Origin of the sequence: Isoptericola dokdonensis DS-3 (assembly GCF_001636295.1) — a bacterium.
GTDB classification, from domain to species: domain Bacteria; phylum Actinomycetota; class Actinomycetes; order Actinomycetales; family Cellulomonadaceae; genus Isoptericola; species Isoptericola dokdonensis.
The window spans coordinates 170,410-228,080 of sequence record NZ_CP014209.1; the positions used below are offsets into that span (position 1 = coordinate 170,410).

Annotated in this window: 52 protein-coding genes and 1 tRNA gene (2 of these 53 only partly in view); 41 read left to right on the forward strand and 12 right to left on the reverse strand. The window is 74.9% G+C overall.

Annotation, left to right across the window (positions count from 1 at the left end):
- Positions 1-58, reverse strand: partial view of a fatty acid desaturase family protein gene (locus tag I598_RS00755; protein WP_068200383.1) — the 5' portion only. 1,043 nt of this gene lie to the left of the window's left edge; the window shows 58 of its 1,101 coding nt (coding positions 1-58); it begins with the start codon at positions 56-58; the stop codon falls past the left edge of the window.
- 168 nt (positions 59-226) lie between these two features.
- Positions 227-811 carry a protein-L-isoaspartate O-methyltransferase family protein gene (locus I598_RS00760; protein ID WP_068200386.1) on the reverse strand — a complete coding sequence of 195 codons (585 nt, stop codon included), beginning with the start codon at positions 809-811 and terminating at the stop codon, positions 227-229.
- A 257-nt stretch (positions 812-1,068) separates the two neighbouring features.
- Here I598_RS00760 and rplU point away from each other — a divergent pair, with 257 nt between their 5' ends.
- The 22 genes from rplU to I598_RS00865 all read left to right on the forward strand — a co-directional run bounded on the left by rplU (position 1,069) and on the right by I598_RS00865 (position 22,531).
- Entirely contained in the window at positions 1,069-1,377 is a 309-nt protein-coding gene (gene rplU / locus I598_RS00765; RefSeq protein WP_068200388.1) for a 50S ribosomal protein L21, read from the forward strand.
- A gap of 64 nt (positions 1,378-1,441) precedes the next feature.
- On the forward strand, positions 1,442-1,699 hold the full coding sequence (gene rpmA / locus I598_RS00770) for a 50S ribosomal protein L27 (RefSeq protein ID WP_068200391.1): 258 nt from the start codon (positions 1,442-1,444) through the stop codon (positions 1,697-1,699).
- Between the two features lie 104 nt (positions 1,700-1,803).
- Positions 1,804-3,327, forward strand: a complete 1,524-nt coding sequence (obgE, locus tag I598_RS00775; RefSeq protein WP_068200394.1) for a GTPase ObgE — start codon at positions 1,804-1,806, stop codon at positions 3,325-3,327.
- Positions 3,328-3,352: 25 nt separating this feature from the next.
- Positions 3,353-4,504, forward strand: coding sequence for a glutamate 5-kinase (proB, locus tag I598_RS00780; RefSeq protein ID WP_068200399.1), 1,152 nt, complete (start codon positions 3,353-3,355; stop codon positions 4,502-4,504).
- Between the two features lie 11 nt (positions 4,505-4,515).
- Positions 4,516-5,847 (forward strand): glutamate-5-semialdehyde dehydrogenase, encoded by a 1,332-nt coding sequence (locus I598_RS00785; RefSeq protein ID WP_083972741.1) that lies wholly within the window; start codon positions 4,516-4,518, stop codon positions 5,845-5,847.
- A gap of 58 nt (positions 5,848-5,905) precedes the next feature.
- Positions 5,906-6,055 carry a hypothetical protein gene (locus tag I598_RS17785; RefSeq protein WP_198155720.1) on the forward strand — a complete coding sequence of 50 codons (150 nt, stop codon included), beginning with the start codon at positions 5,906-5,908 and terminating at the stop codon, positions 6,053-6,055.
- A 50-nt stretch (positions 6,056-6,105) separates the two neighbouring features.
- Positions 6,106-6,678, forward strand: a complete 573-nt coding sequence (nadD, locus tag I598_RS00790) for a nicotinate-nucleotide adenylyltransferase (protein WP_068200401.1) — start codon at positions 6,106-6,108, stop codon at positions 6,676-6,678.
- Positions 6,671-7,870 carry a hypothetical protein gene (locus I598_RS00795; RefSeq protein WP_068200405.1) on the forward strand — a complete coding sequence of 400 codons (1,200 nt, stop codon included), beginning with the start codon at positions 6,671-6,673 and terminating at the stop codon, positions 7,868-7,870. The genes nadD and I598_RS00795 overlap by 8 nt, the downstream gene beginning before the upstream one ends.
- A complete protein-coding gene (rsfS, locus tag I598_RS00800; RefSeq protein WP_068200409.1) occupies positions 7,867-8,310 on the forward strand; it encodes a ribosome silencing factor in 444 nt (147 codons plus the stop codon). Before I598_RS00795 ends, rsfS begins: the two co-directional genes overlap by 4 nt.
- A gap of 4 nt (positions 8,311-8,314) precedes the next feature.
- Positions 8,315-9,001, forward strand: a complete 687-nt coding sequence (locus I598_RS00805) for a histidine phosphatase family protein (RefSeq protein WP_068200412.1) — start codon at positions 8,315-8,317, stop codon at positions 8,999-9,001.
- Between the two features lie 67 nt (positions 9,002-9,068).
- Positions 9,069-9,141 (forward strand) — tRNA-Ala (locus tag I598_RS00810).
- A gap of 166 nt (positions 9,142-9,307) precedes the next feature.
- Positions 9,308-9,754 (forward strand): cupin domain-containing protein, encoded by a 447-nt coding sequence (locus I598_RS00815; protein ID WP_068200416.1) that lies wholly within the window; start codon positions 9,308-9,310, stop codon positions 9,752-9,754.
- Positions 9,755-9,896: 142 nt separating this feature from the next.
- A complete protein-coding gene (locus I598_RS00820) occupies positions 9,897-11,081 on the forward strand; it encodes an MFS transporter (RefSeq protein ID WP_232314222.1) in 1,185 nt (394 codons plus the stop codon).
- Positions 11,082-11,171: 90 nt separating this feature from the next.
- Entirely contained in the window at positions 11,172-12,416 is a 1,245-nt protein-coding gene (locus tag I598_RS00825) for an aspartate aminotransferase family protein (protein WP_068200422.1), read from the forward strand.
- An 18-nt stretch (positions 12,417-12,434) separates the two neighbouring features.
- Positions 12,435-13,664 (forward strand): ectoine hydrolase, encoded by a 1,230-nt coding sequence (gene doeA / locus I598_RS00830; RefSeq protein ID WP_068200425.1) that lies wholly within the window; start codon positions 12,435-12,437, stop codon positions 13,662-13,664.
- 11 nt (positions 13,665-13,675) lie between these two features.
- Positions 13,676-15,058, forward strand: coding sequence for an NAD-dependent succinate-semialdehyde dehydrogenase (locus I598_RS00835; protein ID WP_068200427.1), 1,383 nt, complete (start codon positions 13,676-13,678; stop codon positions 15,056-15,058).
- 85 nt (positions 15,059-15,143) lie between these two features.
- Positions 15,144-15,824 carry a hypothetical protein gene (locus I598_RS00840; protein ID WP_068200430.1) on the forward strand — a complete coding sequence of 227 codons (681 nt, stop codon included), beginning with the start codon at positions 15,144-15,146 and terminating at the stop codon, positions 15,822-15,824.
- A gap of 142 nt (positions 15,825-15,966) precedes the next feature.
- Positions 15,967-17,430: a PepSY-associated TM helix domain-containing protein gene (locus I598_RS00845; protein WP_068200433.1), complete on the forward strand. Its 1,464-nt coding sequence runs from the start codon at positions 15,967-15,969 to the stop codon at positions 17,428-17,430.
- Positions 17,431-17,591: 161 nt separating this feature from the next.
- Positions 17,592-18,470 carry a formate/nitrite transporter family protein gene (locus tag I598_RS00850; RefSeq protein WP_068200436.1) on the forward strand — a complete coding sequence of 293 codons (879 nt, stop codon included), beginning with the start codon at positions 17,592-17,594 and terminating at the stop codon, positions 18,468-18,470.
- Between the two features lie 138 nt (positions 18,471-18,608).
- On the forward strand, positions 18,609-20,183 hold the full coding sequence (locus tag I598_RS00855; protein ID WP_068200439.1) for a Re/Si-specific NAD(P)(+) transhydrogenase subunit alpha: 1,575 nt from the start codon (positions 18,609-18,611) through the stop codon (positions 20,181-20,183).
- Positions 20,180-21,586 carry a Re/Si-specific NAD(P)(+) transhydrogenase subunit beta gene (gene pntB / locus I598_RS00860; protein WP_068200442.1) on the forward strand — a complete coding sequence of 469 codons (1,407 nt, stop codon included), beginning with the start codon at positions 20,180-20,182 and terminating at the stop codon, positions 21,584-21,586. Before I598_RS00855 ends, pntB begins: the two co-directional genes overlap by 4 nt.
- Before the next feature lie 33 nt (positions 21,587-21,619).
- Positions 21,620-22,531, forward strand: coding sequence for a ketopantoate reductase family protein (locus I598_RS00865; protein ID WP_068200445.1), 912 nt, complete (start codon positions 21,620-21,622; stop codon positions 22,529-22,531).
- Positions 22,532-22,608: 77 nt separating this feature from the next.
- Here the strand turns inward: I598_RS00865 and mqo are convergent, their stop codons facing one another.
- Positions 22,609-24,105 carry a malate dehydrogenase (quinone) gene (gene mqo / locus I598_RS00870; RefSeq protein WP_157557290.1) on the reverse strand — a complete coding sequence of 499 codons (1,497 nt, stop codon included), beginning with the start codon at positions 24,103-24,105 and terminating at the stop codon, positions 22,609-22,611.
- 163 nt (positions 24,106-24,268) lie between these two features.
- The gene (locus tag I598_RS00875) at positions 24,269-24,919 is read right to left on the reverse strand and encodes a pyridoxine/pyridoxamine 5'-phosphate oxidase (protein ID WP_068204672.1); all 651 of its coding nucleotides are present in this window, start codon (positions 24,917-24,919) and stop codon (positions 24,269-24,271) included.
- Between the two features lie 191 nt (positions 24,920-25,110).
- Between I598_RS00875 and I598_RS00880 the strand changes: the two genes are divergently transcribed.
- Together I598_RS00880 and I598_RS00885 are read left to right on the forward strand one after the other, a co-directional pair.
- Positions 25,111-25,809, forward strand: coding sequence for a hypothetical protein (locus I598_RS00880; RefSeq protein ID WP_068200451.1), 699 nt, complete (start codon positions 25,111-25,113; stop codon positions 25,807-25,809).
- Between the two features lie 62 nt (positions 25,810-25,871).
- Complete coding sequence (locus I598_RS00885; protein ID WP_068200454.1) at positions 25,872-26,867, forward strand: NAD-dependent epimerase/dehydratase family protein; 996 nt, start codon at positions 25,872-25,874, stop codon at positions 26,865-26,867.
- Positions 26,868-26,883: 16 nt separating this feature from the next.
- On the opposite strand, the gene I598_RS00890 is transcribed toward I598_RS00885, so the two are convergent.
- Positions 26,884-27,690, reverse strand: coding sequence for a DUF2599 domain-containing protein (locus I598_RS00890; RefSeq protein ID WP_157557113.1), 807 nt, complete (start codon positions 27,688-27,690; stop codon positions 26,884-26,886).
- Between the two features lie 92 nt (positions 27,691-27,782).
- Here I598_RS00890 and I598_RS00895 point away from each other — a divergent pair, with 92 nt between their 5' ends.
- Positions 27,783-28,622, forward strand: a complete 840-nt coding sequence (locus I598_RS00895) for a siderophore-interacting protein (protein ID WP_068200460.1) — start codon at positions 27,783-27,785, stop codon at positions 28,620-28,622.
- A 75-nt stretch (positions 28,623-28,697) separates the two neighbouring features.
- On the opposite strand, the gene I598_RS00900 is transcribed toward I598_RS00895, so the two are convergent.
- The gene (locus I598_RS00900; protein ID WP_068200463.1) at positions 28,698-29,621 is read right to left on the reverse strand and encodes an NADP-dependent oxidoreductase; all 924 of its coding nucleotides are present in this window, start codon (positions 29,619-29,621) and stop codon (positions 28,698-28,700) included.
- Positions 29,622-29,750: 129 nt separating this feature from the next.
- On the opposite strand from I598_RS00900, the gene I598_RS00905 reads away from it, so the two are divergent.
- Positions 29,751-30,539 carry a CHRD domain-containing protein gene (locus I598_RS00905; RefSeq protein ID WP_068200466.1) on the forward strand — a complete coding sequence of 263 codons (789 nt, stop codon included), beginning with the start codon at positions 29,751-29,753 and terminating at the stop codon, positions 30,537-30,539.
- Positions 30,539-31,237: a class F sortase gene (locus tag I598_RS00910; RefSeq protein ID WP_068200468.1), complete on the forward strand. Its 699-nt coding sequence runs from the start codon at positions 30,539-30,541 to the stop codon at positions 31,235-31,237. The genes I598_RS00905 and I598_RS00910 overlap by 1 nt, the downstream gene beginning before the upstream one ends.
- A gap of 40 nt (positions 31,238-31,277) precedes the next feature.
- On the opposite strand, the gene I598_RS00915 is transcribed toward I598_RS00910, so the two are convergent.
- Both I598_RS00915 and I598_RS00920 read right to left on the reverse strand, forming a co-directional pair.
- The gene (locus tag I598_RS00915) at positions 31,278-32,510 is read right to left on the reverse strand and encodes an amidohydrolase (protein WP_068200470.1); all 1,233 of its coding nucleotides are present in this window, start codon (positions 32,508-32,510) and stop codon (positions 31,278-31,280) included.
- A 103-nt stretch (positions 32,511-32,613) separates the two neighbouring features.
- Complete coding sequence (locus tag I598_RS00920) at positions 32,614-35,187, reverse strand: ATP-dependent DNA ligase (RefSeq protein WP_068200471.1); 2,574 nt, start codon at positions 35,185-35,187, stop codon at positions 32,614-32,616.
- 170 nt (positions 35,188-35,357) lie between these two features.
- Here I598_RS00920 and I598_RS00925 point away from each other — a divergent pair, with 170 nt between their 5' ends.
- Positions 35,358-36,245, forward strand: a complete 888-nt coding sequence (locus I598_RS00925; RefSeq protein WP_068200473.1) for an SGNH/GDSL hydrolase family protein — start codon at positions 35,358-35,360, stop codon at positions 36,243-36,245.
- 72 nt (positions 36,246-36,317) lie between these two features.
- Here the strand turns inward: I598_RS00925 and I598_RS00930 are convergent, their stop codons facing one another.
- Positions 36,318-37,967, reverse strand: coding sequence for an RICIN domain-containing protein (locus tag I598_RS00930; RefSeq protein WP_068200476.1), 1,650 nt, complete (start codon positions 37,965-37,967; stop codon positions 36,318-36,320).
- A gap of 287 nt (positions 37,968-38,254) precedes the next feature.
- On the opposite strand from I598_RS00930, the gene I598_RS00935 reads away from it, so the two are divergent.
- Genes I598_RS00935 through ku form a run of 4 tightly spaced genes read left to right on the forward strand, consistent with a single transcriptional unit; the run spans position 38,255 to position 41,198 of the window.
- A complete protein-coding gene (locus I598_RS00935) occupies positions 38,255-39,385 on the forward strand; it encodes a sensor histidine kinase (RefSeq protein WP_068200479.1) in 1,131 nt (376 codons plus the stop codon).
- Positions 39,382-40,059 (forward strand): response regulator, encoded by a 678-nt coding sequence (locus I598_RS00940; RefSeq protein ID WP_232314223.1) that lies wholly within the window; start codon positions 39,382-39,384, stop codon positions 40,057-40,059. The genes I598_RS00935 and I598_RS00940 overlap by 4 nt, the downstream gene beginning before the upstream one ends.
- Before the next feature lie 35 nt (positions 40,060-40,094).
- Complete coding sequence (locus I598_RS00945) at positions 40,095-40,316, forward strand: SCO4848 family membrane protein (protein WP_068200482.1); 222 nt, start codon at positions 40,095-40,097, stop codon at positions 40,314-40,316.
- A 39-nt stretch (positions 40,317-40,355) separates the two neighbouring features.
- Entirely contained in the window at positions 40,356-41,198 is an 843-nt protein-coding gene (gene ku, locus I598_RS00950; RefSeq protein WP_068200486.1) for a non-homologous end joining protein Ku, read from the forward strand.
- A 60-nt stretch (positions 41,199-41,258) separates the two neighbouring features.
- Here the strand turns inward: ku and I598_RS00955 are convergent, their stop codons facing one another.
- Together I598_RS00955 and I598_RS00960 are read right to left on the reverse strand one after the other, a co-directional pair.
- Positions 41,259-41,813, reverse strand: a complete 555-nt coding sequence (locus tag I598_RS00955) for an SRPBCC family protein (protein WP_068200488.1) — start codon at positions 41,811-41,813, stop codon at positions 41,259-41,261.
- 3 nt (positions 41,814-41,816) lie between these two features.
- Complete coding sequence (locus tag I598_RS00960) at positions 41,817-42,347, reverse strand: TetR/AcrR family transcriptional regulator (protein ID WP_068200489.1); 531 nt, start codon at positions 42,345-42,347, stop codon at positions 41,817-41,819.
- A gap of 105 nt (positions 42,348-42,452) precedes the next feature.
- Here I598_RS00960 and I598_RS00965 point away from each other — a divergent pair, with 105 nt between their 5' ends.
- From I598_RS00965 to I598_RS01005, 9 genes are all read left to right on the forward strand, one after another.
- Positions 42,453-43,976 (forward strand): MFS transporter, encoded by a 1,524-nt coding sequence (locus tag I598_RS00965; protein ID WP_068200491.1) that lies wholly within the window; start codon positions 42,453-42,455, stop codon positions 43,974-43,976.
- Positions 43,977-44,022: 46 nt separating this feature from the next.
- A complete protein-coding gene (locus I598_RS00970) occupies positions 44,023-45,693 on the forward strand; it encodes a metallophosphoesterase family protein (protein WP_083972743.1) in 1,671 nt (556 codons plus the stop codon).
- 35 nt (positions 45,694-45,728) lie between these two features.
- The gene (locus tag I598_RS00975) at positions 45,729-46,427 is read left to right on the forward strand and encodes a metal-dependent transcriptional regulator (protein WP_068200493.1); all 699 of its coding nucleotides are present in this window, start codon (positions 45,729-45,731) and stop codon (positions 46,425-46,427) included.
- Between the two features lie 73 nt (positions 46,428-46,500).
- The gene (locus I598_RS00980; RefSeq protein ID WP_068200494.1) at positions 46,501-47,730 is read left to right on the forward strand and encodes an MFS transporter; all 1,230 of its coding nucleotides are present in this window, start codon (positions 46,501-46,503) and stop codon (positions 47,728-47,730) included.
- A 119-nt stretch (positions 47,731-47,849) separates the two neighbouring features.
- Entirely contained in the window at positions 47,850-48,482 is a 633-nt protein-coding gene (locus I598_RS00985) for a vitamin K epoxide reductase family protein (protein ID WP_068204681.1), read from the forward strand.
- A 49-nt stretch (positions 48,483-48,531) separates the two neighbouring features.
- The gene (gene leuS / locus I598_RS00990; RefSeq protein ID WP_068200496.1) at positions 48,532-51,507 is read left to right on the forward strand and encodes a leucine--tRNA ligase; all 2,976 of its coding nucleotides are present in this window, start codon (positions 48,532-48,534) and stop codon (positions 51,505-51,507) included.
- Between the two features lie 175 nt (positions 51,508-51,682).
- On the forward strand, positions 51,683-53,179 hold the full coding sequence (locus tag I598_RS00995; protein WP_068200499.1) for a DUF3375 domain-containing protein: 1,497 nt from the start codon (positions 51,683-51,685) through the stop codon (positions 53,177-53,179).
- Positions 53,176-54,003, forward strand: coding sequence for a DUF4194 domain-containing protein (locus I598_RS01000; protein WP_068200500.1), 828 nt, complete (start codon positions 53,176-53,178; stop codon positions 54,001-54,003). Before I598_RS00995 ends, I598_RS01000 begins: the two co-directional genes overlap by 4 nt.
- Positions 54,000-57,404, forward strand: coding sequence for an ATP-binding protein (locus I598_RS01005; protein ID WP_335583269.1), 3,405 nt, complete (start codon positions 54,000-54,002; stop codon positions 57,402-57,404). Before I598_RS01000 ends, I598_RS01005 begins: the two co-directional genes overlap by 4 nt.
- Positions 57,405-57,416: 12 nt before the next feature.
- Here I598_RS01005 and I598_RS17535 read toward each other — a convergent pair whose 3' ends face one another.
- On the reverse strand, positions 57,417-57,671 hold the 3' end of the coding sequence (locus I598_RS17535) for a hypothetical protein (RefSeq protein ID WP_157557117.1). 486 nt of this gene lie beyond the right edge of the window; only the last 255 of its 741 coding nucleotides appear in the window; its start codon lies off the right edge, out of view; it ends in the stop codon at positions 57,417-57,419.

A 57,671-nucleotide genomic window follows, 5' to 3' on the forward strand; every position in this document is an offset into this window, starting at 1 on the left:
CGCCGGGCTGTTCGGCCGGGGCGGGCGCCTCGAGGGTGGACGTCGTGGAGTGGGGCATTCGACCTCGCTCGGATGTCGTGTCGACTTCGCAGTCGCCGTGGTGACCAGGGCGGGGTCGCCCGGTTTCGCCCGAGCCTACGGGACCGTAGGTTGTGGGGCCCACGGGGGGAGGTGAAGGTCTCGCGGAGGTCGTCCGGGGCGGGTGCGCCGGCGCGCCCGCCCCGGGTCAGTCCTCGACGAGGGGCACGAACCGGTACTCGCCGTGCTCGGTGACCTGCACGGACCCGGCGACGTCGCGCGCGACGACCAGCATCGTGCCGCCGACGGGCACCACCATCCGGCCTCCGGGGGCCACCTGGTCGACGAGCGCGCCGGGCAGGACGTCGGGGGAGGCGGACACCAGCACGCGCGGCCAGCCCCCGGCGCGGGGCGCGCCGAGCACGCCGTGACCGGCAGGGCGCAGCCGCGCCCACGGCACCCCGGCGCGGGCGACGTTCGCCGCCCCCCACGCGGCGAGCTCGGGAACCCGCTCGAGGCCGAGCACCGACCCGCCGGGTCCGGTGAGGTGGGCGAGCAGCACGGTGGTCCAGCCCGAGCCCGCGCCGACGTCCAGCACCGCGGCGCCGGGCGGGACGTCGAGGAGGCGCAGCATGGCGGCGACGGTCGCCGGCTGGGAGCAGGTCTGCCCGTGGCCGATGGCCAGCGGCCTGTCCTCGGCGGCGTGGCCGCGCTGCGCCCAGGGCAGGAAGCGGCGGCGGTCGACGGCGGCCATCGCGCGGGCGACCTCGTCGTCGGGCAGGGGTGCGGTCATCCGTCCCATCGTGCGCCGAGGTCCGGGCGCCCGCCGGGCGACGTCCGGGCCGTGCGCCAGATCACGCCCGGGTGCCCGCCGTCGTGGTTGTCCCGGGCGGCGCGGTCGCGTAAAGTGTTGCGTCGGCGCGCCCTCGGTGCGCCTGTCCCGTGTGCCCTCGGCGCACCGCACTCGACCGCCGCGGCGGGCCGAGTCCCAGACCAAGCCGGTGACCGACGTCGGGCGAGCACGCCAAGACCAGGAGAGATGAGCACAACATGGTGTACGCGATCGTCAAGACCGGCGGCCGTCAGGAGAAGGTGTCGGTCGGCGACATCGTCGTCATGGACCGCATCCAGGGTGCGGCCGGCGACTCCGTCGAGCTGCCCGCGATCCTGCTCGTGGACGGGGAGAAGGTGACCACCGACGCGGCCGCGCTCGCGAAGGTGAAGGTCACGGCCGAGATCGTCAAGGACGTGAAGGGCCCGAAGATCTCCATCCAGAAGTACAAGAACAAGACCGGCTACCGCAAGCGCCAGGGTCACCGCCAGCAGCTGACCCGCCTCAAGGTCACCGGCATCAAGTGATCTCCCGCGGGCCCCGGCCCGCGTGGTCTCCCATTCTTCGTACCTCCCAGAAAGCAGGCCCGTCATGGCACACAAGAAGGGCGCGAGCTCCTCGCGCAACGGTCGCGACTCGAACGCCAAGTCGCTCGGCGTGAAGCGCTACGCCGGCCAGGTCGTCAACGCCGGCGAGATCCTCGTCCGCCAGCGCGGCACCCACTTCCACCCGGGCGAGAACGTCGGCCGCGGTGGCGACGACACGCTGTTCGCGCTGCAGGCCGGCTCGGTCGCCTTCGCGACGCGTCGTGGCCGCAAGGTCGTCGACATCGTCACCGTCGAGGCCTGAGCCTCCGCACGCACTTCCCCCTTCCGGGGGCACGAGGGGCGCACCGTTGCTGCGGTGCGCCCCTCGCGCTGTTCCCGGTCCGCCGTCCTTGAGAGGATCAGTCCATGGCCAGCTTCGTCGACCGCGTCGTCCTGCACGCCGCCGGTGGTGACGGCGGGCACGGTGTCGCCTCCATCCGCCGCGAGAAGTTCAAGCCCCTCGCGGGCCCCGACGGCGGGGACGGCGGGGACGGCGGCAGCGTCGTGCTGGTCGTCGACCCGCAGGCGACCACCCTGCTCGAGTACCACCACTCGCCGCACCGCCGCGCCCCCAAGGGCGGGCAGGGCATGGGCGACGAGCGGGACGGCGCCAAGGGCGGCGACCTCGTCCTGCGGGTGCCGGACGGCACCGTGGTCAAGGACCGCGACGGCGAGGTGCTCGCCGACCTCGTGGGCGCCGGTACCCAGTTCGTCGTCGCGCAGGGCGGCCGCGGCGGCCTCGGCAACAAGGCGCTCGCCTCCCCGAAGCGCAAGGCCCCCGGCTTCGCGCTGCTCGGCGAGCCGGGCGAGGAGCGCGACGTCGTCCTCGAGCTGAAGTCGATCGCGGACGTCGCGCTCGTCGGGTTCCCCAGCGCGGGCAAGTCCTCGCTGATCGCCACGGTGTCCGCGGCGCGGCCCAAGATCGCCGACTACCCGTTCACCACGCTCGTGCCGAACCTCGGCGTCGTGCAGGCGGGCGACACCCGCTACACGATCGCCGACGTGCCGGGTCTCATCCCGGGCGCCAGCGAGGGCCGCGGGCTCGGGCTGGAGTTCCTGCGCCACATCGAGCGGACCGCCGTGCTGGTGCACGTGCTGGACTGCGCCACGCTGGAGCCGGGCCGGGACCCGCTGAGCGACCTCGACGCGCTCGAGGCCGAGCTCGCCGCCTACTCCGGCGACCTCGGGATCTCCGGCGGTCGCGTGCCGCTCACGGAGCGGCCCCGCCTGGTCGTGCTGAACAAGATCGACGTGCCCGAGGCGCGCGAGCTCGCCGAGCTGGTGCGCCCCGACCTCGAGGCGCGCGGGCTGAGGGTCTTCGAGATCTCGACCGCGTCGCACGAGGGCCTGCGGCCGCTGACGTTCGCGCTGGCCGAGCTGGTCGAGCAGGCGCGCGCCGCGGCGCCCGCGCCCGAGCCGGCCCGCGTCGTGCTGCGACCGCGCGCCGTCGACGACTCCGGGTTCACCGTCGAGCGCCGCACCGACGGCTCCACCGGCGACGTGTACTTCCTCGTGCAGGGCGCCAAGCCGCGGCGCTGGGTCCGTCAGACCGACTTCAACAACGACGAGGCCGTCGGCTTCCTCGCCGACCGGCTCGCGAAGCTCGGCGTCGAGGACCGCCTGCTCAAGACCGGCGCGGTGGCAGGTGACGAGGTGCGCATCGGCACCGAGACCGACGCCGTGGTGTTCGACTGGGAGCCGACGATGGCCGCCGGCGTCGAGCTGCTCGGTGCGCGCGGCACCGACCTGCGCCTGGAGGAGACCGCTCGTCCGACCCGCGGGGAGAAGCGCAAGGAGTACACCGAGCGCATGGACGCCAAGACGGCCGCGCGCGAGGAGCTCTGGACCGAGCGCAGCGCCGGTCACTGGGCGGACCCCTCCGACGACTGACCCGCCGACCGGCGATGATGGGCACGTGAACACCTCGCCCCGCTCCGTCCTGCCCGCCGCGCGCCGCGTCGTCGTCAAGATCGGTTCCTCGTCGCTGACGCGACCGGACGGGCACCTGGACGTCGTGGCGCTGCGGGCGCTCGTGGACGTGCTGGCGGAGCGCCGCCGCGCGGGTGGCGAGGTCGTGCTCGTCACCTCCGGCGCGGTCGCCGCCGGGATCGGCCCCGCGGGCCTCGTCTCGCGGCCCAAGGACCTCGCCACCGTCCAGGCCTGCGCGATGCTCGGGCAGGGCCAGCTCGTCGCCCGGTACACCGAGGCGTTCGCCGAGCACGGCATCGGGGTCGGGCAGGCGCTGCTCACCGCGGAGGACACCGTGCGCCGGGCGCGCTACCGCAACGCGCAGCGCTCCCTGGACAAGCTCCTCGCGCTCGGCGTCGTGCCGGTCGTCAACGAGAACGACGCCGTGACGGTCGACGAGCTCCGGTTCGGCGACAACGACCGGCTCGCCGCCCTCGTCTCGCACCTCGTGCGCGCCGACGCGATGGTGCTGCTCACCGACGTCGACGGCCTGCACGACGCCCCGCCCAGCCGCCCCGGCGCGCGGCGCATCCCGCTCGTGACGGACCTCGCGGACGTCGCCGGGGTCGAGGTCACCGCCCGGGGCAGCTCGGTGGGCACGGGCGGCATGGTGACCAAGCTGGAGTCGGTGCGCATCGCGACCTCCGCCGGCGTCCCGGTGGTGCTCACCGCGGCGCGGAACGTGCGGGCCGCGCTGGCGGGCGAGGACGTCGGCACCTTCTTCACGGCGCAGGGCCGCACGACGGCACGCCGGCTGTGGATCGCGCACGCGGCCCGCACCGAGGGGCGCCTGCACCTCGACGACGGCGCGACGCGGGCGGTGCTCGGCGGGCGCGCCTCGCTGCTGCCCGCCGGGATCACGCGCGTGGAGGGCTCGTTCGACGCGGGGGACCCCGTCGAGCTCGTCGCGCCGGACGGGGGCGTGGTCGCCCGCGGCCTGGTCGCCTACGACGCCACCGAGCTGCCGGGGCTGCTGGGCCGGTCCACGTTCGACCTGCGCGACGACCTGGGGGAGGGCTACGACCGCGAGGTGATCCACCGCGACGACCTGGTGCTCGACGGACGGACGGGCCTGTCGTCGTCCGCCTCGGCGTCGTAGTGTTGGCGTCCATGACCACCACGACGTCCGAGTCCCAGCCCGCCGCGACGCACGACGGCGGGCGACCGGGGCCGGAGCCGGACGTCGAGACCGCCGTGCGCGACGTGGCCCGCCGCGCGCAGGTCGCCTCGCGCGTGCTGGCGACGGCCACCCGGGCGACGAAGGACGCGGCCCTGCACGCGCTGGCCGACGCGCTGGTGGCGTCGTCCGGCGAGATCGTCGAGGCCAACGCGGTCGACCTGGAGCGCGGTCGCACGAGCGGCATGAGCGAGGGTCTGCTGGACCGCCTGGCGCTCACCGACGCGCGGGTCGCGGCGATCGCCGACGCCCTGCGCTCGCTCGCCGCCCTGCCCGACCCGGTGGGCGAGGTCGTGCGCGGCCAGACGCTGCCCAACGGGCTGCGCGTCCGCCAGCTGCGCGTCCCGATGGGCGTGGTCGGCATGATCTACGAGGCGCGGCCCAACGTGACGGTCGACGCCGCCGGGCTCGCGCTGAAGTCCGGCAACGCGGTGATCCTGCGCGGCGGCAGCGCCGCGGCATCGTCGAACACGGTGATCGTCGAGGTGATGCGCCGCGCGCTGACCGACCTCGGCCTGCCCGCCGACCTCGTGCAGTCCATCGACGGGCACGGTCGCGCCGGGGGCGTCGCCCTCATGCGTGCCCGCGGGCTCGTCGACCTGCTCGTCCCGCGCGGGGGCGCCGACCTCATCCGCACGGTCGTGGAGCAGTCCACGGTGCCCGTCATCGAGACCGGCACCGGCAACGTGCACGTCTACGTCGACGCCACGGCCGACGTCGCCACCGCCGTCGAGATCGTCATGAACGCCAAGACGCAGCGGGTGGGCGTGTGCAACGCCGCCGAGACCCTGCTCGTGCACCGCGACGCGGCCGACGCCTTCCTCCCGGCGGCGCTGGCCGCGCTCGGCGGGGCGGGGGTCACGCTGCACGGCGACGCCTCGACGGTCGCGCGGGCGCCCGAGAGCGTCGAGGTGGTCCCGGCGACCGACGACGACTGGGCGACCGAGTACCTCGCCCTCGAGCTCGCGGTGCGGGTCGTGGACTCGCTCGACGAGGCCGTGGCGCACATCCGCACCTGGAGCTCGGGTCACACCGAGGCGATCGTCACGCGGGACCTCGGCTCGGCCGACCGGTTCGTGGCGGAGGTGGACTCGGCGGCGGTGATGGTCAACGCCTCGACGCGGTTCACCGACGGCGGCGAGCTCGGCCTGGGCGCGGAGATCGGGATCTCCACCCAGAAGCTGCACGCCCGCGGGCCCATGGGCCTGGCGGAGCTCACCACCACCAAGTGGGTCGTGCACGGCGACGGGCACGTGCGGCCCTGACACGGTGCCGTGAGAGACTGTCCACCGTTCTGAACCAGACACCCCGAAGGAGTCCCCCGTGGTGCACACCGCAGTCCTGGTCGCCGAGGAAGCCGCCGAGCACGCGTCGGCCATCAGCCCCCTCCTGCTCGGGGTGCTCGCCTTCGGAGGCTTCGTCGTCGCGCTGCTCGCGACGTACGCCTTCCGCCACGCGAACAACAAGCACTGACCACCCCCGGGGGTCCCGTGAACGACCAGCGTCGTCCCCGCGTCGGGGTCATGGGGGGGACGTTCGACCCCGTCCACCACGGGCACCTGGTGGCGGCGAGCGAGGCCGCCGCGCTGCTCGAGCTGGACGAGGTCGTCTTCGTCCCGACCGGCAAGCCGAGCTTCAAGCAGTCCACCCGCGTCTCCCCGGCCGAGCACCGGTACCTCATGACGGTGATCGCCACGGCGTCGAACCCGCGGTTCACCGTCAGTCGCGTGGACATCGACCGCCCCGGGCTCACGTACACGGTGGACACGCTGCGCGACCTGCGCGCCGAGCGGCCGGACGCCGACCTGTACTTCATCACCGGTGCGGACGCCATCGCCCAGCTCCTCGGCTGGAAGGACTCCGCCGAGCTCTGGCAGATGGCGCACTTCGTGGCGGTGACGCGGCCGGGCCACCAGCTCACCGTCGACGGGCTCCCGCCCGGTGCGGTGACGACGCTGGAGGTCCCGGCCCTCGCCATCTCCTCCACCGACTGCCGCCGCCGCGCGGCCGCCGGTGAACCTGTCTGGTACCTGGTCCCCGACGGCGTCGTCCAGTACATCGCCAAGCACGGTCTGTATCGAGGTCTTGATGAGTGACAACAGTTCCCGGCCCCTGACCCGGCGGGAGATCCGCGAGCGCGAGCGCGCCGCGGCCGAGGCCGCCGCTGCCCAGGCGTCGCCCGCCCCGGCACCCGCGCCGGTCCCCGGCGCCGGTCCGGCGGCCTTCGGCGGCCCGACGTACGCGTCGGCGCCCGACCCGCGGTCCGCCCCGCCGCCGCCGTCGCGCCGGTCGTTGCGGGAGCAGTCGGCCGCGTCCGCGCCGCAGGCGCCGACCGTCCGGCCGCCGTCCGCGTCGGGCGGCATGCGCAGCGTCGACCAGACGGGTCGCCTCACGCCGGTGCAGGCCCCGACCGGCGACGACGGGCCGCGCACCGTCTCTCCTTCGACGGCCACCGACCGCCCGTCCGGCCCCCCGGCCGGCGGTCCGTCCGCCGGCCCGGCGACGCCCGGTGCCGCACCGCCGCGCCGGACGAGCACGCGCGCCTCCGCCGCACAGCCGTCGTCACCGTTCGGCACGCCGCCGGGTGCGGGGTCGCAGGACTCGCCGCCGGCCCCTCCGTCCCCGTCGGCCCCGGCGTCGCCGTTCGCGGGGCTGTCCGGGGCGCCGTCGTCGGAACCGCCGGCGCCGTCCCCCTTCGGGTCGTCGTCGTCCGGCACGGGCACCCGCTCGCCGTTCGGGCAGACGTCCGCGGGGGAGTCCGCCGGGTCGGCACCCGCCGCGAGCCCGTTCGGGGAGGCCCCCGGCCGACGGTCGGCGTTCGGCGCGACCCCCGCGACGTCCGGGTCGGGGAGCCCCGCACCGAGCCCCTTCCCGACGTCTGCCCCGGCCGAGCGTCCCGCGCCGTCGGCGTGGCCGCCCGCCACGTCGTCGTCCCCGTTCGCCGAGCAGCCCACCACGGTGTCGCCCGGCCTGCCGTGGGGCGGCCCGGCGGCGGCGTCGGAGCCTCCCGCGTCGGTCCCGCCGCCCGCCGGCGCGCCGGAGTCCCCGTTCGGGGCGTTCGGTGCCGGGCCGGTCGGCGCGCCCGACGAGGCGGTGCACGACGACGACGACGAGGACTGGGACGAGGCCGAGCCGTCGTACACCTGGCTGCACTACATCATCCTGGTCGTGCTGGCGTTCGTGCTGGGTCTCCTGCTGTGGAACCTGGTGCTGGCGCAGGGCGACGAGGGCTTCGAGACCGAGCAGGCGTCCGTGGGGACGACCGTCGGGGAACAGGACGGACGATGACCGCGACAGAACGTGCCGTCGAGCTGGCAGTGGTGGCGGCCCGGGCTGCCTCGGACCGCAAGGCGCAGGAGATCATCGCGCTCGACGTCAGCGAGCAGCTGGTGCTGACCGACGTGTTCCTCATCGCCTCGGCGACCAACGAGCGGCAGGTTGTCGCCGTGGTGGACGCGGTCGAGGAGGCGATGCACAAGGCGGGGTCGAAGCTGCTGCGCCGCGAGGGCAAGGCGGAGGCCCGCTGGGTGCTGCTCGACTTCGGCGACGTCGTCGTGCACGTGCAGCACGCCGAGGACCGCGTGTACTACGCGCTGGAGCGGCTTTGGAAGGACTGCCCCGCCGTGGAACTGCCGGAGGACGCCCGGGGCGGCGACGGGGAGGCGGCGCGCGCCGAGTTCGGCGGCGCGACCGACGACGGGGCGATCCGCCTCGACCGGGACGTGTGACCCGGTGGTCGCTCGCACCGTCGTCCTGCTGCGGCACGGGCGGACGGCCTACAACGCCGCGCTGCGGCTGCAGGGCCAGATCGACATCCCCCTCGACGAGGTCGGCCGCTGGCAGGCGGAGGAGGGCGCGTCCGCGCTGATCGCCTCGCACCGCGCGGCCAAGGTGGTGTCCTCGGACCTGACGCGTGCCGCGGACACGGCGGGGGCGTACGCCCGGCTGCTGGACGTGCCGGTCGAGCCGGACGTGCGGCTGCGCGAACGGTCGTTCGGCGACTGGGAGGGCCTCACCGGCGAGGAGATCGCCGCGGGCTGGCCGGAGCAGCACGCGCAGTGGCGCCGCGGCGCCGACCCCGACGGCGTGGGCGCCGAGGCGAAGGCCGTGGTCGCCGAGCGCATGGTCACCGCGGTGCGCGAGCACGCCGAGGCGCTGGACGGTGACGCGTGTCTCGTGGTGGTCTCGCACGGCGCCGCGATCTCGTTGGCGGTCACGGGGCTGCTCGGCCTGGACGCCTCGACGTGGCGCGGGGTCGCCGGTGTGCACAACGTGCACTGGTCCCACCTGCACCGATCCGCCCCGGGGGCCGTCCCGGACTGGCGGCTCGTCGCCCACAACGTGGGTGCCGGATACCCGCTGGACCGCTGGCAGGCGGGTCCGCACGCGGATTTGGAACCTGAGCCGAAGTCTGCCTAAGATATCGATCGTTCCGAGGGGCGAGAGCCCGGAGGAAACGCGCGAATCGGGCTTCTGCCCGGTTCTCGGGGCTGTGGCGCAGCTGGTAGCGCATCTGCATGGCATGCAGAGGGTCAGGGGTTCGAGTCCCCTCAGCTCCACCCGAAGTCGAAGGCCGCTCCTCTCTTGAGGGGCGGCCTTCGTCGTCCCCGGGCCCTCCCCTCCCGTGCGGCTCGGGCCCCGACGGCGCAGGGACGAGTGGCGCACTACTCGTGCCGCCCGCGGCGCTCCGTCGCACGCTCGGTGGTACCGAGCACAGGAGGAGCCATGGAGAGCGTCCACGTCCAGCCCGGGGAGGGCCGGACCTACCGCATGATCGACGGCGACCACGTCGCGAAGGCCGTCGTGCACGACGCCGCGGGGACCTTCGAGGTCTTCGAGGTGATCGCCCCTGCCGCGCCGGCCGCCCCGCCGCACGTCTCGCCGTGGAGCGGCGTGCTGTTCCTCCTGGCGGGCCGCGTCACCGCGCTCGTGGACGGCACCTCGTACGACGTGCGTCCCGGAGGTCTTGTCACGTTCCCGGCAGGGACACCGTGCACGTTCGCCGTCGTCGAGGGGCCGGCCCGGTTCCTCGCGGTCACCTCCGGCGACCGCGCCGGACGGTTCTTCGCCGACCTCGCGGCGGCCGTGCCGCCGGACGCCCCGCCGGAGCAGGCGCTGGCGGCGATCGGGTCGGTGACCCGCCGGCACGGCGTCTCGCTCGAGGGGGCGTGAGCCCGGCCCGTCCGGCACGTAGGCTCCTCGGAGCCGTCGGTCGTCGGCCGCGACGACCGGACCCGAGCCCTCGGGGCGGCACCTGACCCGGGAGGACGAGCTGGCGCACGACCACGGACCACTGTTCCCGCTGCGCAGCGTCGTGCTGGGCGCGTTCGCCCCGACGCTGGTGCTGGAGATCGGCATCGGGGCGATGCTGCCGGTCGTCGCGGCCACGGCCACCGGGCGCGGCGCGTCGCTGACGGTGGCGGGGCTGGTCGCCGCCCTGCTGGGTGTCGGCAAGATCCTCTTCGACCTGCCCGCCGGCGCGCTGGCGCAACGCTGGGGCGACCGGACGGCGATGCTGCTCGCCGGTCTGGTCGCGGCGGCGGCGTTCTCGACGATCGCCCTGACCGACACCCTCGCCGGGCTCGCGGCCGGGGTGCTGGCCCTCGGGGCGGCGAACGCGGTGTTCAACCTCGCCCGGCAGTCGTACCTCACGGCGGTGACCCCGCCGCTGCGCCGGGCGCGGGTGCTCTCCACGCTGGCGGGGGTGCACCGCATCGGACTGTTCGTCGGACCGTTCGCCGGGGCGGCCGTCATCGCCGCGACGTCGGTGCGCGGCGCGTTCTGGCTCGGCACGGGCGCGGCGCTGACGGCCGTGCTGATCCTGGTGCTGGTCGGCCCGGACGCCGACGACGCCGCTGCGGCCCGGCCCGCGGCCGCACCGGGGACGAAGGTGTCGATCCGCGCGGTGGCGCGCGAGCACCGGCACCTGTTCGCGACCCTGGGGCTGGCGATCGCGCTGGTCGCCGCCGTCCGCGGCGCCCGGCAGACGGTCATCCCGCTGTGGGGCGAGCACCTGGGCCTCGACGCGGAGGTGACGTCGCTGCTGTTCGGGCTGTCCGGCGCGCTCGACATGCTGCTCTTCTACCCGGCGGGCAAGGTGATGGACCGGTTCGGCCGGCTCTGGGTGGCGGTGCCGTCGATGCTCGTCATGGCGGTGGGGCTGGCGATCCTGCCGTTCATGCACACCGTCGCCGGGGCGGCGGTGGCCGCGGCGGTGCTGGGCGTCGGCAACGGGATGGGCTCGGGGATCGTCATGACGCTCGGGGCGGACGTCGCCCCGGCCGCCACGCGCCCGACGTTCCTGTCGGTGTGGCGCCTGTTCCAGGACACGGGGGACGCCGTCGGCCCGCTCGTGCTGGCGGGCGGCGCCGCGCTCGGCTCCCTCGCCGCGGGCGTCTGGGCGACCGCCGTGCTCGGCGCCGGGTCGGCCGCCGCCCTCGCCCGGTGGGTGCCCCGGTACTCGCCGCTGGCGAACCTGCGTCGTCGCCCTCGTCTTTGACGCCGGTGCGCCAGGGGACGTCCGGTGCGGACACGCCCGGGGGACCTCCCCGCCTTGACAGGTGTGACCGGGGCCACGTAGTTGTGGGCGATGGAGGCGTTCGAGAGGTGGGAGTCCGAGGTCCGCAGCTACAGCCGGGCCTTTCCGACGGTGTTCGCCAGCGCGTCGGGGGCGCGGCAGGTGGACGAGCAGGGACGAAGTTTCCTCGACTTCTTCGCCGGTGCGGGGGTGCTGAACTTCGGGCACAACGACCCGCGCATGAAGCGGGCCATGATCGAGTTCCTCGAGGCCGACGGCGTGGCGCACAGCCTGGACATGGCCACCACGACCAAGCGTGACTTCCTGGAGAAGTTCGCCGCGACCGTCCTCGAGCCGCGCGGCATGGACGTGCGGATGCAGTTCACCGGCCCCACGGGGACCAACGCCGTGGAGGCGGCCCTCAAGCTGGCGCGCAAGGTCACGGGACGGCCCGACGTCGTCGCGTTCACGCACGGGTTCCACGGCATGACGCTGGGGTCGCTCGCCCTGACCGGCAACGACTACTTCCGCGCCGCCGCAGGGGTGCCGCTGGACCACGTGCTGCGGGTGCCGTTCGAGACGGCGCCCGGGGGCGGCACGGCCGCGCTGGACCAGCTCCGGGCCCTGCTCGCCGACCCGTCGAGCGGGATGGCGCCGCCGGCGGCGTTCGTCGTCGAGGTGATCCAGGCCGAGGGCGGGGTCAACGTGGCGAGCGCGGGGTGGCTGCGCGCCGTGCGCGACCTCGCCCGCGACGTCGGCGCGCTGTTCGTCGTCGACGAGATCCAGGTGGGCTGCGGGCGTACCGGCTCCTACTTCAGCTTCGACGGCATGGGGCTGGACCCCGACGTCGTGTGCCTCGCCAAGGGGATCGGCGGGTACGGCACGCCGCTCGCGATGAACCTCGTCCGGCCCGAGCTCGACGCGCACTGGTCGCCCGGTGAGCACACGGGCACGTTCCGCGGCCAGGGCCTGAGCTTCGTGGCGGGCCGTGTGGCGCTGACGTACTTCGACGACGACGAGCTGATGTCCCGCGTGCGGGCCCGCGGCGAGCGGATGGCCGCCGCGCTGACGGACCTCGCCGCCGACGTCGGCGCGGGCTACGAGGTCCGCGGACGCGGCATGATCCAGGGCCTCGACGTCGGCGACGGCGCGCTGGCGAAGGCCGTCGCGGCGGCCTGCTTCGAGGCGGGGCTGCTCGTGGGCCCCTGCGGCACGGGCGGCCGGGTGCTCAAGCTCGTCCCCCCGCTGACCATCGACGACGACGACCTGGCCGAGGGGCTCGACGTCCTCGCCGCCGCGGTGCGACGCACCGCCTGACCCCGACGGGAGACCACCGTGCGCCAGCGCGACGACATGACCTTCCCGTTCTCCGAGTACGAGCGCCGTCTCGCCGAGCTGCGCGGCCGTATGGCCGACCGCCTGCTCGACGCGGTGGTCATCAGCGACCCGGAGAACCTCATGTACCTCACCGACTACCAGACGACCGGGTACTCCTTCTTCCAGGCGCTCGTGGTGCCGCTGAGCGACGAGCCGTTCATGATCACCCGCGCGATGGAGGAGTCGAACGTCCACGCCCGCACCTGGGTGGAGCTGACCCGCCCCTACCCGGACACCGGCGACGCCATCCAGGGGCTCGTGCACGCGCTGCGCGAGTTCGGGCTGCACACCAAGGACATCGGGTACGAGCGCAACAGCTACTACTTCCCGGCCTACCACCAGGACTACGTCCACACCGCGCTCACGGACGGCCGGCTCGTCGACTGCTTCGGCATCGTCGAGGAGGGGCGGATCTGCAAGTCGGAGCACGAGATCGAGGTCATGCGCCGGGCCGCCCGGGCGACCGAGGTCGGCATGCGTGCCGGGATCGAGGCGTGCGCCGCCGGGGTGACGGAGAACGACGTCGCCGCGGAGATCAGCGCGGCGATGTTCCGGGCGGGCGGGGAGTTCCCCGCGGTCATGCCGTACGTGACGTCCGGGCCGCGCACGATGATCGGGCACGCCACCTGGGAGGGCCGGGTGGTGCAGCCGGGCGAGCACGTGTTCCTCGAGGTGGGGGGCTGCTTCCGCCGCTATCACACGGCGATGATGCGCACGGTGGTGCTCGACGAGCTGTCGCCGTCGATGGCCGTCGCGCAGGAGCGCATGAAGCTGGCACTGCGCGAGGTGGAGGCGGCGATCCGGCCCGGCCTGACGGTGTCCGACGCCGACAACATCGTGCGCAGCATCATCACGGACAACGGGGTGGGCGCCCGCCTCATCACCCGGTCGGGCTACTCGATCGGGATCGCGTTCCCGCCGAGCTGGGACGAGGGCTACATCGCCAGCCTCAACCAGGGCAACCCGGCGATCCTGCGCGAGGGGATGACGTTCCACATCATCCCGTGGATGTGGGGCGTGGACGGGGACAAGACCGTCGGGATCTCCGACACGGTCCACGTCACGGCCCGCGGCTGCGAGTCGTTCTTCACCCTGGACCAGGACTTCACGTGCAAGCCGGAGCACGCCGCGTCGTCGGCGCCCGTGCCGGACCCGACACCGCTGCGGCCCGAGCCCGAGGTCGCCTGAGAGGAGCACGGATGCTGATCGCGACCGACCCGACGACGGGCGTCGTCGTCCGCGAGGCGGAGGCGGCGGGACCCGACCGGGTGGAGGCGGTGCTGGCCGCCGCCGAACGGGCCCGTTCCGCCTGGTGGGACCTCGGGCTCGACGGGCGCGGCGCGGTGCTGCAGGCCGTGGCGGAGCTGCTGCGCGAGCGCACCGAGCCGCTCGCGGCCCTCATGACGCAGGAGATGGGCAAGCCGGTGACCGAGGCGCGGGCCGAGGTGGCCAAGGCCGCCTGGTGCTTCGAGCACTACGCCGAGCACGGCGCCGCTTACCTCGCGCCGGAGACCATCGCCTCGGACGCGACCCGCAGCTACGTCCAGCACCTCCCGCTCGGCACCGTGCTCGGCGTGCTGCCCTGGAACGCACCGCTGTGGCTGTGGTCCCGGTTCGCGGCTCCCGCGCTCATGGCGGGCAACACGTGCGTCATGAAGCACGACCCACACGTGCCGGGGTGCGCGCACGCGATCGCCGAGGTCGTCGCGGACGCCCTCGCGGCGCGTGGCGCACCGGCCGGGGCGTTCGCGGACCTTCCGGTGGAGACGGCCGACGTCGCCGCGGTGATCCGGGACCCCCGCATCGACGCGGTCTCGTTCACCGGGTCGGCCCGGGGCGGCTCGGCGGTGGCGAGCGTGGCGGCCGCCGAGATCAAGCCGACCGTGCTGGAGCTGGGCGGGTCGGACCCGTGCGTCGTGCTCGCGGACGCCGACCTCGACGCGGCGGCGGACACCATCACGCTGTCCCGGATCATCAACGCCGGGCAGTCCTGCATCGCCGCGAAGCGGGTGATCGTCGAGGCGTCCGTCCACGACGACCTCGTGGAGCGGCTGCACGACCGGCTGGCGCGGCTGGTGGTGGGGGACCCGGCTCACGAGAGCACCCAGGTCGGGCCGATCGCCCGCGACGACCTGCGCCGCGAGCTGCACCGCCAGGTCTCCGAGACGGTCGACGCGGGCGCGACGCTCCTGCTGGGCGGCGAGCTGCCCGACGGTCCGGGCTTCTTCTACCCGGTCACCCTCCTGACCGGCGTCACCGAGGACATGACGGCCTGCCGGGAGGAGACGTTCGGACCGGTCATGGTCGTGCTGTCCGCCACCGACGCCGACGACGCCGTCGCGACGGCCAACCGGACGCCCTACGGGCTCGCGGCGAGCGTCTGGTCGACGGCCGAGCGCGGCGAGGCGATCGCGCCCCGGATCATGGCCGGGCAGGTCGCGGTCAACGGCATCGTCAAGACCGATCCCCGGCTCCCGAGCGGCGGCGTCAAGCGGTCCGGGTACGGGCGCGAGCTCGGGCCGCACGGCATCCGGGAGTTCGTCAACGCCCAGCAGGTGTGGGTGGGGCCGCGCCGGGACTGACCGCGACCGTGCGACGGACCGGAGCGGACGACGCGCCCTCCGGGAGGCCTTCCGGCGGACCGCGGGCGAACACTAGGATCGCCGCGTGAGCCGGACCCCCCACGGTGACCGGACGGACCGCGAGCGTCCGCTCCGGGTCGTGCGCGCGGTCGTGCTGGCCGCGGTCACCGTGGCCTGTTCGGCGGGCGCCCACACGGCGGCCGGCGGGGGCCTGCCGGACGCCGTGGGCGTCGCGCTGCTCGGCGCCCTGACGCTTGTGGTCACGGGTGTCCTCGGCCGGTGGCGCCTGACCCCGTGGACGCTCGTGCCCGTGCTGGGCGCCCTCCAGGTGGGGCTCCACCACGGCTTCCAGGCGCTCTCCGCGTCCCGGGCGGTCGCGCCGTCCGCCGCGACGCAGCTCGCCCACCAGGCCGGGCACGATGCCGGGCACGGCGAGTCAGGTCTCCTGGTCGCCGCCGAGCTCGCCGCCGCGGCCCGCCCCGACCTGGTCGCCCACGCGGCCGGGCACCTGCAGCCGGGGATGCTCGCCGCGCACGCGCTCGCCGTCGTGGCGATCACGGTGCTCGCGGTCGGCAGCGACCGCGCCCTGGCCCGGACGGTGCGCCGGTTCACCGCGACGCTCGTCGTGCTGGCTCGCGCCGGCGTCCCGCGGCGCGAGCCCGCACGGCCCGTGGTCCCGGTGGGGCTCGTGGCGTCGCCGCTGACCCCCGCGCTGGCCCGCACCCTGCCACGGCGCGGCCCGCCGGCGGCCCTGCGCACCGCCTGAGCCTCCCGACCCTGCACGGCACGGTCGGCGGCTGCCGCACACCGTCGTGCGGCGCGCGGTGCCGCACCCGCCCACCCCCGACCGAACGGCGCGCCCCGGCCTCGTCCGGCGACCGCGCGCACCCTCCGAGAAGAGGACCACCGTGACCACCGCACCCTCGACCACCTCCGCGACGCCCGCCGGGCCGTCGACGCCCCCGTCCGCGCCACCGACCCCGCCGCAGGGCTCCCGGCTGTGGGTCGCCCTGCAGCCGATCCTGCTGCGGCTGCACTTCTACGCCGGCATCCTCGTCGGCCCGTTCCTCCTGGTCGCCGCGACGACGGGCCTGCTGTACACGCTCGCCCCGACGATCGAGCGGACGATGTACGACGACCTGCTCGTCGTCGAGCAGGTCGGCGACACCACCGCCCCGCTGTCCGCGCAGGTGGCCGCCGCCCGCGCCGCCCATCCCGAGGGCACCATCAGCGCCGTCGAGGTGGCCGGTGACCCGGAGACCACCACGCGGGTGGTCCTCGCCGTCGACGGCCTGCCCGAGGGTGCCGCGCGCACCGTGTTCGTCGACCCGTACACCGCCCAGGTCGCCGGGGACTCGTTGACCTACGGCCAGTGGCTGCCCGCGCGGGAGTGGATCGAGACCCTGCACTCCTCGCTGCACCTCGGGACGGTCGGCACGCTGTACTCCGAGCTCGCCGCGTCGTGGCTGTGGGTCGTGGTTCTCGGCGGCCTCGCGATGTGGGTCGCGCGGGCCGTCCGCAAGAAGCGCACCGCGCGAGCGCTGCTCGTGCCCGAGCGGGGGAGGCCGGGACGCCGGCGCACGCTGTCGTGGCACGGCGTCGTCGGGATCCTCGCCGCGACCGGCCTGCTCGTGCTGTCCGTCACCGGCCTGACCTGGTCGGAACACGCCGGCGCCCGGATCGGCGACCTGCGGTCGGCGCTCTCCACGCCCGCCCCCGAGCTCGACACGGCCCTCACCGCGGGCTACGACGCCGAGGCCGACCCGCACGCGGAGCACGGCAGCGTCGCCGGGGCGATCGAGGACCACTACCTCGAGCACGGCGCGTCGTGGGACGGGCTCACCGCGGCGGCCGAGCGGGAGGGCCTCGTCGCGCCGTACCGGGTCACCCCGCCCGCGACGCACCACGAGGCGTGGACCGTCACCGAGGCGGCGACGTCCTGGCCGATGGACAACGACGCGATCGCCGTCCACGGGTTCAGCGGCGAGGTCCTCGACCGGGTCGACTTCGAGGACGAGCCGTTCCTGGCCAAGCTCAGCTCGTGGGGCATCTACTTCCACCTCGGCATGCTGTTCGGCCTGCCGAACCTGCTGTTCCTGGCGGCGACGGCGCTCGGGCTGGTCGTCCTGGTCGTGCTGGGGTACCGGATGTGGTGGCAGCGTCGTCCGACGCGGCAGCAGGGACGTGGCCCGGGCCCGTTGCTCGGTCGCGGTGCGCTGCGCCAGGCGCCCCTGTGGCTGACGGTGGTGCTGTTCGCCCTCGCGGCAGGGGCGGCGTACTACGTGCCGCTGTTCGGCCTCACCCTGGCGGCGTTCCTGGTCGTCGACGTCCTGCTCGGGCTGCGCGCCCGGCGCCGGGCGCGCACGAGCTGACGCCCCGGGCGCCTCACGCCGTGGTCGTCCGGTGCGTGAGGAAGTCGAGCCACGACCGTCACGGCGCCGTTCCCCCGGCGAAATGCGCCTCCACCACGCTGTTCCCCAGAGGCCCGGTCCGACGACGTGCCGGGCGGGACGACGACGGAGGGGGAGCTGACGTGGACTACGTCAAGCCGAACGAGCTGGTCACGGCCATGATCGACGCGGGTGAGTCGAAGGTGCACCTGTCGACCCGGGACACGCTCATCCGCGCGTTCATGGGCGCCGCCCTGCTGACGATGGCGGCGGCGTTCGCCGTGACGGTCTCCACGCAGACCGGCGACCCGCTGCTCGGCGCGGTGCTGTTCCCGGTCGGCTTCATCCTGCTGTACCTGCTGGGCTACGACCTGCTGACCGGGGTGTTCACCCTCGCCCCGCTGGCCCTGCTCGACAAGCGCCCGGGCGTGACCGTCAAGGCCGTGCTGCGCAACTGGGGCCTCGTGTTCGTCGGCAACTTCGCCGGCGCGTTCATGGTGGCGGTGCTCATGGTCATCTACTTCACCTACGCGTGGTCGGTGGAGCCCGGCGAGGTCGGTCAGGCGATCGGGCACATCGGCGAGGGCCGCACCCTCGGGTACGCCGAGCACGGCGCGGCGGGCATGCTCACGCTGTTCGTGCGCGGGGTCCTGTGCAACTGGATGGTCTCCACCGGCGTCGTGGCCGCGATGGTCTCGCGCTCGGTGATCGGCAAGGTCGTCGGCATGTGGATGCCGATCATGCTGTTCTTCTACATGGGTTTCGAGCACTCGATCGTCAACATGTTCCTGTTCCCGGCGGGTCTGCTGCTCGGCGCGGAGTTCACGATCATGGACTACCTGGTCTGGAACGAGATCCCCACCGTCGTCGGGAACCTCGTCGGCGGCCTGACCTTCGTGGGGCTGATGCTCTACACCACCCACTACCGCACCAAGCCGCGGCGGGACGCCGGGGTGACCGCGCCGGTGCCTGCGGCGGCCTCCGAGACCGACGGCGACGCGCTGGTGCCGGCCGGCCGCTGACCACCCGCCGGCACCCTCCCGGACCGCGCCGGACCGGCCGCACCGCTGAGACCCCGTCTCGCGGTGCGGTCGGTCCTCGTGCGTCCACCCCCGCCCGCGGTAGGTTGCGAACGCTCTCGACCAAAGGAGGTCCGGACCATGCTGATCGGGGTGCCCCGTGAGACGCGTGCCGGCGAACGTCTCGTCGCCGCCACGCCCGCCACCGTGCGCAAGCTGACCGCGCTCGGCCACGACGTCGTCGTCGAGGCCGGAGCCGGCGCAGGCGCCGCCCTGCCCGACGACGCCTACGCCGAGGCCGGTGCCCGCGTCGCCGGTGCCGCCGAGGTCTGGGCCGCCGACGTCGTCACGTGCGTCAACGCGCCCGCGCCCGCCGACGTCGACCGGCTCCGTCCCGGCGCGACGCTGGTCGCGCAGCTCGCCCCGGCGTCGCGGCCCGAGCTCGTCGAGGCGCTCGCCGCCCGACAGGTGTCGGCGCTGGCGCTCGACGCCGTGCCGCGCATCTCGCGCGCGCAGTCCCTGGACGTGCTGTCAGCGCAGTCGAACGTCGCCGGGTACCGGGCCGTGGTGGAGGCCGCCGAGGAGTTCGGCGGCATGTTCACCGGCCAGGTCACCGCGGCCGGGTCGACGCCGCCCGCGACGGTGTTCGTCATCGGCGCCGGCGTGGCGGGGCTCGCCGCGATCGGCACCGCGTCCTCGCTGGGCGCCGAGGTGCGGGCCTTCGACGTGCGGCCCGAGGTGGGCGAGCAGATCGAGTCCATGGGTGCGACGTTCGTGCAGGCCGCGGGCGCCGCCCAGGAGGTCAGCACCGACGGGTACGCCCGCGCGCTCACCTCCGACCAGGAGGCCGCCACCCTCGCCACCTACGCCGCGGAGTCCGCCCGCGCCGACGTCGTCATCACCACGGCGCTCGTCCGGGGCACGGCGCCCACCACGATCACCGCCGAGATGGTCGCCGCCATGCGACCCGGCTCGGTGGTCGTCGACCTCGCCGCCGCCGGGGGCGGCAACTGCGAGCTCACGGTGCCGGGGGAGCGGTTCGTCAGCGACAACGGCGTCGTCGTCCTCGGGTACACCGACCTGCCCGGCCGGCTGCCCCGGCACACGTCGCAGCTGCTGGGCACCAACGTCGTCAACCTGCTGACCCTGCTCACGCCCGGCAAGGACGGCGCGCTCGTCCTCGACCTCGACGACGTCGTGGTGCGCGGCATGACCGTCGCCCACGCCGGCGAGGTCCTGTGGCCGCCGCCGCCGGTGCAGGTGTCCGCCGCCCCGGCGGCCCCGCCGCCACCCGAGGCGCCACCGGGCCCGTCACCGGCCGAGCTGGCCGCGCAGCAGCGGTTGCGCGGCCGGCGCCGCACCGTGCTCGCCGCCCTGGGCGCCGTCGTCGCCGGGCTGGCGATCGCGGCGTCCCCGCCGGACGCCGTCGGCCACTTCACCGTCTTCGCCCTCGCCGTCGTCGTGGGCTTCTACGTCATCAGCGCCGTGACGCACGCCCTGCACACGCCGCTCATGGCCCAGACCAACGCGATCAGCGGCATCATCCTCGTCGGTGCGCTGCTGCAGATCGGGGTCGACGACTGGCTCGTCACGGGCCTCGCGGTCGTGGCGGCGTCGGTCGCGTGCATCAACGTGTTCGGCGGGTTCCTGGTCGCGAACCGGATGATCCGCATGTTCCGGCGCGGAGCGCCCACCACCGGGGAGGCGGCCCGATGACGGTCCTGTCGGCCGTGCAGGCCACCTACGTGATCGCCGGCGTGCTGTTCATCCTGTCGCTCGCGGGCCTGTCGAAGCAGGAGTCCGCCCGCCGGGGCAACGTGCTCGGGATCCTCGGCATGGCGCTGGCGATCGTCGCCACCATCGCCCTCGCCCTCGAGACCTCCGAGCGGCCGTGGCAGGTCACGGCCGCCCTGATCCTCGTGGTGCTGCTCGTCGGCGCCGGGGTCGGGACGTGGCGGGTCCGGCGCGTCGAGATGACGCAGATGCCCGAGCTCATCGCGCTGCTGCACTCGTTCGTCGGCCTCGCCGCCGTGCTCGTCGGGTTCGGGTCGTTCCTGACCTCCGACCACGCCGAGACCGTGCACCTGGTCGAGGTGTACCTCGGCGTGCTCATCGGTGCCGTCACGTTCACCGGGTCCATCGTGGCGAACCTCAAGCTCTCCGCGCGGATCCGCTCCGCGCCGCTGACGCTCCCGGGGCGCAACTGGCTCAACCTCGCGATGCTGGTCGTCTCCGCCGTGCTGCTCGCCTGGTTCCTCGACGCCGCCCGCGGCGGCGCCGACGGCGCCGCGCTCACCGCGCTCGTGCTCATGACGCTCGTCGCGCTCGCGCTCGGCTGGCACCTCGTGGCGTCCATCGGCGGCGGGGACATGCCCGTCGTCGTGTCGATGCTCAACTCGTACTCGGGGTGGGCCGCGGCCGCGGCCGGGTTCATGCTCGGCAACGACCTGCTCATCATCACCGGCGCCCTCGTGGGATCCTCCGGTGCGATCCTGTCCTACCTCATGTGCCAGGCGATGAACCGCTCGTTCGTCTCGGTGATCCTCGGCGGGTTCGGGGCCGAGACCGGCACCGTCGCCGCGCAGGGCGTCGACGGCGAGCACCGCGAGACGTTCCCCGCCGAGGTCGCCGAGCTGCTCACCGCGGCCCGGTCCGTGGCGATCGTGCCCGGCTACGGCATGGCCGTCGCCAAGGCGCAGTACCCCGTCGCCGACCTCACCGAGAAGCTGCGGGCGCGGGGCGTGGAGGTGCGCTTCGGCATCCACCCCGTGGCCGGCCGGCTGCCCGGCCACATGAACGTCCTGCTCGCCGAGGCGAAGGTGCCGTACGACGTCGTGCTCGGCATGGACGAGATCAACGGCGACCTGCCCGCCACCGACGTCGTGCTCGTCATCGGCGCCAACGACACCGTCAACCCGGCCGCCCAGGACGACCCCGGGTCACCCATCGCGGGCATGCCCGTGCTGGAGGTCTGGAAGGCCCGCGACGTCGTCGTGTTCAAGCGGTCCATGGCCACGGGGTACGCGGGCGTGCAGAACCCGCTGTTCTTCCGCGAGAACACCGCGATGCTGTTCGGGGACGCCAAGGACCAGGTGGAGAAGATCATCCAGTCCCTCTGACCGGTGGTGGCGGTGCGGGTAGGGTCGACGCCCATGAGCAACGCCGCCACCGCCGGACCTCCTGCCGCTCCCGGACCGCTCGCCGTCGTCGGGCCGGGCGCCGTCGGCTGCCTCGTCGCGGCGTTCCTGCACCGTGCGGGCGCCGACGTCGTGCTGGTCGGCCGACCGCGCACGGTCGGGCGGCTCCGGGACGGCCTGCGCGTCGACACCGACCGCTACGGGAGCTGGACCGCCACCGTGCCGGCGACCACCGAGGTGCCGTCCGGCGCCGCCGTCCTGGTCACGGTGAAGGCGGCCGGTCTCGGCGACGTCGTGGGCCAGGTCGCCGGTTCCCGCCCGTCCGAGGTGCTGTCCCTGCTCAACGGGATCGAGCACATGGAGGCCCTGCGCGCGGCGCTGCCCGGTGACGCCGTCGTCGGCGGCGCGTACGCGGGGGAGACGACCCGTGACCTCGACGCGGACGGTCCCGTCGTCGTCCGGCACCGCGGCGAGCTGCTGCGCGTGACCGTGCCGGGGTCGGCGTCCGGCACGGCGGCGGTGGCGGCGCTGCAGGCCTCCGACCTGCCCGTCGTCGTGGACGGCACGGAGACCGAGGTGCTGTGGTCGAAGCTGCGGTTCCTCGCGCCGCTGGCGCTGCTGACCTCGGTGCACCACGACGGGCTCGGGGCGGCCCTGGACATCGACGCCGACCTCACGGCGACGCTCCTGGCGGAGGTCGCAGCCGTGGCGACCGCGGAGGGCGTGCCCACCACGGGCGCCGACCTCGCCGCGATCCTGCACGGCCTGCCGGCCGCGATGCGGTCCTCGCTGCAGGCGGACCTGGAGGCCGGGCACGCGGGCGAGCTGGACGCCATCGGCGGCGCCGTCTCGCGCCGGGGCGCCCGGCACGGCGTGGCGACACCGGCCGTCGACGACGTCGTGGCCCGGCTCGACGCGGAGGTCTGACGCGCACCCGCCCCCGGGACGACGACGGCCCGCTGCCCCGTGACGGGGGCGGCGGGCCGTGGTGCGCGGGCCGGGCGTCAGCCGCGCAGGTCGGCCTGCTGGTCGTAGACGCTGGAGGGCAGCACGCCGCCGTTCTGCGCGGCGAGCTGGGCCACGGAGAGCTCGGTGGCGGCGTCGACCGTCGCGGCGATCTCGCGGGCGTCGGCGGGCACGCCGTCCAGGCTCGGCATCATCGTGGCCAGCCGCGGGCGCCAGGCGGCGAACTGCTGCGGGAAGCAGCGCTCGAGCACGTCGACCATCGCGGACACGGCCGTCGAGGCGCCCGGGGAGGCGCCGAGCAGGCCCGCGATCGAGCCGTCGGCGGCGGCGACGATCTCCGTGCCGAACTGCAGGACGCCCTTGCCGTCGGCGTCGCGCTTGATGACCTGCACGCGCTGGCCGGCGGTGATCTTCTCCCAGTGCTTCGGGTGCGCGGTCGGCATGAACTGCTGGAGGGCCTGGAACTTCGTCTCCGGCGCGGCGACGACCTGCCCCACGAGGTACTGGGTGAGGTCGAGGTTCTTCACCCCGGCGCCGAGCATCGAGCCGAGGTTGTTCGCCCGCAGGGACGTGATCAGGCCCAGGTACTTGCCCTTCTTGAGGTACTTGGGGCTGAACCCGGCGTACGGGCCGAACATGAGGTAGCTCTGGCCGTCCACGACGCGGGTGTCCAGGTGCGGCACGGACATCGGCGGGGCGCCGACGTCGGCCTTGCCGTACACCTTGGCCTGGTGCTGGGCGACGAGCTCGGGGTCGGAGGTGCGCAGGAACTCGCCGGAGATCGGGAAGCCGCCGAAGCCCTTGATCTCGGGGATGCGGGCCGACTGGAGCAGCGGCAGCGCGCCGCCGCCGGCGCCGACGAACACGAAGCGGGCCGTGACGGTCGAGGTGCGGGGGCGGGCGTTCCAGGACCGGTCCTTGACGCGCAGGCGCCAGCCGCCGCCCTTGACGCGCCGCAGCGAGGTGACCTCGCGCTGGAGCTGCAGCTCGGCGCCGTTGGCGACCATCCCGTCGACGAGCTGGCGGGTGAGGTTGCCGAAGTCGACGTCGGTGCCCGCGGCGGAGCGCGTGGCGGCGATGGGCTCGGCGGGGTCGCGGTCGGCGGTGAGGAGCGGGGCCCAGCGCTCGATCTCGGCGCGGTCCGTGGAGAACTCGAGGTCGCGGAACAGCGGGTGCGCGCTCAGCGAGGTGTGCCGGCGGCGCAGGTAGTCGACGTTCTTCTCGCCGCGCACGAACGTCATGTGCGGGGTGCGGTTGATGAACGACGGGTTGGCGAGGCGGCCGGTGGCCAGCAGGTGGTGCCAGAGCTCGCGCGAGGTCTCGAACTGCTCGTTGATCGCCACCGCCTTGGAGATGTCGATCGTGCCGTCGGCCTTCTCCGGGGTGTAGTTCAGCTCGCAGAGCGCGGCGTGGCCGGTGCCGGCGTTGTTCCACGGGTTGGAGGACTCCAGCGCGACGTCGTCGAGGCGCTCGAGGATGCGGACGGACCAGGTCGGCTCGAGCTGCTGGATGAGCGTGCCGAGGGTGGCGCTCATGATGCCGGCGCCGATGAGGACGACGTCGACGGCGTCCGTGGGGGCCTGGTGGGGTGCCGTTGCGCGCGAGTTCACCTGGCCATGCTAAGACGTTGGTGAAAACTGTCACAAAGAATGAGAGCAACGTCACAACGTCTCTGACCTGGGGTGACACAGGTCACAGTCAAGGCCACAGGAGCTCGCGGACCCACGCGTCGCCCGCCCGACGGTAGCGCACCCGCGTCTGACCTGTGCCGTCGCCCGTGCGCCAGAGCTCGACCTCGTCGGCGTCGAGGCACCAGGCCGTCCAGCCCGGCGCGACGAGGTCGAGGTCCGCGCTCGCCCGCTCCAGCGCGACCGCCCACGCCGCGCGATGCTCCGCGAGCGACCCGAGCACCTCGCTCTGCCGACCCACGAGCCCCGAGGCGCGGGACGCGGCCGACCGCCGACGGAAGTCCGCCGCCCCCTCGTCCGGGTGGGGCGTCACCGGACCCGACACCCGCACCTGGCTGCCCGACTCCCGCCACAGGAACGTCAGCGCGGCCCGCGGCTCGGCCGCCAGCTGCCGTCCCTTCGGGCTCGAGGCGTGCCCGGCGAACCACCAGCCCGCGGCGGTGACGTCGGTGAGGAGCACCGTGCGGGCCCGGGCCGCACCGTCGGCGTCGACCGTCGACAGGGTCGTCGCGTGCGGCGCACGGGTCCCGGCCTCCTGCGACTCGACGAACCACTCCTCGAACAGGGTCCGAGGGTCCGCCGGCAGGGCGCCGACGTCGGGGACGTCCCAGCCGGGCAGCCCGGCGGGCAGGACGGGCAGGGCACGCAGCCGGTCGCGCATCGACGTCACGGGGACTCCTCGGTCGTGGTGCCAGGGCGGCCGACGCGGCGGGCGGGCGCCTCCGGTCGGGTCACCTCGACCCTAGCGACCGGGCCGGCACCCGTCCCGGCGCGCGGAACCACCCGGTTCGCCCCTTGTGCTCCGGCCCGCGCGGGCACCACCATGGTCCGCACCAGGACGAAAGAGGTGGGATGGACACGGACGTCGGCACGTCGTCGGCCTCGACGCGCAGCCCGAACCGGATCGCGCGGCACCGCCAGCTCGACACGGGGCCCACCGCGACGATCACGTCGATGTTCCCGTCCGAGCCGCCACCGCCACCGCCACCGCCCGCCGCGACCACCGGCCCCGTGCCCACCGCGCCCGCCTCCCGCGGACCGCGCGGCGTCGTCCCCGTCGTCCTCGCCGCGACGCTCGTGCTGGCCCTGGCGGCCTCGGTCGGCGTCGGCGTCCTGTGGTCCGCCAACCGCAAGCTCGCCGCGGAGGTCGAGGCCGCCGTCGCCCAGACCGCCGCGACCCAGCAGCAGCTCGCCGACCTGCGCGCGACGACGCCCACCACGCAGGCCGTCGACACGCTGAACGACCGGGTGGCGGACGTCGAGGCGTGGACCGGCCTGCCCGAGGACGGGCAGGGCCGCACCCGGGACCTCCAGGCGCGCCTCACCGACGTCGTCGGGGACACCGACCGGCTCCAGAACGACGTGCGCGACGGCCTCGCCGACGTCCGCACCGGCCTCGCCGCGCTCGAACGGGAGGTCGACGGTTCCGGCGACGCGGTCACCGACGACGACCTGGACGGGCTGCGCGGGCAGGTCGACGACCTGCGCTCGGACGTGTCCACCTTGTGCTGGGCGCTCACCTACCAGCCCGAGGTCACCGCGGCCTGCTGACGGCGGCTGCGCCCTCGGCGAACCGGGTTGCCCCGGCCGGGGTGGCGCACCAGGGTCGGCTCATGCGGATCCTGGTGCTGGGTGGTTCGGTGTTCCTGTCCCGGGCGGTCGTGGCCGACGCCGTCGCGCGGGGTCACGACGTCCTCGCGGTGACCCGCGGGCGGTCGGGCGAGGTGCCCGCGGGGGCGCGGCACGTCGTCGCGGACCGGGACGAGCCGCTGCCGCCGGACCTGGTCGCCGAGCGGTTCGACGCCGTGGTGGACGTGGGGCGGTACCCCTCGCACGTGCGCCGTGCGGTGGCGGCGTGGCCGGACGCCCGCTGGGTGTTCGTCTCCACGATCAGCGTCTACGCGGACGACGCCGACCCGGCCGGGCCGGGCGACGGACGGCTCCACCCGGCGCGGCACGACGACGTCCCCCTCGCGCAGGAGCCCGAGGCCTACGGCCCGATGAAGGTGGCCTGCGAGGAGGTCGTGCGGGCGGGTGCGGCCGACGCCGTCGTGGTGCGGCCCGGGCTGATCGTCGGCCCGGGCGACCCGACCGGCCGGTTCACCTCGTGGCCCGCGCGCCTGCGCCGCCTGGCCGACGACCCGGCGGGCGCCGCAGACGTGCTCGCCCCCGGGTCGCCCGACGCCCTCGTGCAGGTGGTCGACGTCCGCGACCTCGCCGTCTGGGTCGTGGACCTCGCGGGGACCACCACCCCGGGCACCTTCGACGCCGTCGGCCCCGTGCAGCCGTTCGGCCGGTTCCTCGACGCCGTGGCCCGCGGGTGCGGCGTCGTGCCGCGGTGGCGCTGGGTCGACGACGCGACGCTGGCCGCGCACGACGTCCGGCCCTGGGGAGGGCCGCGGTCGGTGGCGCTGTGGCTGCCGCGCCCCGCCTTCGACGGGATGCTCGCCCACGACGCCGCACCCGCCGTCGCGGCGGGGCTCGACCCACGTCCCGTCGAGGACACCGCGCGGGACGTCCTCGCGTGGTTGCACGCCGATCCCGACGCGCCGGTCACGGGGCTGTCGGACGCCGAGGAGGCCGACGTGCTGCGGGCCGTCGGGGCCTGAGCCCCGCGCGGCGCGTTCAGCCGGTCGGGTTGCAGCGCGCGGCCAGCACCTGGACGAGCCCGACGTCCGGCCGCCACGGCTCGAGGTTCCACGTGTCCTTGTCCGGGGCGCCGAGGGCGTGGCAGACGAGCTGGTCGTGCATCGTCGCCGTGTCGACGCCCGCGTCGGCGGCCACGAGCTCCGCCCAGACGACGTCGACCCCGGCCTGCCCCGCGTGCCGCGCCCACGCCGTGGCGTCGACGGCGAGGGAGTCGCCGCCCTCGCGGTCGCCCCAGCGCGCGCTCACCACGCCGGACGTGCCGAGCGTCGTGGCGGTCTCCGCGTCGGCGGAGACCTCCAGGGTGTCCGGGGCGAGGAGGTGGAAGCGTGCGGTGCCGGCCGGGGCGCTCAGCCCGCCCACGGCGGTGCCGTCGTCGGCGATCGTCGCCGAGCCGTCCGGGTGGAGGGTGAACGTGCCGGCCGACCGCAGGGTGAGCGTCGTGGCCGGGTCGCCGGTGGCCGGGTCGAGGGTGATCTCGACCGCACCGTCGCCCGTGCGGTCGGTCGGGGCGTCGGCCGGCAGGGCGAGCTCGACGGCGCCCGCGCGCACGACGGCCGGGGTGGGCGCCGGCGCGCTGGGCGCGGGGAAGGGCCGGGCGTCCGGCGCCGTCGGCGTGGGCGTGGGCGTGGGCGGGGCGGACGGCGAGGCGGCCTCGGCCGGTCCGGGCGCGGCGGCGTCGCAGCCCGTCAGGAGCGCGGCGGCCAGCACCCCGACCATCGCGCGGCCGAGGATCGTGGCACGGGTCGGTGCGGGGCGTGGTCGTCGAACGGTGGACCGGGGCACGGCACCAGTGTGCGGCAGCGTCCTCGTCGTCGTCGTGATCACGGGTCGGACACCCTGGCGCTGACAGGTGAGGTTGCCCTAACCTTACTGCTGTGAGCGGATACAACGGACGCAAGCCGATCGAGCCGCACGTCCTCCTGGCCGAGGTCGTGGGCACCAAGCAGGTGTCGGGCCACATGATGCGCGTGACGTTCGGCGGCGAGGGCCTGGAACGTCTCACCGCCGTCGGGTACGACCAGTGGTTCCGCCTCTTCCTGCAGCGCGAGGGCAGCGACGCCATGCGGCTGCCGACCCGCACCTCGGGCCTGGGGTGGTACGCCCAGTACCTCACGACGCCGAAGGCGCGCCGTCCGTGGGTGCGCAGCTACACGATCCGCGCGGCACGGCCGGACCTGCGCGAGATCGACGTCGACTTCGTGCTGCACGGCGCGCACGGCCACGAGGGCGCCGGCGAGCCCGGGCCGGCGTCGACGTTCGCGGCCACGGCCCGCTCCGGCGACACCGTGGGCATCCTCGACCAGGGCGTCGGCTTCAACCCGCGGCACGCCCACGACTGGACGCTGCTCGTGGCCGACGAGTCCGGGCTCCCGGCCGTCGCCGGCATCTGCGAGGCCCTGCCCGACGCCGCGCGCGGCATCGCCGTCGTCGAGGTCCCCTCCGCCGCCGACCGGCAGGACTTCCGCACCCCTGCGGGAATCGAGGTGCGCTGGGTCGAGCGTGACCAGGTGGACCCCGCCGCCGTCCCCGGCGCGGCCGCCCTCGACGCAGTGCGCGGGCTCACGCATCTCGACGGCAACGTGTACTCCTTCTCCGTGGGGGAGTCGAGCCTCGCCACCGGCGTGCGCCGCCACCTCGTGGGCGAGCGCGGCGTCCCCAAGACGCACGCCGACTTCGCCGGCTACTGGAAGCACGGGCGCGTCGCGGCGAGCTGACCGCCCGCGTGCCCACCGACGCACGCGAGCGCCCGCACCGAGGACGGTGCGGGCGCTCGCTCGTCGTGCGGTCGCTCAGACGGTGACGACGATCTTTCCGCGCACGTGCCCGGCCTCGCTCGCGCGGTGGGCGTCGGCGGCGTCCGCCAGGTCGAAGGTCTGCGCCACCTCGACCGTCAGCACGCCCTCGTCAGCGAGCGCGCCGAGCGCCTCCAGGTCCGCGGTGGACGGGCGGACCCAGGCGTAGATCCCGCCGTGCTCGGTGCGGGCGGCCGGGTCGGCGATGGACGTGATGACGCCGCCCGGCGCCAGCACCTCGGCGCTCACGGCGACGGCGTCCCCGCCCACGTAGTCCAGCGCGACGTCGACGCCGCGCGGCGCCAGGGCGCGGACGCGGTCCGCGAGACCCTCGCCGTACTCGACGGGCTCGACGCCCAGCCCGCGCAGGTACTCGTGGTTGCCCGCCGAGGCGGTGCCGATGACGCGCGCCCCGCGGGCCTTCGCGATCTGCACGGCGAAGATGCCGACGCCCCCGGCGGCGGCGTGCACCAGGACCGTCTGCCCCTCCCGCACGCCCGACCGCTCGATGGTCTGGTAAGCCGTCAGCCCTGCCAGCGGCACGGCGGCGGCCTCGGCGAAGCTCAGCATCGCGGGCTTGCGGGCCAGGGTGCGCACCGGCGCCGCGACCAGCTCGGCGAAGGTGCCGCCCTGCACCACGTCCTTGCGCACGTACCCGTAGACCTCGTCGCCCACCTGGAGCTCGGGGGTGTCCAGGCCGACCTGCTCCACGACGCCCGCGACGTCCCAGCCCGGCACCGCCGGGAGCTGCGTGTCGATGAGGCCCTGGAGGTACCCCTCGCGGATCTTCCAGTCGACGGGGTTGACGGAGGCGGCGCGCACCCGCACCACCACCGTGTCGGGCCCGGGGTGCGGGTCCGGCTGCTCGGTCAGCTCGAGGACGTCGGCGCCGCCGAAGCGGCTGTAGGTGATGGCTCGCATACGGGCGGCAACCGGCGCCCCGGCGCGGGCATTCCTGCCCGGTCGTGAGGGCCGACCCATCCAGGTTGCCCGGGGCTCCGAACCTCCGACGGGTCGCGAACGACGTGGCCCGAGACGAAGGGATCGATCATGAAGGCACGCACCCGTACCTCCCTCGCCGCCCCCGCTCTCGCGCTCGCCGGTCTGCTCGCGGTCGCCGGGCCGGCCTCGGCCGACGACGGCACCGCCCAGGGAGAGCTCACGCCGGTGCCCCTCAACGGGGTCGACGGCTCCGGCGACGCCATGGTCTGGGTCGACGGCACGACGCTCAACGTCGAGTTCGCGGCGTCCGGCCTGCTGGCCGGCAGCCCGCACGCGGCCCACCTGCACTACGGCGAGGACGCCGCGAACCAGTGCCCCGTCGAGAGCGACGACGCCGACGGCTCCGGCACGATCACCACCACCGAGGGCATCCCGTCCTACGGGTCGGTCCAGGTGTCGTTGACCACCGAGGGCGACACCTCGGCGGACTCCGCCCTCGCGGTCGACCGGTTCGACACGGCCGAGGGTGGCGAGATCGACTACCAGCGCGGCCAGATCGAGGTCACGCAGGACCTCGCCGACGACATCCTCGCGGGTGACGTCGCGCTCGTCGTGCACGGCGTCGACCACGACGGCTCCGGCGCCTACGACGGCGACACGGAGTCCGACCTGGACCCGTCGCTGCCGGCCGAGGCCACCGACCCGGCGCTGTGCGGCATCCTCACCGCCTCGCAGATGGACCAGATGCCCACCGGTGGTGTCCAGACGGGTACCGGCGGCACGGCCGGCATCGAGAACGCCGGCCTCCTCGCGGCCGGCGGGGTCGCGCTGCTCGCCGGCGCAGGCCTGACCGCCGGTCTGGCCGTGCGTCGTCGTCGCGCGGACCAGGACGCCTGATGCCGCGCCGACGTGCGGCCGTCGTTCTCGCCGCCGGGCTGCTGCTCGGCGGCGGGACGGCGGTCGCCGTCGGGCTGGTGACGCAGCAGGACGCCCCGGCGCCGGTCCCCGCGGCCGGCGCCGGGGCGTCCGTCGCCGCGACCGGCCCGGCCCCCCAACCCACCGACCGGCGCGTCCCCGGACCGAGTCCCGGAGCCGGTGGGGAACCGTCACCGCAGGGGTCGGCCTCGGCGTCGGCGCAGCCCGCGCAGCCCGCCCTGCCCGTCCGGGTCCGGGTGCCGGCGATCGACGTCGACTCGAGGCTGCTGCACCTGGGTCTCGCCGAGGACGGCACCGTGGAGGTGCCGGCGGGCGACGACGTCGACCGGGCCGCCTGGTTCGACGGGTCGCCCCGGCCCGGCGCCGAGGGCCCCTCGGTGCTGGAGGGTCACGTCGACAGCCCGAACGGCCCGTCCGTGTTCTACCGGCTCTCCGACCTCGACGCGGGCGACCGGGTCCACGTGGACCGCGAGGACGGCAGCACCGTCACGTTCGTCGTCGACCGGGTCGAGCAGTACGCCAAGGCCGAGTTCCCCACGCGGAAGGTCTACGCCAACACCGACGGCCCCGCGCTGCGCCTCATCACCTGCGGTGGGGCCTGGGACGCCGCGGTGGGGCACTACACCGACAACACCGTCGTCTACGCCCACGAGGCGTGACGGCCGGCGCCCGCCGTCGACGGGACCTCTCCGGACGTTCCTAGACCAGCACCTCGCCGGCCCGGGCCACGACCCGCCCGCCGGCGACGACGAGCTCGCGGCGCGGCGCGCGCACCACGGCGTCCGGCACGTTCTCGGCGTCGACGAGGACGACGTCCGCGGGTGCGCCGACGACCAGGTCGTGCACCGCCCGCCCCACGAACGCGGCGGCGTCGCTGGTCGCGACCCGGGCGGCGGTGACGAGCTCCTCGTCGTGGCGCAGGCGCGACAGGCGGGCGAGCTGCGTGGTCAGCGCCAGCAGGTCGCCGGTGCCGTACGGCGACCACAGGTCGCGGATGCCGTCGGTGCCGAGCCCTACGGCCACCCCGGCCCGCCGCAGCGCGAGGAGCGGCAGGGGTGCCGCACCGATCGGCGCGACCGTCGTCATGGTCAGCCCGGCCTCGCCCATCGCGGCCACCAGGTCGGCCTGCCGGGAGGCGGGCAGCTCGCCCACGGCGAAGCCGTGCGCGACGTTGACCCGCCCCTGCAGCCCGGCCCGCAGCGTGCGGTCGACCAGCAGCTCGATCTGGAACGCCCCCAGCTCGCCCCCGTCGTGCAGGTGCACGTCGATGCCGACGCCGTGGCGCTCCGCGATCGCGACCAGGCCGTCGATCTGACCCACCGGGTCGCGGTCGATGGAGGCGGGGTCCAGGCCGCCGACGTGGTCGGCCCCGGCGACGGCCGCGGCGTCCAGCAGGTCCAGCACGCCCGGGCGGCGCAGCACACCGTCCTGCGGGAACGCCACGATCTCGGCGTGCACGGCGCCGTCGAGCGCGGCGAGCGCCTCGCGCACCACCTCGATGCCGCGCAGCCCGATCCCGAGGTCGACGTCGACGTGGGTGCGCACCGCCGTGGTGCCGTGCCGCACGAGCTCGCGCAGCACGGTGAGGGTGACGTCCGTGCCGGGGATCCCGAGCGCGTCGCGGTGCTCGCGCTCGTGCGCGATGCGGCCCTGGGTGGTCGCGACGCCCCCGTAGCTCACCCAGGGCTTGCCCCACCACGACTTGTCGACGTGGGCGTGCGCGTTGACGAGGCCGGGCAGCGCGAGCAGCCCGCCACCGTCGACGACGCCCTCCGCGGCGCCGTCGCCCCGACGGGTGGGGTCGTGCGGCACGACGGCGGTGATCACGCCGTCGGTGACGTGCAGGTCGACGGGCTCGCCGCCCCAGGGGCGCACGTGCCGCAGGACGGCGATCCGGTCGGGTGCGGGGGAGGTCGAGGGCGTGACGGTCACGGGGGTCCTTCCGGTCGGGGTCCCCGCAGGGTATGCGGTCGCCCCCCGCGGCGCGGTGCGCGACGCAGTGCGCGGAGAGGAGCCGGGACCCGGCGACCTCCCGTCAGTCGGTGGCCGGCGGCGCCACGCCCGCGTCCTCGACGACGACGGCGGACGGGTCCTTGTCCGGTCGCAGTCCCCGCCACACCGTGTGCCGCAGGCTCCCCTCGCCGGGCTCGTCGCCCGTCCAGCCGGCGTGGACCACCTCCACCACGGTGGCGGGCCGCACCCAGCGCGCACCGACGGCGTCGGGGCGCGGGACGCCCGGCACGGGGGCGTCGGGCACCTCGTCCGCCGCGAAGCGGGTCGCGAGCTCGCGGCGCTCGCGGTCCGACAGGCCCGTCCCGACGCGCCCCACGTACCGCAGGCCACCGCCGTCGGGCACCGCGAGCAGGAGCCCGCCCACCGACCGGGCGTCCTCGGTCGGGGTGCCGGCGCGCAGCGGCCGCCAGCCCACCACGACGCACTCCTGGCCGCCCACGTGCTTGACCTTGAGCCAGTCGCGCGAGCGGTGCCCGGCCGTGTACGGGGCGCGTCGGCGCTTGGCCACCAGGCCCTCCAGCCCCAGCCGCCGCGACTCGGCCGACGCCTCTGCCACGGTCCCGTCCAGGGCGGCCGGCACGTGCACCGGGCGTCGCGGCTCCAGCACGCGGTCCAGGATCGTGCGGCGCTCGTCGTAGGGGTGGTCGGTGACGTCGACCCCGGCGACGCGCAGCACGTCGAACACGACGAGGTCGACGCCGACGGTGCGGCGTGCCTTTTCCACCTCGCGGGGCCTGACGAGGTTCGCCCGCTGCTGGAGCCGCCGGAAGCTCGGCCGCCCGGCGGGGTCGAGCGCGACGATCTCCCCGTCGACGGCGAGCGGCAGCTCGGCGGCGGGCACGGCGTCCGCGAGCGCCGCGAGCTCGGGGAACGTGGCCGTGAGGTCGCGGCCCGACCGGGACGTGAGCCGGACCTCCGGCCCGTCGTCGTCGGTGGCGGGGAAGATCTCCGCGATCGCGCGGAACCCGTCCCACTTGACCTCGAACGCCCACTCGGCGGAGTCCAGGCGGGAGAGCTCGCCCGGCGACGCCGTGGTGGCGAGCATCGGGCGGGGCGCGGGGCCCGGCGTCGTGCCGGCGGGCGGGGGAGCGGGCGGGGCGTCACCGCTCGCGTCGTCCGCCGCGCCGGGGCCCGGGTGCGGGCCGGGACCCGGGGCGTCGGCGGCGGGCTCCGGACCCGTCGGCCGGGCGTCGTGCGGCTGCTCCTTGGTGCGGTGGATCAGCCAGGAGTTCTCGTCGTCGCCGCCGCGCCCGCCGGTCCGGATGAGGGCGAGCCGCCGCGAGCCACGCCGCTCGCTGTGCAGCGTGACGATGACCTCGTCGTCGCGCCACTTCTCCAGCTCGTAGGTGCCGGTGTCCCAGAGGGTGACCTCCCCGGCGCCGTACTCCCCGGCGGGGATGGAGCCCTCGAAGGCGCCGTAGGCGAGCGGGTGGTCCTCGGTCTGCACGGCGAGGTGGTTGCGGCCGGGGTCGGTGGGCTCGCCGCGGGGGAGCGCCCAGCTCACCAGCACGCCGTCGTGCTCGAGGCGGAAGTCCCAGTGCAGGCGGCGGGCGTGGTGCTCCTGGACGACGAACGTCGGGGCGTCGGTGGTGACGGCGGGTCCGGTGCCGTCGTCGAAGGGTTCGGGGGTGCGGTCGGGGTCGCGCTTGGCGCGGTAGGTCTCCAGCCGGGTGAAGGTGGCGAGGCGCTCCGGGGTCGGTTCGAGCTGGGCGAGGTGGCCGGCGAGCAGCGGGGCGAGGAGGTCGCCGTCGCGCTCGTAGCGGTCGGCGACCTCGTCGGCGGTGAGGTGGCGCAGGTCCGGGTCGTCGAGCTCGGCCCACGTGCGGGGCGCCGCCGCGGTGGGACGATCGCGCCCGCGCAGGGAGTAGGGGGCGATCGTCGTCTTGGCGCCGTTGTTCTGCGACCAGTCGATGAACACCTTGCCGGCGCGCACCGACTTCTTCATGTCGGCGACGACGAGGTCGGGGTGCTCGGTGGCGAGGTGCCGCGCGAGCTCGCGGGCGACGGCCGAGACGTCGTCGCTGGTGAGCGTGCCGTGGCCGGTGAGCGGCGCGTACAGGTGGATGCCCTTCGACCCGCTGGTGACGGGCAGCGGCTCGAGGCCCATGCCCTGGAGGATCTCGCGCGCCCAGCGGGCGACCTGCGCGCACTCGGGCAGGCCGACTCCGGGCCCCGGGTCGAGGTCGAGGACGAGCCGGTCGGGCGGCAGCGGGGTGCCGGTGCGGCCGAACTGCCACTGCGGCACGTGAATCTCCAGGGTGGCGGTCTGGCCGAGCCAGGTGAGGGTGGCGAGGTCGTCGACGAGCACGTAGTCGTTGGACGACGACCGGTGGCGGATGGTGCGCCGCGGCACCCACGAGGGGGTGGAGGCGTCGAGGTTCTTCTGGAAGAACGGCTGCCCGCCGGTGCCGTCGGGCCAGCGCTTGCGGGTCGCGGGGCGGTGCGCGGCGTGGGCGACGAGCGCGGGGGCGACCCGGGCGAGGTAGTGCAGGACGTCGGCCTTGGTGGTGCCGGTCGCGGGGTAGAGCACCTTGTCGAGGTTGGACAGGGACAGGGTGCGGCCCGCGACGGTCACGCGCTGGGTCTGCGGGCTCACGGGGACATCGTGGCCCGGGATCGCCGGTGCCGCAGGACCGGGAACGGCGGACGGCAAGTACCGGATACGGCGCGTTCCGGGTTGTGAACGGGGTCGCACCCCGGGAGACTCGGTCGCAGGCGCTCGACGAGGAGCGCCGTGCCGGCACGACACGACAAGGGAGTTGTCTCATGCACGCAGCACCACCCGCGCCCCGCCGCCCCCGTCGAACGGCGGTCGCCGCCACCGTCGCAGCGTTCACCGCCGCGCTCGCGACGGCCCTCCTCGCCCCGCCCGCCCAGGCCGACGACGGACTCGACTACGTCGCCCTCGGTGACTCGTACTCCGCCGGGTCCGGGATCCTGCCCCCCGACCCCACCGCCCGCGCCGTCTGCCTGCGCACCACCCGCAACTACCCGAACGTCGTCGCCGACGCCCTCGGCGCCGACCTCACCGACGTCACCTGCGGCGCCGCCGAGACGAAGCACCTCTCCACGGCCCAGTACCCCCGGGTGCCGGCCCAGCTCGACGCCCTGACCGCCGACACCGACCTCGTCACGCTGACGATCGGCGGCAACGACTCCAGCACCTTCATCGGCGCGCTGCTCGCCTGCGCCGCCTCCGGGACCGTCACCCTCGGCCACGGGAACCCGTGCGAGCGCACCTACCGCGACCGCTTCACCGACACCGTCGAACAGACCACCTATCCCGCGGTGCGCCAGGCGCTCGCGGACATCACGGCCCGCGCACCCCAGGCCGAGGTGCTGATCCTCGGGTACCCGTGGATCGTGCCCGCCGAGCGAGGCTGCTTCGCCAGGCTCCCGATCGCCCGCGGCGACGTGTCGTACCTGCGCGACCTCCAGGCCACGCTCAACGGCGTCATCGAGCAGGCCGCCGCCGACACCGGGACGACGTTCGTCGACCTGGCGCAGCGCAGCGACGGCCACGACGCCTGCGCCCCGGCCTCGACCCGCTGGGTCGAGCCGCTGCTGTGGGGCACCAACACCGTGCCCGTGCACCCGAACGCCCGTGGCGAGGCCGCCATGGCCGACGCCGTGCTGGACGCCCTCGGGTCCTGACCGCGGACGCCGCGCCGACGGCCCCTGCCCCGTCCGGACGGGGCAGGGGCCGTCGGCGGTGCACCACCGGGGTCAGCAGGACTGGTCGCTGCTGTTGCTCCAGGTGATGTTCGTCAGGCGGGTGTTCGTCCCGCACGGCGACTCGCGGAAGGTCGTGTCCCGCAGCGTGACGTTCGAGAACGTGACGTCGCGGGTGTTGGCGAACTCGCTGCGCGCGGCGATGCGCACGTCGCCCGGACCGGCGATCGTGCCGCCCGCGATCGTCACGTTGGTGCAGTTCTCGATGAGCACGGCGTTGGACCCGGTGCCGGCGATGTCGACGCGGTCGACGACCGCCCCGCCCGACTCCGACACGCAGAAGATGCCGCGGCCCCCGCCCCGGGCGACGACCTCGCCCACGCGGACGTTCGTCGGGTACGCCCCCGCGACCGACCCGTTGCGGTTGGCCATGCGGAACGCCGCGTACCCGGTGCCGGTGCCCGCGCCCTGCGCGTCCACCCTCCCGACCGTCGCGTTCACGGTGTCGTTGAGGAGCAGCCCCGAGTGCCCGGTGTCGCGTGCGGTGACCGTGCCGATGCTGATCCCGTCCACGCCGTACGTCTCCACGCCGTGGTTGGACGTGCCCGAGACGTAGACGTCGTCGATGCGGATGTCGCGCGCCTCGCGCACCGAGTCGTCGTCGCGGGAGTCGATGCGGATGCCGAGCCCGCCGGACAGGCGCAGGTCGATCTCCCCGAGGTGGACGTCCGAGGACGTGCGCACCCAGAGGCCGAAGTACGGGGCACCGGTCATCGTCAGGTGCGGGACCGAGACGTCCTGGACGTGCTGCATCCGCAGCGGGGCGTGGTTCGCCCGGGGTGTGCCGGTGACGTCGATCGTGCCGCAGACCTCGATCGAGGTGTGGCTGGGCAGGTCGACCGACGTGCCGGCCGAGATCGTGCCGGACCCGCGCACCACGACCCGTTCCTGGGAGGTGCGCCCCGCCGTCAGCCCGCCGACGGCGGCCCGCATCGCCGACGCCATGTCCGCGCCGGTGTACAGCGTGGTGGCGCCGCGACGAGCGGTCCAGGTGGACCCGTCCTTCGTCGCCTCGGTGGTGAAGGTCCCCGAGCCGCACGCCCCGGTGCCGCCGCCGGAGGTGGCCCTGACGAGGTCCCACACCTGGCTCGTGCCGCCGTGGGAGGTGTACTGGCTGAGGCGCCCGCCGGGCGCCGTCGACCAGTCCCACACCTCGAGCGCCTTGCCCGAGTGCCGGTTGACCAGCTGCACCCCGCCGGCGGTGTCCACGAGACGGAACTGCTGGTTCGCCCCGCTGCCGGGCGTGTACTGGCGGACCTCGGCGCCGTCGGCGGTGGACCTCTCCCACACGTCGATCGCCTTGCCCGAGTGCACGGACACGATCCGGTGGTAGCCGGAGCCCATGTCCTGGAACTTCCAGCGCTGCCACGGCGCGGCGTCGAGCCGGTTCCACTGGATGATCTCGGCGCCGTCCGCGGTGGAGGCGTCCAGGACGTCCGCGACGAGGCCGCTGTGGCGGTTGACCAGCAGGTACTCGGCGCCCGGGTCGACGGTGGCGGCCCGGGCGGGCGCCGACACCGCCACGGTCCCGACGGCGCCGAGGGCGACGACGGCGAGCGCGGCCAGCGCCCGGCGCAGGCGGTGGGCGCGCCGGGCGCGGCCCGGCGGGCGGGTCGGGCGGGTGCTGCGGGTGGTGGGTGGCACGGTCTGCTCCTTCGCAGGCGGGCCCCGGGGACGGACGCCGGGTCGGACGTCCTCGTCCGGGGCGGTGGGATGGTGCTGTGCCGTCCGCGGCCCCCGCGCGTCGTCGCCCGCTCCGCTGGACCACGCCACGGTAAACCGGTTCCCCGACCCCTCGGAAGGGGTGTCTCACCACCTGGGACCGTGCACACCGGCGGCCGGTCGAGCCGGCAGGCGACCCGGCGCGCCGGCCATGACTTCCGGCACGGGTCCGCGCACCGCCGTCGCGCTAGCGTGGACGCGTGCGACGGATGGGAGCCGAGCTGGCGGCCGGGGCCGCCGTCCTCGGCGTGTGCGTCGCGGTCCTCGCGCTCGTCCCTGTCGTCGTCGACCCCGACGCGTTCGCCGTCCCCCGGTGGACGTGGGTCGGCGTCGCCGTCGCGTACGTGGCGGTCACCCTCTGGGCCGTGCAGCGGCCGCGCGGCAGCCGGGCGGCCGTCACGGGGGTCACGGCGCAGACCGTGCTCGTCGGGGTGCTGCTGATCACGGTGCCGGGCGCCGGCTGGCTCCCCATCCTGCTGGTCTTCGGCGCCGCCACGAGCACGTACCTCGTGTCCTGGCGCGGCACGGCGGTCGTCGTCCTGGTCAACACAGCCGTCCTGGTCACCAGCTCGCTGCTGGCCCGCGACGCCGCCGGCCGGGCCGCGAGCGTCCTCGAGGTCCTGCTCGGTGCCGGGCTCTACCTGCTGCTCCAGGTGGGCTGCGCGTTCGTCAGCGCCGCCCTGCAGCGCGAGCAGCGCATGCGCACCGAGCTGGCGGCCGCCCACACGGAGCTCGCCGCGGCCGCCGTGCTGCGCGACGAGGCGAGCCGGGCGTCCGAGCGGCTGCGGATCGCGCGCGAGCTGCACGACCTGCTCGGCCACCAGCTCACCGTGCTCACGCTCGAGCTGGAGTCCGCCGTCCACCGCACCGACCCGGACCGGCTGGCGCACGTCGAGCGCGCCCGCGACGTCGCGCGCGAGCTGCTCGGCGACGTCCGCGCGACCGTCGGCGAGCTGCGCCGTCGCGCCCCCGACCTGCGCGAGGCGCTCGGTGCCGTCGCCGGGGCGGTGCCGCACCCGCGGGTCGACGTACGGGTCGCCGACGACGTCGTCGCGGACGAGGAGCAGACGGTCGCGCTCGTGCGGGTCGTCCAGGAGGCGGTCACGAACACCGTCCGGCATGCCGACGAGGCCTCTCGGCTGGACGTGGACGTCGCCGTCCGCGACGGGGAGCTCGTGCTCGTCGCGCAGGACGACGGGTTCGGCCCCGGCACGGTCCGCCCCGGGCACGGGCTGCGCGGCATCACCGAACGCGTCGAGCAGGCGGGCGGCGCCGTGCGCTTCGACGGGTCGCGAGGCTTCCGGATCGAGGTCGGGCTCCCGGTGCGGGTGGCGTCGTGACCGCAGGGGTGCCCGACGGCGGACGGGCCGTGCGGGTGGTGCTCGCCGACGACCAGACCCTCGTACGGGCCGGGATCCGCAGCCTGCTCGACATCGCGGGCGACGTCGAGGTGGTCGCGGAGGCCGACGACGGTGAGACCGCCGTCGCCGCCGTCGCCGCGCACGCCCCCGACGTGCTCCTGCTCGACCTGCGGATGCCCGGCACCGACGGGATCTGGGCGCTGGAGACGCTGCGCGACGCCGGCGCCGACGTCGCCGTCCTCGTCCTGACCACGTTCGACGACGACGAGCTGGTGCTGCGCGCCCTCACCGCGGGGGCCCGCGGCTACCTCCTCAAGGACGTCACCCTGGACCAGCTCTCCGGGGCGGTGCGTTCCCTCGCCGCCGGCGGCACGCTCGTCGCCCCCGGCATCACCGCACGGGTGCTGCGGGCCGTCCGGGGCGGGGCCGGTGTCGCGGCGGCGGGTCCGATCGCCCCCGACGGCCTCACCGACCGCGAGCTGGAGGTGCTCCGCCTGCTGGCGCAGGGCTGGTCGAACCGCGAGATCGCGCGCGGGCTGCACCTCGCCGAGGGCACGGTGAAGAACCACGTCTCGGCCGTCCTGGCGAAGCTCGGCACCCGGGACCGGACCCGCGCCGTCCTGGTCGCGCTGCGCGAGGGCCTGCTGTCCTGACCGGGCGTGCCGGCACCGTGGGGGATACTCGCGGCGTGGAGATCCCCGTCGTCTGGTCCGTCGTCCTGCTCGTCGCCGCCGTCTGGAACCTGGTGGTGTGGCCCCAGTTCTGGCGTCGCGTGACCAGGGACCCGCGGGCCCGCGACGAGTCCGGTCGCGCCACCCGCTTCTACACCGTGCACGCCGTCCTGGTGGGCGTCTCGGTGGTGCTGGCGCTGCTGGTCGGCGTCGTGGGGGTGCTCGGCCTGCTCGGCTGACCGCTCGCGCCACGACCCCGGTCGCGTGACCATGGGGTGATGAGGGCGATCTGGAAGGGTGCCGTGACGTTCGGCCTCGTCAACGTCCCGGTCAAGGCGTACAGCGCGACCGAGGACCACGACGTGCCGCTGCACCAGGTGCACGACGCCGACGGCGGTCGCATCCGCTACCGGCGCGTGTGCGAGGTGTGCGGCGAGACCGTCCCGTTCGAGCACATCGACAAGTCGTACGACGACGGTGAGCACGCGGTGGTGCTCACGCGGTCCGACTTCGCGGCGCTCCCGGCCGAGTCGAACCGGGAGATCGAGGTCGTGGAGTTCGTGCCCACCGACCAGGTGGACCCGATCCTGTTCGACCGCACCTACTACCTGGAGCCGGACTCCAAGAGCCCCAAGGCGTACGTGCTGCTGCGCCGCACCCTGGAGGAGACGGACCGCACCGCCATCGTGAAGTTCGCGCTGCGCCAGCGGACCCGGCTGGCCGCGCTGCGCGTGCGCGACGAGGTGCTGGCCCTCCAGACCCTGCTGTGGGCCGACGAGATCCGCGAAGCCGCGTTCCCCGCGCTCGACGGCTCGACCACCGTGTCGGACAAGGAGCTCGCCATGTCCGCCCAGCTCGTCTCGAGCTACGAGGCGGACTTCGAGCCCGGTGACTACACCGACGACTACCAGGTCCAGCTCCGCCAGCTCATCGACGCGAAGATCGAGCAGGGCGACACGATGGACCCGGCCGAGACGTTCGGCGAGCAGCCGCCGGAGGAGGACGCGGAGGTCGTCGACCTCATGGAGGCTCTGCGCCGGTCCGTGGACTCCCAGAAGAAGTCGACGAAGAAGTCGTCGTCGGGTTCCGGCTCGTCGCAGAAGCGCAAGAAGACCGGCTGACCGGTGCGCTGACTCGCGCCGACCTGCGCTGACTCGCGAGTCAGCGCAGGATCCGGCGAGTCAGCGCAGGAGTCGGTCAGTCAGCGTGGGAGCCGGCGAGTCAGCGCAGGGGCTGGTGGCCCGGCGGCGGAGCCGGTGGCGCAGGCCGGTCTCGCCGACGCGCATGACGGCGGAGTGCGCCGCCGTCGACAGGCGGCGGTGGGCGGCGAGGCCGGGGCGTTCCGCGGCCGGCGTGACCTCCCAGCGCAGGGCGACCACCGACCCGCACGGCACCGGGCGGACGACGACGCACGCCGTGCCGACGAGGTCGCCGTCGGCGGTGAACCGGGCGTGGCCGGGCGCGGGGACGGGGTGGCCGGCGGGCGGGGTGACGGCGGTCAGGGTGAGGCGGACCCGCAGCGCGCGGCTCGCGGGGCTGTGCACGCGCAGGGTGACGCCCGCGCCGGGCACGGCCCGGCCGTCGGGGTCGGCGTGGGCGCGGACGACGTCGGTGCGCAGCAGGGGCCACCAGCGGTGCCAGGTGAACGCCGGGTCGGCCAGGAGCTCCCACACGACGGGCACGGGTGCTCGCAGGCGCCAGGTGGAGACCAGGTGGTACGGCTCCGGGGCGGCCACGGTTCAGGCGGTGGCGGGGGAGCGGAACCGGCCGACCAGCCCCAGGAGCTCGTCCAGCGGCGGCGCCTGGATGCCGATCGAGGCGCGGTAGTAGATGCCGTCGCTGAGCAGCACGATGGCGCGGGCGACGGCGGCGTCGTGGACCTCGGTGGTGACCGCCTGCGTCCAGGCCTCCTGCGCGTGGTCGAGAGCCTCGCGCGCCCACGGGTAGGGGCCCTGGGCGAGCTGGGTGACGGCGAGGTAGGTGCGGTCGAAGGCGCTGCCGACGTCGGACGAGGTGCGCAGCAGGTAGGCGACCGGGCCCTCCTCGGCGTCGCGCATGAGGGCGACGTCCGCGGTGATGAGGTCGCGCAGGTGCTGGACGACCCCCTCGACGAGCGCGTCCTTGGAGGGGAAGTGGTAGAGCAGACCGCCCTTGGAGACCCCGGCGCGCTCGGCGACGGCGTCGAGCGTGGCGGAGCGTTCGCCGGAGGCGACGAGGAGGTCGGCGAAGGCCTGGAGGACCTTGCCGCGGGCCGCGGGTGCGGGAGGCATGGGGGAAGCCTATCCCGCGCCGACGTGTTACTGTACCGGCTGGACGGTACAGAAGTTCGGCGCGACGCGTCGCCCTGGCCGTCCGTCGTCGTGGAAGGAACCGTCGTGACCACCCAGGTGACGACACCGACGCAGCCCGCCGCCACCCTCGGCGCCCGTCGCTGGACCGCGCTCGCCGTCCTCATGCTGCCCGTGCTGCTCGTGTCCGTGGACAACACCGTCCTCAGCTTCGCCCTGCCCCAGATCTCCGCCTCGCTGGAGCCCACCGGCACCCAGCTGCTGTGGATCGTGGACGTCTACCCCCTCGTCCTCGCCGGGCTGCTCGTGCCCATGGGCTCCCTCGCCGACCGTGTCGGCCGCCGTCGCCTGCTCCTCATCGGGTCGATCGGCTTCGCCGCCGTGTCCGCGCTGGCCGCGTTCGCCCCCACCGCCGGCGCGCTCGTGGCGTCCCGTGCGCTGCTCGGGTTCTTCGGCGCCATGCTCATGCCGTCCACGCTGTCGTTGCTGCGCAACGTCTTCACCGACCGTGCCGAGCGCCGCCTCGCCATCGCGATCTGGGCCACCGGCTTCGCCGCCGGTGCGGCGCTCGGGCCCATCGTGGGCGGCACGCTGCTCCAGCACTTCTGGTGGGGCTCGGTGTTCCTCCTCGCGGTGCCGGTGCTCGTGATCTTCCTCGCGCTCGCCCCCGCGGTGCTGCCCGAGTCGAAGGACCCCGCCCCGGGTCCCGTCGACGTCGTCTCCGTCGTCCTGGCGATGACCACGATGACGCCCCTGGTGTGGGCCATCAAGGAGGTCGCGCACGGGCCGACCCCCGCCGCGGCCGTCGCCGCCCTCGTCGGCCTCGGGTCCGGCGTCGCCTTCGTGCGCCGTCAGCTCCGGCGCCCGGTGCCGATGCTCGACGTGCGACTCTTCCGCGTCCCGTCGTTCTCCGGCGGCGTCGTCGTCAACCTGCTCAGCGTCTTCTCGCTCGTCGGGTTCCTGTTCTTCGTCTCCCAGGACCTCCAGCTCGTCCACGGGCTCAGCCCCGTCCAGGCGGGTCTCGCGCTGCTGCCCGGCACCGTCGGCATGGTCCTCGCGGGGCTCGGCGTCGTGCGCGTCGTCCGGCACGCACCCGCTCACAAGGTGGTGGCGGGCGCGCTGCTGCTGTCCGCGACCGGCTACCTCGTCGTCGCCCTGTGGGGCGGCTCCGGCGCGCTGCTGCCCCTCGTCGTCGCCTTCGCCGTCCTGTCGGTCGGCATCGGCGCCGCCGAGACCATCAGCAACGACCTCATCGTCTCCAGCGTGCGCGCCGAGAAGGCGGGCGCCGCCTCGGCCATCTCCGAGACCGCGTACGAGCTCGGCGCTGTGCTCGGCACTGCCGTGCTCGGCAGCATCCTCACCGCGGCCTACCACCGCGGGGTCGTCGTTCCCGAGGGTGTCGGCGCGGCCGACGCCGCCAACGCCGCCGAGACCCTCGGTGGCGCCGTCCAGGTCGCCTCGGGGCTGCCCGCCGAGACCGCCGACGCCCTGCTCGCCTCCGCGCGCGACGCGTTCGCGGCCGGGGTCGGCGTCACCGCCGGCATCGGCGTCGTCCTCGCGCTGGTCGCCTCGTTCGTCGCCCTGCGCACCTTCCGCGAGGCGGACGCCTGACCAGCCGCGTTGGCGCGAACCGGGCACATCGGTCAGGGTGGAGCCGATGACGGACCGACGGACACCGCCCCGCTGGCTGCGCTGGACCCTGGCGGTCGTGGCCGCGGTGGTCGCCAGCGTGCTCTACGGGGTGACCACCGCCTCGGCGGTGCTCGGGCTCGGGCCTCACGAGGCGCTCTACGAGGTCGACACCGACGGGCTGGTCGTGGTCGACCTCGGCCCGCTGGGCACGCTGGAGATCGACTCGCCGCTGCCCGCCGGGCTCGGCGTGGACGTCACGGTCAAGGAGATCCCCGCCGACCTCACCGCGGTGGGTGGCACCACCACCCTCGACCGGCTCGCCGGCGACCTCGACGGCTACCTCCAGTTCTACGCCAGCCCTTCCACGACGTTCGACGCCGTGACCCACGCCCTGCTCGGGGACGCCGCCCGCCGCGCGGCGTTCGCGCTCGCCGTCATCGGGCTGTCGGGGTGGGGGGTCGCCCTGCTGCTCGGCGGGCCTCGCCGCCGCGAGCTCGGCCGGGTGCTCGGGCCCCGCACGTGGCAGATCACCGCCGGGGTCGCCGTCGTCTCCCTCCTCGGGGCCACGGCGGTGGCGTCCGGCGTCGAGCAGCCGGTGCGGGGGCGGCCCGCCTCCGCCGTCTTCGACGGCACGGCCCTCGAGGGCGCCACCATCACGGGGCGCCTCGCCCGCGTCATCGACACGTACGGCGGCCAGCTCGTCGCCCTGTACGACGACAACGAGGAGTTCTACGCGGGCGCCCGCGACGAGGTGGCCGCGGCTTGGCGGGCCTGGGAGGTGCGGCACGCGGTGCGTGTCGCGACCGGCACCGTCGAGGCGGACGCCGAGGACGTCGTGACGATGCTCGTGGTGTCCGACCTGCACTGCAACGCGGGCATGGCCGGGCCGATCGAGGAGCTCGCCACCCGTGCGGGCGTCGACGTGATGCTCAACGCGGGCGACACCACGATGAACGGGACCGCGGTGGAGAAGGTCTGCGTCGACGCGTTCGCCGACGCCGTCCCGGACGGTGTGCCGATGGTCGTCGCGGACGGCAACCACGACTCGCGGCTCACGTCCCAGCAGGAGGCCGCCCGTGGTCAGCTCGTCCTGGACGGCGACGTCGAGGAGGTGGCGGGCGTGCGGATCCTCGGTGACCGCGACGTGCTGGAGACCCGGGTGGGGGAGGGCACGTCCGTCGCCCGCGAGCGGACGCCGACCGAGCAGGCGGGCGACCTCGCCGAGGCCGCCTGCGACGACGGCGACGTCGACCTGCTGCTGATCCACACCCCGCCGGTGGGCAACCGCGCGCTGGAGTCGGGCTGCGTCCCGTTCCAGGTGTCGGGTCACACCCACCGGCGCGCCGGGCCGGAGCAGATCGGCCAGGGACTGCGGTACGTCAGCGCCTCCACGGCCGGTGCCGCGTCGGGGCAGGCGACCGTGGGCCCGCTCCGCGGGACGGCCGAGATGACGCTGCTGCGGTTCGACCCGACGACGCGCACGATGCTGGACCTCCAGGTCGTCGCGGTCACCCCCGACGGGTCTGCGACGGTCTACGACCGCGAGGTGATCCCCGTCCCCGTGCCGCCGGTGGGTCAGCTCGAGGCGCCGGGCGCTGACGGTGCGGGGGAGGCGACACCCGGTCCGGGGGCGGGCTCGCCGACACCGTCGTCCTCGCCGAGCGCCGGCACCGGCACCGGGACACCGGCACCGTAGGGTCGGCGTCGGCGCCGCCACGTAGGCTCTGGGGCGTGACCGACAGCGAGACCTCCGGACCGGCCGACCTGACCTCCGTGGCGCAGGACTACCTCAAGGCGGTGTGGTCGGCGCAGGAGTGGGGCGACCAGAAGGTCACCACGGGGATGCTCGCCGACCGGCTGGGTGTCGGCCCGTCGACGGTGTCGGAGACGGTGCGCCGGCTCACCGCGCAGGGCCTGCTCGGCCACGAGCCCTACGCGGGCGTGTGGCTCACGGACACCGGACGGCGCCACGCCCTGGCGATGGTGCGCCGGCACCGTCTCATCGAGACGTGGCTGGTCCGTGAGCTCGGGTACTCCTGGGACGAGGTCCACGACGAGGCCGAGGTGCTGGAGCACGCGGTCTCGGAGCGGCTCGTCGAGCGCATCGCGGCCCGGCTCGGCCACCCCGACCGCGACCCGCACGGCGACCCGATCCCGACGGCGGACGGCCAGGTGCGCCGCCCGGACGCGGTCCCGCTGGAGGAGCTGCCGGAGGGGGCCAAGGGTGTGGTGGCGCGGATCTCCGACGCCGACCCGGAGGCCCTGCGCTACCTCGCCGGGCTCGGGCTGGACCTCGACGTCGAGGTGACCGTCGCCCAGCGGCGCGACTACGCGGGCACGTTGTCGCTCACCTGGCTGGGCCCCGACGGTCTGGTCGCCGTCGACCTCGGACATCTGGCGGCGTCGCGCATCCGGGTGCTGCGCGCGTAGGCTGACCCTCATCCCCGACGGCGCGAGCGCACTTCCTGCGCTGCGCCGTCGAATCGTTTCGAGAGGATCCGACGTGACGGCCACCGCCTCCCGCACCACGACCACCGCTCCGGGTTCCCGTCGCGCCCTGCTCGCGCTCGCGCTCGGCGGGTTCACCATCGGCACCACCGAGTTCGCCACGATGGGCCTGCTGCCGCAGATCGGCGCCGACCTCGGGGTGAGCGACCCGGTCGCCGGTCACGCCATCACCGCGTACGCGGTCGGCGTCGTCGTGGGCGCGCCGCTGCTCACCGTCGTCGCCGCACGCATGTCCCGCCGTCGGCTCCTGCTCGTCCTCATGGGCTTCTACACGCTGGCCAACGTGCTCAGCGCCGCCGCGCCCAGCATCGAGTGGCTGGTCGCCGGGCGGTTCCTCGCGGGGCTGCCGCACGGCGCGTTCTTCGGCGTCGGGGCCGCCGTCGGCGCGGCCGTGGCCGGGCCCGGGCGACGCGGCCACGCCGTGGCCATGATGATGACCGGCCTCACGATCGCCAACGTCGTCGGCGTCCCGCTGTCCACCGCCGTCGGGCAGGGCATGGGCTGGCGGGCCGCCTTCGTGCTCATCGGCGTCCTCGGTCTGGCGGCGCTGGCCGGGCTGTTCTGGTTCGTGCCCGAGCGCGGCCCGGTGGAGTCCAGCGTCCGGCAGGAGGTCGGGGCGCTCGCGAACGGTCCGCTGTGGGTCGCGTTCGGCGCCGGCGCCATCGGGTTCGGCGGCCTGTTCGCCGTCTACACCTACGTCGCGCCCACCGTCACCCGCGTCACCGGCCTCGACGAGGGCGCCGTGCCGTGGATCCTCGCCGTCATGGGCGTCGGGATGACCGTCGGCACGCTGCTGGGCGGCCGGTTCGCCGACCGCTCCGTGCTCGGCACCGTGATCGGCGGCTTCGTCACCACCGGCATCGCGCTCGTGCTGTTCGCGCTCACCGCGTCCACCGTCGTCGGCGCCGTCGCCGGGCTGTTCCTCCTCGGCGTCACCTCCCAGGTGCTGGGCCTCGCGATGCAGACCCGCCTCATGGACCTCTCGCCGCGGGCCGAGTCCCTCGGCGCGGCGCTGTGCCACTCCGCCCTCAACCTCGGCAACGCGAGCGGCGCGTTCTTCGGCGGGCTCGTCATCGCCGCCGGGTGGGGCTACGTCGCCCCCGCCTGGGTGGGTCTCGTCCTCACCGTCGTCGGCCTCGCCATCGTCCTGGCCACCGCGCGGTGGCGCACCGCCGCGAGCGGCCCCGGCGGCACCCGGGAGGCGGCCGACACCCTGGTCGCCTGAGCCCCGCGCTGCCGGTTCGGTCGGTCGTCACCGGTTCGGTCGCCCGCCCGACCGAACCGGTGACGACGGACCGAACCGACGGCGGTCCTCCTCCCAGGAGGGTGCGGTACCGTCACGCCGTGACCGACACCACGGTGAGCACCGACCCCGACACCCCGGCCACCGCCCCGCGGGCCCTGACCGCGCGTGCCTACGGCACCCTGCTGGTCGTCCTCGGCGGCATCGGCTTCGGCGGGTCGCTGTGGCTCGCGATCGAGAAGATCCTCAAGCTCCAGGACCCGGACCGCGTCACGTCGTGCTCGATCAACGTGTTCCTCGACTGCGGCGTCGCCATGGGGTCGTGGCAGGGCGCGTTGTTCGGGTTCCCCAACCCCTTCATCGGCGTCGCGGCGTTCCCCGTGGTGATCACCACCGGGGTCGTGCTGCTCACCGGGGCGCGGCTGCCGCGCTGGTTCCACCTGAGCCTGCTCGGCGGGACCGTGCTCGGCCAGCTCCTCGTGTTCTTCCTCATGTGGACGAGCTTCTACGCGCTGGTGGCGCTGTGCCCCGCGTGCATGGTCGTCTGGACGATCATGTGGCCGCTGCTCTGGTACCAGGTCGTGCGCGCGGTGCAGGACGGCGACCTGCGGCTCGGCGGGTCCGCCCGGCACGCCGTCGTGGCGTACCACTGGGTGTTCCTCGTCATCGGGTACGTGGTGGCGATCGCCTGGCTGCTGCTCGCCGTCGGGCCCGCGCTCGTCGCCTCCTTCTGAGGGGAAATCCCTGCCGGGCGGCCCCCGCCCGGCCGGTAGACTCCCGCAGGTGAGCACGCCCCACCCCGACACCGTCACGCAGCGTCCCGACGAGCCCCAGCACCGGTACACCCCGGCCCTCGCCCAGCAGATCGAGGAACGGTGGCAGGACCGGTGGGAGGAGCGCGGCACGTTCCACGCCGCGAATCCCGGCGGCGAGCTCACCGGCCCCGACGGCGCCACCCCGGCGGGCGACCCGTACTTCATCATGGACATGTTCCCGTACCCCTCGGGGGCGGGCCTGCACGTCGGGCACCCCCTGGGGTACATCGCCACCGACGTCGTCGGGCGGTTCCGCATGATGTGCGGCGACAACGTGCTGCACGCCCTCGGCTACGACGCGTTCGGCCTGCCCGCCGAGCAGTACGCGGTGCAGACGGGTCAGCACCCGCGCGTCACGACCGAGGCGAACATGGAGACCATGAAGCGCCAGCTGCGCCGCATGGGCCTGGCGCACGACTCGCGGCGCTCGTTCGCCACCATCGACCCCGAGTACGTCCGCTGGACGCAGTGGATCTTCCTGCAGATCTTCGACTCCTGGTACGACGCCGACGCCGAGCGCCCCGGGGACACCGTCGGCACCGGTCGCGGCCGCGCGCGCCGGATCTCCGAGCTGCGCGACGAGCTCGCCGCGGGCACGCGTCCCGTGCCGGGCCACGACGGCGACAACGCCGGCGGTGCCGTGTGGGCCGCGCTGAGCGAGGCCGAGCGTCGCGACGTCGTCGACGCGCAGCGCCTGGCCTACGTCGACTCGTCCCCGGTGAACTGGTGCCCGGGGCTGGGCACCGTGCTGGCGAACGAGGAGGTCACCTCCGACGGCCGATCCGAGCGCGGCAACTTCCCCGTGTTCACGCGCAACCTGCGCCAGTGGAAGATGCGGATCACCGCGTACGCCGACCGCCTGACCGACGACCTGGCGCTCATCGACTGGCCGGACAAGGTCAAGGCGATGCAGCGCAACTGGATCGGCCGCTCCACGGGCGCGAACGTGCGGTTCGACGTGGTCGGCACGACCGATCTGGACGCCGCGGGCGCGGGCACCCAGGTCGAGGTGTTCACCACCCGGCCCGACACCCTGTTCGGCGCGACGTTCATGGTCGTCTCCCCGGAGCACCCGCTGCTGGACGAGGTGCCCGCCGCCTGGCCGGACGGCACCCACGCCGTCTGGACCGGTGGCTTCGACACGCCGTCCGAGGCCGTCGTCGCCTACCGCCGCGAGGCCGCCGCGAAGACCGCCGTCGAGCGGCAGGCCGACGCCGGCAAGAAGACCGGCGTGTTCACCGGCCACCTCGCGGTCAACCCGGTCAACGGCGACACGATCCCCGTGTTCACCGCCGACTACGTGCTCATGGGCTACGGCACCGGCGCGATCATGGCGGTGCCCGGCGGCGACGAGCGCGACTTCGCGTTCGCGGAGGCGTTCGAGCTGCCCGTCGTGCACACCGTGGAGCCCGTCGGCGGCCTGCCCGAGGGCCACGAGGGCGCCTGGACGGGCGACGGCGTGGCGGTGCGTTCCGCCAACGACGAGATCTCCCTGGACGGCCTGGGCGTCGCCGAGGCCAAGGCCCGCATCATCGCGTGGCTGGAGGCCCAGGGCACCGGCGCGGGCACGACCACCTACCGCCTCAACGACTGGCTGTTCTCCCGCCAGCGCTACTGGGGCGAGCCGTTCCCCATCCTGTGGGACGCCGACGACCGCCCGGTCGCCATCCCGGCCGACATGCTGCCCGTCGCGCTGCCCGACGTCCCGGACTACGCCCCGCGCACCTTCGAGCCGGACGACGCGGACTCCGAGCCGGAGGCCCCGCTGGGCCGCAACGACGACTGGGTCCAGGTCACGCTCGACCTGGGCGACGGACCCCGGCAGTACCGCCGCGACACCAACACCATGCCCAACTGGGCGGGGTCGTGCTGGTACTACCTCAACTACCTGGACCCGACCGACTCGTCGGCCGCGCGCGCGTCAGGCGGCTCCGTCGTCGACCCGGGCCTGGAGCAGTACTGGATGGGGCCGCGCCACAACGCGACCTCCGGCCCGGCGGGCGGCGTCGACCTGTACGTCGGCGGTGTCGAGCACGCCGTGCTGCACCTGCTGTACGCGCGGTTCTGGCACAAGGTGCTGCACGACCTGGGCTACGTGTCGTCGCTGGAGCCGTTCGGCAAGCTGTTCAACCAGGGCTACATCCAGGCGTACGCCTTCACCGACGAGCGCGGCGCCTACGTGCCGGCCGGCGAGGTCGAGGGCGACGAGCAGTCCGGCTGGACCTACCAGGGCCGGCCCGTCAGCCGCGAGTACGGCAAGATGGGCAAGTCCCTGAAGAACGTCGTCACGCCCGACGAGATGTACGCCCAGTACGGTGCCGACACGTTCCGCGTCTACGAGATGTCGATGGGGCCGCTGGACCTGTCCCGCCCGTGGAACACGCGCGACGTCGTGGGCTCGCAGCGGTTCCTGCAGCGGCTGTGGCGCAACGTCGTCGACGAGACCACCGGCGCCGTGACGGTCACCGACGACGAGCCGGACGTCGCCACGCTGCGTGCGCTGCACCGCACGATCGCGGACGTCCGCGTCGAGATGGAGCAGATGCGCCCCAACACGGCCATCGCGAAGCTCATCACGTACAACAACCACCTGACCGGCCTGGCGTCGGTGCCGCGCGCCGCCGTGGAGCCGCTGGTGCTCATGGTCGCGCCGGTGGCGCCGCACCTCGCCGAGGAGCTGTGGGAGCGGCTGGGCCACGGCGCCTCGCTGGCCCGTGAGCCGTTCCCGGTCGCGGACGAGCAGTACCTCGTCGAGGACACCGTGACCTGCGTCGTGCAGGTCAAGGGCAAGGTCCGCGGCCGCCTGGAGGTCGCGCCGTCGATCTCCGACGCCGACCTGGAGGCCGCGGCGCTGGCCGAGCCGAACGTGGTGCGCGCCCTCGACGGTGCGCCCGTGCGCAAGGTGATCGTGCGGGCCCCGAAGCTCGTCAACATTGTCGTCTGAGCCGGAGGTGCAGCGGAGGCTGGGGGCCGAGCGCAGCGAGGCACGCGGCCGCAGCGGAACCGCAGGCTCGGGCGACCAGGGGGCGCCGTCATCGGGGGACTCCCGGCCTCGCCGCGCTCCCGCGCGCCTGGAGGGCGCCCTGGCACGGAGCCGGGGCGCCTTCGGGCTGCCGTCGTTGGCGCTGCTGCACCGGCGGGAGGGCCCGCTGGTGGTGGCGCTGCTGTCGGTGATCTTCGCGCCGGGCCGGGTGACGGTGCCGACGGACCAGCTGCACGTCGAGGTGGACGACCTGCTCGTGGAGGCGCGGGCGGCGGGCCACGACGACGTGCCGGACGAGCCGGCGCGCGCGCTGTGCTCCCGCTGGGTGGCGGGGCGCTGGCTGGTGCGGTCGCTCGCCGACGACGGGACCGAGCAGTACCAGGTGAGCTCCCACGCGGCGGAGGCGCTCGCGTTCGTGGACCGGACGCAGGGCACGCGGTCGCTGGTGAGCGAGTCGCGGATCCGGACGCTGTTCGTGGCGCTGGAGGGTCTGGCGCGGGACGCGCAGCCGGACCGGGCCTCGCAGCAGGCGGCGTTGCGGGAGCGGATCGCGCACGCGCAGGACGAGATCACGCGCGCCGAGGCGGAGCTGGCGCGCCTGGAGGCCGGCGGTGACGTCGTCGAGGTCCCGGCCGAGCGACTCGTGGAGCAGTTCGACAACGTGGCGTCGTTGGTGCGCGAGCTCCCGGCGGACTTCGCGCGGGTGGCGGAGTCGGTGGCGGAGCTGCAGCGCACCATCGTGACGGGGCTGCGGCAGGACGAGCGGGCCACGGGTGACGTGCTCGCGGACTACCTGGACGCGTCGGACACCCTGATGCAGCGCACCCCGGAGGGGCGGGCGTTCTCCGGCGCGATGGAGCTGCTGCGCGACCCGCAGCTCCTCGGCGAGGTGGACGCGCGCGTGCGGTCGGTGCTGGGGCAGCCGTTCGCGGCGGCCGTCCCGGCGGACCGCCGCGAGGCGGTGCGCGCGCTGCACGGTCAGCTCCTGGCGGCGGTCGACGCCGTCCTGGACGCCCAGACGCGGGCGTCGCGCACGATCACCCAGCAGCTGCGGGTGCACAACCCGCTGCGGGACCGCGAGCTGGACGCGGCCCTGCGGGAGGCGACGGCGGCGATGGCCGACTGGTTCGAGTCGTCGTCGCGCTCGGCGCGGGTGGATCCGCTCCGCTGGTTCGAGCGTGCCCGCCTGGGCCGGTTCCGCGACCAGCTCCACGACCTGCGCCCCGAGACGCCGCCGGACGCGCTGACCTGGGCGGACCTCGACGACGACCCGTCCGGCCCGGTGCTGGACGAGCTGCTCGGCATGGGCGGCCCGCGGTACGGCGAGACGTCGGCGCACGCGGCGCGCGTGCTCGCGACGTCCGACGGCGCGAGCGTGGACGAGGTGTTCGCCACGGCACCGGCAGAGCTGCGGCGCCCGGTGGAGCTGCTCGGCTACCTGGAGCTCGCCGTGCCCGGCGCCCTCGACGACGTCCTGGCCGACCGGGACGTGCCCGCGGCCCGGCTGCGGCGCGTCACCGCGGTGCGCGCGGACGGCAGCACGCGCGACCTGGTGCTGCCGCACGTCCCGATCGCCCTGGCCGACCGCTCCGACCTCTCCGACCACGCGACACCTGAGGAGTCCGACGCATGACCGACGTCATCGAGGGGCACGACGCGGACCCCGTCGTGGGGACGCCCGCGGACGCCCCGGGCCCCGTGGACGGTCCTGCCGAGGCACCGGACCCGGCGTCGGACGCCGCGACGCCGCAGGCCCCGGACGCGGGCTTCGTCGCGACGCACCCGATGGAGGACGACGTCGAGGCCCTGTTCGCGGGGGACACCGGCGTGCTGCCGTACCCCGCGCGGCGGGCGCTCGCGCTGGTGCTGCAGCGCCGGTACGTGTCGGCGGCGGCGCACCCGACGGAGTGGAAGGCGCTGCTGGCGCACCAGAACGTGCTGACGTCGCGCTGCCACGACCTGTTCGTCGAGCTGGTCGTGGACCGCGACTACGAGATCGCGTACAAGCGGCAGGTGCGCGAGGACGGCCTGAGCGTGCCGGTCCTGCTCAAGGACGAGCCGTACAAGCGGGTCGAGACGCTGCTCATGCTGCTGGCCCGCAACCGGTTCCGCCAGGAGCAGGGCGCCGGCGAGCGCACGGCGCACCTGGACGCCGAGGAGCTCGTGGACTACGCGGCAGGATTCCTGGCGCAGGATGAGACGAACCTGGCGGCGCGGCGTCGGGAGATCGACAACGCGATCGCGACGCTGGTGCGCGAGCACGTGCTCACCGAGGTGGCGGCGGGCCGCTACCGGGTGGAGCCGGTCGTGGAGATCCTGCTGCCGGTGGAGCGGCTGCGCGAGCTCACCGCGTGGCTGCGCGACGGCGGGTCGGCGGGGGCGGGCGCCCGGGACGACGGGGCCCGCGGCGAGGACGACGGCGACGCCGTGGACGAGGACGAGGAGACCGACGCGTGACCGTCACGACGGGTGCCACCACCGACGCCCCCCGCATGCAGCAGTCGCTGTTCGGGCTCATCCCGACGGCGTCGGACGGCCGGCAGTGGACGGCGCGCTCGATGCAGCTGGTCAACTGGGGCGGCTACGACGGGCACCACGAGGTGCGGTTCGCGGGCACGACGACGCTGCTCACGGGGGCGTCCGGGTCGGGCAAGTCGACGCTGCTGGACGCGTACATCGCCCTGATGATGAGCCACACGACCCCGTTCAACGGCGCGTCGAACGGCGCGACGAGCGGGCGGGCGCGCGGCCAGGAGCAGCGCAACGTGCTGAGCTACGTGCGCGGCAAGCTGGACGAGCAGCGCACGCCGGGGTCGGCGGCGGCGAAGGACCGCGTGCTCCGCGGGGAGTCGGCGGACACGTGGGCCGCGGTGGCGATGACGTGGTCGTCGCAGGCGGGGGAGCGGCTGACGGCGCTGCGGGCCTGGTACGTGCCGCGCGGGGTGCAGCGCTCCGACGCGGTGGTGGCGGTGCGGGCGGTCGTGGACGACGACCTCGACCTGCACGTGCTGGAGCCCCTCGCCGCGCAGCGGTTCGCGCGTCCGGGACTGACGGCGGCGGGGATCACCGCGGTGTTCGACACGGACAAGGCGTTCGCGGCGCGGCTGCACTCGGCCCTCGGGATCGGTGCGGCCGGGGACGGGGACAAGGCGGTGCAGCTGCTCGGCCGCATCCAGGCCGGGCAGCAGATCACCACCGTCGACGCCCTCTACAAGGCGCTGGTGCTGGAGGAGCCGGAGACGATCCGCGTCGCCGAGCGTGTCGTGGAGCACTTCGACGAGCTCTCGCAGGTGCGCGACGAGATGGAGACCGCGCAGCGGCAGGTCGACGTGCTGCGGCCGATGACGGAGCACCGGACGGCGATCGACGCCGCCGCGGCGGTGCGCCGCACCGTCGACGAGCTCGGCCTGGACGGCGGCCAGGACGGCGACGACCACCGGCCGACGCCGTTCACCGCGTGGCGCGACCGCACCCAGCTCGACCTGCTGCGCGACGCCGAGACCCGCAACCGGACCCAGCACAAGGCGGCCGTCGAGCGGGTGGCGGTCGCCGAGGACCGCATCGGCGCCGCCGAGGGCGAGCTGGAGCAGGTGCGCGCCGACCAGCGCCGCAACGGCGGCGACGCCGTCGAGGCCGCCGAGCGGGACGCGCACGACGCCGAGCGTCGCCTGGCGGCCGTGCGGCGGGCCCGTGCCGAGCTGGAGGGTCACCTCGCGCCGCTGGAGCGTGAGGTCGCCTCCCGCCGCGACCTGGACCGCCTGCACACCGACGCCCGCCGCTACCGCGACGACCGCGAGGCCCTCGTGGACTCCCTGTCGGAGGCCGTCGTCGAGGCCAGCGACCGGGTGCGGACCGCGGAGCGGGCCGTCGCCGACCTGGAGCGGGAGGAGGCGTCGCTGCGCGAGCGGCGCGGCAACGTGCCCCGCGAGTTGCACGAGGCGCGCGTCGCGCTGGCGGAGGCCGCCGGGACGGCGCCCGAGGACCTGCCGTTCGTCGGCGAGCTGCTCGAGGTTCGCGGCGAGTACGAGCCGTGGCGCGACGCCATCGGGCTGGCGCTCGGCGGGTTCGCCCTCACCGTCCTGGTGGACGAGGCGCGCCTGGGCGGCTTCCGTGCCGCGATCGACCGTCTCGACCTGCGCGTCCGGGTCCGCTTCGAGGGCGTGCCGACCGGGCTGCCGCTCCACGAGGAGACCGACCGTGCGCTGCTCGGCGGGCGCCTGGAGGTCAAGGCCGGGCCGTTCGGCGGCTGGCTGGCGGACCGCCTCGCGGATCGTTTCGCCTACGTGTGCGTGGACGACGCCGCCGAGCTCGCCCGCCACGACCGGGCGCTCACGCGCTCCGGTCAGACGTCCGAGGGCCGCCGCGGCGCCCACGGCGGGCAGGGCCGCGCGTCCGTGCTCGGGTTCAGCAACCACCGCCGGCTGGCGGCGCTCGAGACCGATCTGGAGGCGGCGCGCGAGGAGCTGCGGCTCGCCGGCGACTCCCTCGGCGGAGCGCGGCTGCGCCAGCGCGGCGAGGCCGACCACTTCGTCGCGTACAGCCAGGCGCTGCGGGTCGAGTGGGACGACGTCGACGTGGCCGGGGCGCAGGCCCGCCTCGACGAGCGGCGGGGCCGCCTGGAGACGCTGGTCGCGGGCTCGGACGTGCTGCGCGCCCTCAAGGCGGACGAGGACGAGCTAAAGGCCCGGCTGGAGGAGCTGTACCGGGAGCGTGCCGGGGCGCAGAACCGGGTGACCGAGCTGGCCGCGGCGTGGGAGCAGATCACCGACCAGGTCGACCAGGTGGCCGACGCCGTCGACGCCGCGGACGACCGGGGCGTCGCCCCCACCCCGGCGCAGGAGCGCCGGCTCGCCGACCTCATGACGCAGGTGGGGTGGTCCGGCGCGGCCGTCGAGGGCGCCGGGCTGGCCGACCTCACCACCGCCGTCGCCGCCGTCGAGCGCGAGCTGCGGCACGAGCGGGACGCGGCCGAGGAGACCGAGCGCACCGCCCGGGCCGCCCTGCGGACGCTGTTCGAGCGGTTCGACGACGCCTGGCCGGACCCGAACCGGTCCACCGACCCGGACGCCGCGTTCGCCGACCACCTGCGCATCTTCGAGGAGCTGGAGTTCGCCCAGCTGTACCGGCTGCGGGACAAGTGGTCGGCGCACCTGCGGCAGATGTCCGGCGACCAGCTCACCCGGCTCAACAACGGCATCGCGCAGGCGGTCGCCGAGATCCGGGACCGCATGGAGCCGGTCAACACGATCCTCGCGGACCTCCCGTTCCGCGACGGCGAGCACAGGCTGCGCATCACTGCCACGCCGGTCGAGGGCCAGGACGTCGCGTCGTTCCGCCGGCAGCTCCGTGAGCTCGCCACCACCCCCGCGGGCGACGTCCCGATGTCCGAGCACGAGCGGCGGTACGCCCGCACGGCGCGGCTCGTCGACCGCATCCGACCCGACAGTCCCGAGCGGCGACGTCTCGTCGACGTGCGCGACCACGTCCGCATCAGCGCCGAGTGCGTCGACCTCGCCGGGAACCACGTCAGCGTCTACGACCACATCGCCGGCAAGTCCGGCGGCGAGTCGCAAGAGCTCGTCGCGTTCATCGTGGGCGCCGCGCTGCGCTACCAGCTCGGCGACGCCGGGGCGGAGCGACCCCGCTACGCGCCGGTGTTCCTCGACGAGGCGTTCATCAAGGCCGACGCCCGGTTCGCGGGGCGGGCCGTGGGCGCGTGGCGTGGGCTGGGCTTCCAGCTGATCGTCGGCGCGCCGCTGGACAAGGTCAGCGCGCTGGAGCCGCACGCCGACGTCGTCGTCCAGGTCGTCAAGGACGCCACCGGCAGGTCCCGGCCGGTCACGCTCGTGGGGGCCTGACCGCTACCGACGTCAGCGGATCGGCCAGACGAAGCGGACGTGCACCGGTGCCTTCGTCACCGGCACGAAGCGGATCCGTCCCGTGCTCGCCCGGTCGGCGGGGATCGTGACCTTCCGGCTGTGCCAGCCTGTGCTCTTCGACCGGGCGTTCACGGTGCCGAGGTAGCGCTTGCCGGCGTACACCTTCATCCGGCCGGCCGTGGGGCCTGTGCGGACGGAGACCCGGACGCCGCGGACGTCCGTCAGGGGGTGGCGGGTCCGCGTCGA

Coding starts and splice junctions, on each gene's coding strand:
- I598_RS00760 (WP_068200386.1), bottom strand. CDS start 811: ATGACCGCACCCCTGCCCGACGACGAGGTCGCCCGCGCGATGGCCGCC.
- rplU (WP_068200388.1), top strand. CDS start 1,069: ATGGTGTACGCGATCGTCAAGACCGGCGGCCGTCAGGAGAAGGTGTCG.
- rpmA (WP_068200391.1), top strand. CDS start 1,442: ATGGCACACAAGAAGGGCGCGAGCTCCTCGCGCAACGGTCGCGACTCG.
- obgE (WP_068200394.1), top strand. CDS start 1,804: ATGGCCAGCTTCGTCGACCGCGTCGTCCTGCACGCCGCCGGTGGTGAC.
- I598_RS00785 (WP_083972741.1), top strand. CDS start 4,516: ATGACCACCACGACGTCCGAGTCCCAGCCCGCCGCGACGCACGACGGC.
- nadD (WP_068200401.1), top strand. CDS start 6,106: ATGGGGGGGACGTTCGACCCCGTCCACCACGGGCACCTGGTGGCGGCG.
- I598_RS00795 (WP_068200405.1), top strand. CDS start 6,671: ATGAGTGACAACAGTTCCCGGCCCCTGACCCGGCGGGAGATCCGCGAG.
- rsfS (WP_068200409.1), top strand. CDS start 7,867: ATGACCGCGACAGAACGTGCCGTCGAGCTGGCAGTGGTGGCGGCCCGG.
- I598_RS00815 (WP_068200416.1), top strand. CDS start 9,308: ATGGAGAGCGTCCACGTCCAGCCCGGGGAGGGCCGGACCTACCGCATG.
- I598_RS00825 (WP_068200422.1), top strand. CDS start 11,172: ATGGAGGCGTTCGAGAGGTGGGAGTCCGAGGTCCGCAGCTACAGCCGG.
- I598_RS00835 (WP_068200427.1), top strand. CDS start 13,676: ATGCTGATCGCGACCGACCCGACGACGGGCGTCGTCGTCCGCGAGGCG.
- I598_RS00855 (WP_068200439.1), top strand. CDS start 18,609: ATGCTGATCGGGGTGCCCCGTGAGACGCGTGCCGGCGAACGTCTCGTC.
- pntB (WP_068200442.1), top strand. CDS start 20,180: ATGACGGTCCTGTCGGCCGTGCAGGCCACCTACGTGATCGCCGGCGTG.
- I598_RS00865 (WP_068200445.1), top strand. CDS start 21,620: ATGAGCAACGCCGCCACCGCCGGACCTCCTGCCGCTCCCGGACCGCTC.
- mqo (WP_157557290.1), bottom strand. CDS start 24,105: ATGAGCGCCACCCTCGGCACGCTCATCCAGCAGCTCGAGCCGACCTGG.
- I598_RS00875 (WP_068204672.1), bottom strand. CDS start 24,919: ATGCGCGACCGGCTGCGTGCCCTGCCCGTCCTGCCCGCCGGGCTGCCC.
- I598_RS00880 (WP_068200451.1), top strand. CDS start 25,111: ATGGACACGGACGTCGGCACGTCGTCGGCCTCGACGCGCAGCCCGAAC.
- I598_RS00885 (WP_068200454.1), top strand. CDS start 25,872: ATGCGGATCCTGGTGCTGGGTGGTTCGGTGTTCCTGTCCCGGGCGGTC.
- I598_RS00900 (WP_068200463.1), bottom strand. CDS start 29,621: ATGCGAGCCATCACCTACAGCCGCTTCGGCGGCGCCGACGTCCTCGAG.
- I598_RS00905 (WP_068200466.1), top strand. CDS start 29,751: ATGAAGGCACGCACCCGTACCTCCCTCGCCGCCCCCGCTCTCGCGCTC.
- I598_RS00910 (WP_068200468.1), top strand. CDS start 30,539: ATGCCGCGCCGACGTGCGGCCGTCGTTCTCGCCGCCGGGCTGCTGCTC.
- I598_RS00925 (WP_068200473.1), top strand. CDS start 35,358: ATGCACGCAGCACCACCCGCGCCCCGCCGCCCCCGTCGAACGGCGGTC.
- I598_RS00935 (WP_068200479.1), top strand. CDS start 38,255: ATGGGAGCCGAGCTGGCGGCCGGGGCCGCCGTCCTCGGCGTGTGCGTC.
- ku (WP_068200486.1), top strand. CDS start 40,356: ATGAGGGCGATCTGGAAGGGTGCCGTGACGTTCGGCCTCGTCAACGTC.
- I598_RS00960 (WP_068200489.1), bottom strand. CDS start 42,347: ATGCCTCCCGCACCCGCGGCCCGCGGCAAGGTCCTCCAGGCCTTCGCC.
- I598_RS00970 (WP_083972743.1), top strand. CDS start 44,023: ATGACGGACCGACGGACACCGCCCCGCTGGCTGCGCTGGACCCTGGCG.
- I598_RS01000 (WP_068200500.1), top strand. CDS start 53,176: ATGACCGACGTCATCGAGGGGCACGACGCGGACCCCGTCGTGGGGACG.